Source organism: Brachybacterium sp. AOP25-B2-12 (assembly GCF_052378625.1).
Lineage (GTDB): Bacteria > Actinomycetota > Actinomycetes > Actinomycetales > Dermabacteraceae > Brachybacterium.
Genome location: NZ_JBQSXW010000007.1, coordinates 109456 through 153687, shown reverse-complemented (window position 1 = coordinate 153687; position 44232 = coordinate 109456). Strand labels below are relative to the sequence as shown.

At 74.0% G+C, this 44232-nt stretch carries 35 protein-coding genes and 1 pseudogene (1 of these 36 only partly in view); 15 read left to right on the top strand and 21 right to left on the bottom strand.

The annotated features are described in order from the left end of the window. Positions 1-49: 49 nt before the first annotated feature. The 3 genes from ACT3TZ_RS07490 to ppdK form a co-directional block, all read right to left on the bottom strand. Positions 50-1384 carry a hypothetical protein gene (locus tag ACT3TZ_RS07490; protein WP_444582776.1) on the bottom strand — a complete coding sequence of 445 codons (1335 nt, stop codon included), beginning with the start codon at positions 1382-1384 and terminating at the stop codon, positions 50-52. A gap of 26 nt (positions 1385-1410) precedes the next feature. After that, complete coding sequence (locus ACT3TZ_RS07485) at positions 1411-3348, bottom strand: alpha/beta hydrolase (RefSeq protein ID WP_444582775.1); 1938 nt, start codon at positions 3346-3348, stop codon at positions 1411-1413. Between the two features lie 241 nt (positions 3349-3589). Continuing rightward, positions 3590-6295 (bottom strand): pyruvate, phosphate dikinase, encoded by a 2706-nt coding sequence (gene ppdK / locus ACT3TZ_RS07480; protein ID WP_444582774.1) that lies wholly within the window; start codon positions 6293-6295, stop codon positions 3590-3592. A gap of 264 nt (positions 6296-6559) precedes the next feature. Between ppdK and ACT3TZ_RS07475 the strand changes: the two are divergent. Further along, positions 6560-7318: pseudogene (locus tag ACT3TZ_RS07475) on the top strand (helix-turn-helix domain-containing protein); the annotation flags it as partial. Positions 7319-7427: 109 nt separating this feature from the next. On the opposite strand, the gene ACT3TZ_RS07470 reads toward ACT3TZ_RS07475, so the two are convergent. From ACT3TZ_RS07470 to purB, 4 genes are all read right to left on the bottom strand, one after another. Continuing rightward, positions 7428-8627, bottom strand: a complete 1200-nt coding sequence (locus ACT3TZ_RS07470; protein WP_444582773.1) for an MFS transporter — start codon at positions 8625-8627, stop codon at positions 7428-7430. A gap of 171 nt (positions 8628-8798) precedes the next feature. After that, the gene (locus ACT3TZ_RS07465; RefSeq protein WP_444582772.1) at positions 8799-9485 is read right to left on the bottom strand and encodes a DNA-3-methyladenine glycosylase; all 687 of its coding nucleotides are present in this window, start codon (positions 9483-9485) and stop codon (positions 8799-8801) included. Further along, positions 9482-9847 (bottom strand): metal-sensitive transcriptional regulator, encoded by a 366-nt coding sequence (locus tag ACT3TZ_RS07460; RefSeq protein ID WP_444582771.1) that lies wholly within the window; start codon positions 9845-9847, stop codon positions 9482-9484. The genes ACT3TZ_RS07465 and ACT3TZ_RS07460 overlap by 4 nt, the downstream gene beginning before the upstream one ends. Further along, positions 9844-11256 (bottom strand): adenylosuccinate lyase, encoded by a 1413-nt coding sequence (gene purB, locus ACT3TZ_RS07455; RefSeq protein WP_444582770.1) that lies wholly within the window; start codon positions 11254-11256, stop codon positions 9844-9846. Before purB ends, ACT3TZ_RS07460 begins: the two co-directional genes overlap by 4 nt. 423 nt (positions 11257-11679) lie before the next feature. Between purB and ACT3TZ_RS07450 the strand changes: the two genes are divergently transcribed. Further along, positions 11680-12984 (top strand): heparan-alpha-glucosaminide N-acetyltransferase domain-containing protein, encoded by a 1305-nt coding sequence (locus ACT3TZ_RS07450; RefSeq protein WP_444582769.1) that lies wholly within the window; start codon positions 11680-11682, stop codon positions 12982-12984. Between the two features lie 382 nt (positions 12985-13366). Here the strand turns inward: ACT3TZ_RS07450 and ACT3TZ_RS07445 are convergent, their stop codons facing one another. Next, the gene (locus ACT3TZ_RS07445; RefSeq protein ID WP_444582768.1) at positions 13367-13765 is read right to left on the bottom strand and encodes an NUDIX domain-containing protein; all 399 of its coding nucleotides are present in this window, start codon (positions 13763-13765) and stop codon (positions 13367-13369) included. A 75-nt stretch (positions 13766-13840) separates the two neighbouring features. Further along, complete coding sequence (locus tag ACT3TZ_RS07440) at positions 13841-14230, bottom strand: phage holin family protein (RefSeq protein WP_444582767.1); 390 nt, start codon at positions 14228-14230, stop codon at positions 13841-13843. Between the two features lie 45 nt (positions 14231-14275). Here ACT3TZ_RS07440 and ACT3TZ_RS07435 point away from each other — a divergent pair, with 45 nt between their 5' ends. Then, the gene (locus ACT3TZ_RS07435) at positions 14276-15412 is read left to right on the top strand and encodes a histidinol-phosphate transaminase (protein ID WP_444582766.1); all 1137 of its coding nucleotides are present in this window, start codon (positions 14276-14278) and stop codon (positions 15410-15412) included. A 47-nt stretch (positions 15413-15459) separates the two neighbouring features. Here ACT3TZ_RS07435 and ACT3TZ_RS07430 read toward each other — a convergent pair whose 3' ends face one another. Continuing rightward, a complete protein-coding gene (locus tag ACT3TZ_RS07430; protein WP_444582765.1) occupies positions 15460-16290 on the bottom strand; it encodes a spermidine synthase in 831 nt (276 codons plus the stop codon). A 287-nt stretch (positions 16291-16577) separates the two neighbouring features. On the opposite strand from ACT3TZ_RS07430, the gene ACT3TZ_RS07425 reads away from it, so the two are divergent. From ACT3TZ_RS07425 to ACT3TZ_RS07390, 8 genes are all read left to right on the top strand, one after another. Continuing rightward, positions 16578-17861 carry a Gfo/Idh/MocA family protein gene (locus tag ACT3TZ_RS07425; RefSeq protein WP_444582764.1) on the top strand — a complete coding sequence of 428 codons (1284 nt, stop codon included), beginning with the start codon at positions 16578-16580 and terminating at the stop codon, positions 17859-17861. A 615-nt stretch (positions 17862-18476) separates the two neighbouring features. Continuing rightward, on the top strand, positions 18477-19763 hold the full coding sequence (locus ACT3TZ_RS07420; protein WP_444582763.1) for an MFS transporter: 1287 nt from the start codon (positions 18477-18479) through the stop codon (positions 19761-19763). Positions 19764-20108: 345 nt separating this feature from the next. Further along, entirely contained in the window at positions 20109-21272 is a 1164-nt protein-coding gene (locus ACT3TZ_RS07415; RefSeq protein ID WP_444582762.1) for a thiamine pyrophosphate-dependent enzyme, read from the top strand. Next, positions 21269-22252, top strand: a complete 984-nt coding sequence (locus ACT3TZ_RS07410) for an alpha-ketoacid dehydrogenase subunit beta (RefSeq protein ID WP_444582761.1) — start codon at positions 21269-21271, stop codon at positions 22250-22252. The genes ACT3TZ_RS07415 and ACT3TZ_RS07410 overlap by 4 nt, the downstream gene beginning before the upstream one ends. 208 nt (positions 22253-22460) lie before the next feature. Continuing rightward, positions 22461-23993 (top strand): dihydrolipoamide acetyltransferase family protein, encoded by a 1533-nt coding sequence (locus ACT3TZ_RS07405; protein WP_444582760.1) that lies wholly within the window; start codon positions 22461-22463, stop codon positions 23991-23993. A 16-nt stretch (positions 23994-24009) separates the two neighbouring features. Continuing rightward, positions 24010-24564 (top strand): FluC/FEX family fluoride channel, encoded by a 555-nt coding sequence (locus tag ACT3TZ_RS07400; RefSeq protein WP_444582759.1) that lies wholly within the window; start codon positions 24010-24012, stop codon positions 24562-24564. Then, positions 24561-24953, top strand: a complete 393-nt coding sequence (locus ACT3TZ_RS07395; protein ID WP_444582758.1) for a fluoride efflux transporter FluC — start codon at positions 24561-24563, stop codon at positions 24951-24953. Before ACT3TZ_RS07400 ends, ACT3TZ_RS07395 begins: the two co-directional genes overlap by 4 nt. Further along, positions 24950-26803, top strand: coding sequence for a cytochrome c oxidase assembly protein (locus ACT3TZ_RS07390; protein ID WP_444582757.1), 1854 nt, complete (start codon positions 24950-24952; stop codon positions 26801-26803). Before ACT3TZ_RS07395 ends, ACT3TZ_RS07390 begins: the two co-directional genes overlap by 4 nt. Here the strand turns inward: ACT3TZ_RS07390 and ACT3TZ_RS07385 are convergent. From ACT3TZ_RS07385 to ACT3TZ_RS07375, 3 genes are all read right to left on the bottom strand, one after another. Then, on the bottom strand, positions 26695-28167 hold the full coding sequence (locus ACT3TZ_RS07385) for a flavin-containing monooxygenase (RefSeq protein ID WP_444582756.1): 1473 nt from the start codon (positions 28165-28167) through the stop codon (positions 26695-26697). The two genes, ACT3TZ_RS07390 and ACT3TZ_RS07385, sit on opposite strands and share 109 nt — an antisense overlap. Positions 28168-28258: 91 nt before the next feature. Then, the gene (locus tag ACT3TZ_RS07380; RefSeq protein WP_444582755.1) at positions 28259-28972 is read right to left on the bottom strand and encodes a DUF1345 domain-containing protein; all 714 of its coding nucleotides are present in this window, start codon (positions 28970-28972) and stop codon (positions 28259-28261) included. A 68-nt stretch (positions 28973-29040) separates the two neighbouring features. Continuing rightward, entirely contained in the window at positions 29041-30060 is a 1020-nt protein-coding gene (locus ACT3TZ_RS07375; protein ID WP_444582754.1) for an N-acetylglucosamine kinase, read from the bottom strand. A 171-nt stretch (positions 30061-30231) separates the two neighbouring features. Between ACT3TZ_RS07375 and ACT3TZ_RS07370 the strand changes: the two genes are divergently transcribed. The 3 genes from ACT3TZ_RS07370 to ACT3TZ_RS07360 all read left to right on the top strand — a co-directional run bounded on the left by ACT3TZ_RS07370 (position 30232) and on the right by ACT3TZ_RS07360 (position 34601). Further along, complete coding sequence (locus ACT3TZ_RS07370) at positions 30232-31698, top strand: glycoside hydrolase family 3 N-terminal domain-containing protein (RefSeq protein WP_444582753.1); 1467 nt, start codon at positions 30232-30234, stop codon at positions 31696-31698. Between the two features lie 106 nt (positions 31699-31804). Further along, a complete protein-coding gene (locus ACT3TZ_RS07365) occupies positions 31805-32767 on the top strand; it encodes an N-acetylmuramic acid 6-phosphate etherase (protein ID WP_444582752.1) in 963 nt (320 codons plus the stop codon). 181 nt (positions 32768-32948) lie between these two features. After that, positions 32949-34601 (top strand): ABC-F family ATP-binding cassette domain-containing protein, encoded by a 1653-nt coding sequence (locus ACT3TZ_RS07360; RefSeq protein ID WP_444582751.1) that lies wholly within the window; start codon positions 32949-32951, stop codon positions 34599-34601. A 36-nt stretch (positions 34602-34637) separates the two neighbouring features. On the opposite strand, the gene ACT3TZ_RS07355 is transcribed toward ACT3TZ_RS07360, so the two are convergent. Together ACT3TZ_RS07355 and ACT3TZ_RS07350 are read right to left on the bottom strand one after the other, a co-directional pair. Then, a complete protein-coding gene (locus ACT3TZ_RS07355; protein ID WP_444582750.1) occupies positions 34638-35564 on the bottom strand; it encodes a zinc-binding dehydrogenase in 927 nt (308 codons plus the stop codon). A gap of 54 nt (positions 35565-35618) precedes the next feature. Continuing rightward, positions 35619-36098, bottom strand: coding sequence for a MarR family winged helix-turn-helix transcriptional regulator (locus ACT3TZ_RS07350; protein ID WP_444582749.1), 480 nt, complete (start codon positions 36096-36098; stop codon positions 35619-35621). Positions 36099-36198: 100 nt separating this feature from the next. Between ACT3TZ_RS07350 and ACT3TZ_RS07345 the strand changes: the two genes are divergently transcribed. Then, the gene (locus ACT3TZ_RS07345; protein ID WP_444582748.1) at positions 36199-37296 is read left to right on the top strand and encodes an LLM class flavin-dependent oxidoreductase; all 1098 of its coding nucleotides are present in this window, start codon (positions 36199-36201) and stop codon (positions 37294-37296) included. Between the two features lie 114 nt (positions 37297-37410). On the opposite strand, the gene ACT3TZ_RS07340 is transcribed toward ACT3TZ_RS07345, so the two are convergent. The 6 genes from ACT3TZ_RS07340 to ACT3TZ_RS07315 form a co-directional block, all read right to left on the bottom strand. Continuing rightward, complete coding sequence (locus ACT3TZ_RS07340) at positions 37411-38709, bottom strand: allantoate amidohydrolase (protein ID WP_444582747.1); 1299 nt, start codon at positions 38707-38709, stop codon at positions 37411-37413. After that, positions 38706-39962: a pyridoxal-phosphate-dependent aminotransferase family protein gene (locus ACT3TZ_RS07335; protein WP_444582746.1), complete on the bottom strand. Its 1257-nt coding sequence runs from the start codon at positions 39960-39962 to the stop codon at positions 38706-38708. Before ACT3TZ_RS07335 ends, ACT3TZ_RS07340 begins: the two co-directional genes overlap by 4 nt. A 34-nt stretch (positions 39963-39996) precedes the next feature. Further along, a complete protein-coding gene (locus tag ACT3TZ_RS07330) occupies positions 39997-41571 on the bottom strand; it encodes an AtzH-like domain-containing protein (RefSeq protein WP_444582745.1) in 1575 nt (524 codons plus the stop codon). A gap of 77 nt (positions 41572-41648) precedes the next feature. Beyond that, complete coding sequence (locus ACT3TZ_RS07325; RefSeq protein WP_444582744.1) at positions 41649-42812, bottom strand: acetamidase/formamidase family protein; 1164 nt, start codon at positions 42810-42812, stop codon at positions 41649-41651. Further along, positions 42809-43501 (bottom strand): YoaK family protein, encoded by a 693-nt coding sequence (locus ACT3TZ_RS07320; RefSeq protein ID WP_444582743.1) that lies wholly within the window; start codon positions 43499-43501, stop codon positions 42809-42811. Before ACT3TZ_RS07320 ends, ACT3TZ_RS07325 begins: the two co-directional genes overlap by 4 nt. A 189-nt stretch (positions 43502-43690) precedes the next feature. Then, positions 43691-44232: the 3' portion of a FadR/GntR family transcriptional regulator gene (locus ACT3TZ_RS07315; protein WP_444582742.1), read on the bottom strand. Its footprint extends 187 nt past the window's final position; the window shows 542 of its 729 coding nt (coding positions 188-729); its start codon lies beyond the right edge, outside the window — the gene reads right to left on this strand; it ends in the stop codon at positions 43691-43693.

Genomic DNA, 44232 nt, shown 5'->3' with positions numbered 1-44232 from the left:
GGCCCGGGCCCCCCCCCCCCCGCCCACGGCCGTTCCTCACAGTCTCAGATCAGCGGTGCCGCCACCGGCGGATCGCGAGCAGCACGAGCGCACCGCCGCCGAGGGCGATGAGCACGCCTCCGATCACCACGGGAGCACCCGAGGTGGTCGAGCCTCCCGTGTGCACGGTCGCGCCGTCAGCGCGATCGGTGGAGGTCGACGTGGGCCTGGCGGTCGTGGACGGCGTCCCCGACCAGTCCGAGCTGGTCGGGGACGGGGTGGACGTCGGAGCATCGCTCGTCGCCGTGGCCGTCGGGCCCGACGTCGTGGTGGGCGAGGCCGTTCCTGTCGGCGTGCCCGTGGGTGCATCCGTCGTGGGCGTTGCTGTCGGTGCGTCCGTCGTCGGCGCGACGGTCGTCGGCGTCCCGGTGGGCGCGTCGGTCGTCGGCGTCTCCGTGGGGGCGTCCGAGGTGGGCGTCTCCGTCGGGGTCGGGGCGTCCTCGAGCACCACGAAGGTGTACGGGAGGAACAGCTCCTCACCGAGGGGGTCGTAGTCCTCGACGGCGCTCTCGACCTCGCCCTTGAACGCCGGCGCATCCGCGGCGTAGAAGACGACGAAGGTCACGGCGCCGTTTCCGTCGGTGAGGTAGGGCGCATTCGAGAGCTGGTCATAGACCTCGATGTTGGGCTCGGCGCCCGTGACCGTGATCGTGACGCCCTTGGTGGGGTCCTTCAGGTCGGCCAGCGCGATCTCGGCCGGCGTCACGGAGATCGTCGGCGCCGGGAACTCGACGTTCAAGGGACTCACGCCCGGGGTGCCACCCGGACCGGTCGAGGTGGGGGCAGGTGTCGTCGCGTCCTGCGCGGCACCCGTCTCCGCGGAGTCCCGGGGCGCTGAGTCCGCGCCCTCGGCGGCGGGCTTCTCGGCGGAGCCCTTCGACGTCGAGGCGTCCTCCGAGCCGGTGGACGCGGACCTCTCGGCCTTCGTCCCTGCCGACGTCTCGGACGGCGTCTTCGAGGTGCTCGCGTCGCCCTCGGCATCTTCGGACGTCCCGGACTCCTTGGCCGATGATCCGGTGCTCGCGTCCGACGTCGACGCCGCAGGAGCTTCGGCCGAGGTCTCCGCGGCGGAGGAGGACTCCTTCTCCGGGGCGTCCTGCGTCGTCGAGGGATCCGATGCCGGTGCCTCGGCGGGCTTCTCGTCCGGGCCGCCCGCGCCGGCGGGGAGCGCCGCGGCGGCATCCCCGGCTCCGACGTCGCCGACCGGCGCGGCGACGGAGAGGAAGCGCGAGTCGTCGCGGTCCCCGTCGTGCGTGGCCGCGACCGAGCAGCCTGCCAGGAGGAGGCCCGCGGCAGCCAAGCCCGACACCGCCGCCCAGGGGGTCCGTGCACTGCGCTGGGGCATCGTCGTTCTCCTTGTCGTCCTGCTCATCACTTCACGCCCTGGGAGGGCTCGCGGTACTTGTCGACCACGACGTCGTTGGCCTCGACGTCCTCGGCCGAGACGGTCGGGACCTTCTTGTCGGTCGCGATGATCGCCGGCGCGGCCGCCGTGCCGGTCCCGGTGCCGAACCTCGAGGGATCGGCGTTGCGATCCAGCAGGGCGTTGTAGCCGCGCCGCGGGTTCTTGGCCGTCGGGTCGTAGATGAAGGCCTGCGGGACCCGCGTGGCGGTTCCCTTGTTGCCGTACTCGAAGATCGAGGTGTCGGCGATCGTGCCGCCGGCCGTCCTCACCGAGTACGGGAGCGTCTGGCACGAGGTGTCGCCGGCCGGCAGCTGACCGGTGCGGAGGTACCGGGTGACCGGGACGCTGACGCACGGTTTGGGGTTGGCCAGCAGGCCGGTGACGATCCCGTGACCGGGACCGTTGTCGACGACGATCTCCTTGACGTCGGGGCCGGCCTCCTTGTTGGTGCGCCAGGAGCCCTCGTACGCGGTGGCCGGATCGGCCTCGTTGTCCGTCATCAGGGCGGCGAAGGGCCGGTCCTTGATCGCCTGGGGCACCGTCGTGTCCCGGTAGGGCCAGCCGGCGCAGGAGTCGTAGACCCGGTTGGCGCCCAGCAGTTTGTAGCGGCTCGCGTCGTCGAAGCGGCCGATGTAGCTGGCGTCATCGGTGGGACGGTCGGTGTCGTTGCAGATGATCGCGCGCATCGTCGTGGACGAGGAGCTGTCGCGGTCCACCGGGGCGCGGTCGTCGGTCTGGGCCAGGGCCAGCAGGCCTGCGCTGCGCTCGGGGCCCGCGGGGGCAGTGGCGGCCTGGATGGCCTGGGCGGCCGTGGCCCAGGAGTTCGTCGAGTACTGCGCCATGATCAGCACGTTGTCGAAGTCGTCCGGGCTGGCCGACCTCCCGCCCGAGAGCTGGTATTCCGCCGCGACGTTCTGGCGGGCCGCCGCGATGGTCGCGGTGACCTGCTCGGGCGTGGAGCCCAGGTGGTACGTGGCGTCGTGGCGGGCGAGGAACGGCACCATGAGGACGTCGACCGAGGCCTGGAAGGCGGGCGCCTGGTAGCCGAACACCCGGTACATCGAGTCCGAGGTCCAGTCGGTGTTGCCGTCCAGGAGCACCCGGTCGAAGTCGCCGGGGAACATGCGCTTGATGTAGCTGCCCAGCCAGGTCCCGTAGGAGACCCCGAAGTAGTCGGACCTGGTGTCCTTGGTGCTGAGCAGGTGGCGCACGAGGTCGAAGTCGCGGGCGGTCTGCTGGGTGCTGATGTACGGCAGCAGGCCGGGATCGGAGCTCGCGCACTGGGTGTTGTCGGTGACGACCCAGGCCTGGAGCTTCGCGATCTCCTCGCGGGTGGGGTCCTGGGAGTCCCCGTCGCCGCCGAGGGCGTCGGCCGGGTACGGCGTGCTCTCGCAGGAGACATGCGTCGAGTGCCCGACGCCGCGGGGGTCGACGCCCACGACGGCGTGGCCCTCGTTGATGTGGGCGAAGCGGGGCGTGTCCAGGATCGCGCCGAAGTCGCCGCCGGTCCCGCCCGGGCCGCCGGGGTTGGTGAACAGGAGACGCTCGGTGTTGGTCGCCGGGTCGAAGCCCCGGGCCACCGAGAAGGCGACCTCGATCGTGCCCTGGGACGGGTCCTGCCAGTCCTTGGGCGCCGTGATCGTCTGGCACTGCGAGTTCTGGTAGTACGGCGCGTAGGCGGCCTGCTCGGCCTCGGGGTAGTAGTCGGCGCAGCTGACCGTGTCCCAGGTGATGCTCTGCTCGAAGAACTGCGCGTAGGCGGGATCGGTCGAGAGGTCGTCGATCCGCGCGGTCGGATCGGCCGGGTCCGCGGAGGCGGCGACGGCGCCGCCCGCGATCGCGAGCACGGAGGCCATGGCCCCCGTGAGGAGTCGGAGCGGCAGATTGCCGAGGCGTCGTCTCATGCGGGTGTCGTCCTTTGCGGGGCGGACCGGCGGCGACATGCGCGGGGAGGCCGGTCTCGGGGTGGGATGCACTGCAGTCTGCACGCACGCGCACATGTGACGCACGTCGCGTGAAGAACGATATACGAACGTGACCTGAATCGCCTATCGGTCCACAGCGGACGAAAGGCGCGCAATCGGGCCGCGTGCGATCACCGATGGCCCTCGTCCGTGCGACGAGGGCCATCGGGCGGGGGAGCGGTCAATGGTGCGGGGCGAACTCGGCGGCCATGAGGGTGGCCCGACCCGCCTCGAGGCGGGCGATCGGCACCCGGAACGGGGAGCAGGACACGTAGTCCAGCCCCACGTCCTCGAAGAACCGGATCGAGTCCGGATCTCCGCCGTGCTCACCGCACACCCCGAGGTGGATCCCGGGGTTCGCGCGGCGGCCGCGCTGGGCCCCGATCCGCACCAGCTCGCCCACGCCGTACTGGTCGATGGACTCGAAGGGGCTGGTCAGGAGGATCCCGCGGTCCTTGTAGGTGAAGAAGAACCCGGCCTCGACGTCGTCCCGGGAGAATCCCCAGGTGGTCTGCGTGAGGTCGTTGGTGCCGAAGCTGAAGAACTCGGCGACCTCGGCGATCTCGTCGGCCCGCAGGGCGGCCCGCGGCAGCTCGATCATCGTGCCGATGTGGCAGGTGATCGCGGTGCCGAGCTCGGCGGCGACCTCGTCGCGCACCTCCTCGAGCTCATGGCGGATCTCCCACAGCTCCCGCACCGAGGAGACGAGCGGGACCATGATCTCGACGTGCGGGTCCCCGCCGTCGCGGCGCACCTGGGCCTCGGCCTCGAGGATCGCGCGGGTCTGCATCCCGTAGAGCCCCGGGATGGTGAGCCCCAGGCGCACGCCGCGCAGGCCCAGCATGGGGTTCTGCTCGTGGAGGCGGCGCACCGCCGCGAGCACCTTGCGGTCGCGCCGGGACCGGGACCTCCCCCGCTCCTCGGCACGGGCGACCTTGACCGACAGCTCCGTGAGGTCCGGGAGGAACTCGTGCAGCGGCGGGTCCAGCAGACGGATCGTCACCGGGTGCGAGCCCATCGCCGTGAGGATCCCGACGAAGTCCTCGCGCTGCATGGGAAGCAGACGGTCCAGGACCTCGTGGCGCTCCTCGTCGTCGGCCGCGAGGACCAGGTCCTCGACGTGCTTGCGGCGGTCCCCGAGGAACATGTGCTCGGTGCGGGCCAGCCCGATGCCCTCGGCGCCCATGGCCCGCGCGCGCCCGGCGTCCTCGGCGGTGTCGGCGTTGGCCCGCACCCGCATGCGTCGCGTGCGGTCGGCGACCCCCATCAGCCGGTGCACGCTGCGCACCAGGTCCGGGGCGTCGGGAGCATCGCCGTCGACGTCCCCAGCGAGGTACTGCGCGACCTCGGAGTCCACGACCGGCACCTCGCCGGCGAACACCTCGCCGGTCGAGCCATCGATCGAGATGACGTCCCCGTCGCGGGCGACGACCTCCCCGCCGACCCGCAGCTCCCCGGCCTTCTCGTCAACCTCGAGCGCCTCGGCGCCGCACACGCAGGTGCGGCCGAGCCCGCGGGCCACCACGGCGGCGTGGGAGGTCTTGCCGCCGCGGGAGGTCAGCACCCCGGCGGCGGCCAGCATGCCGCCGAGGTCGTCGGGATTGGTCTCGCGGCGCACGAGGATCGAGGCGGTCCCCTCGCGCTGCCGTGCGATCACCGTCTCGGAGTCGAAGGCGACGGCTCCCACGGCGGCGCCGGGGGAGGCGTTCAGGCCGCGCGCGATGAGGTGGTGGTCGCCCCCGGCGGCGAAGCGCGGGAACATCAGGCGCGTGAGCTGCTCCCCGGAGACCCGCCGCAGCGCCTCCTCCTCGTCGATGACGCCCTCGTCGACCAGCGTCGTGGCCAGCAGGAACGCCGCCGCCGCGGTGCGTTTGCCCACGCGGGTCTGGAGCATCCACAACGTCCCGGACTCGATGGTGAACTCGATGTCGCACAGGTCGCGGTAGTGCAGCTCGAGGTGCTCCATGATGTCGGTCAGCTGCGCGTAGACGGCGGGCATCACGTCACCCAGCTCGGGCAGCGAGCGGGTGTTGCGGATCCCCGCGACCACGTCCTCGCCCTGGGCGTTGACGAGGAAGTCCCCGTAGACGCCGGTGGTGCCGGTGGCAGGGTCGCGTGTGAAGGCGACGCCGGTGGCCGAGTCGTCGTCGAGGTTGCCGAACACCATCGAGCAGATGTTCACGGCCGTGCCCATCTCATGGCTGATCCGCTCGGCGTTGCGGTAGATGATCGCCCGCGGGGCGTTCCACGAGGCGAACACCGCGCGGATCGACTGCCGCAGCTGCTCGCGCGGATCCTGCGGGAACGGCTCCCCGGTCTGCTCCTGGATGATCCGCTGGAACCGGGCGACGATCCCCTCGAGATCCCCGGTGTCCAGCTCGACGTCGGTGGCGACCCCACGGTCGGCCTTGACCTCGTCGAGGACGTCCTCGAAGGCGTCGGCCGGGATGTCCAGCACCGTGCGCCCGTACATCTGCAGCAGGCGACGGTAGGAGTCCTGGGCGAAGCGCGGGGACCCGGAGATGCGTGCCAGGCCCTGCACCGTCTCGTCGTTGAGGCCGACGTTGAGCACCGTCTCCATCATCCCAGGCATCGACACCGCCGCGCCGGAGCGGACCGAGACGAGCAGAGGGTTCTCGGGGTCCCCGAGCCGTCGCCCGAGCTCCTCCTCGACCACCGCGAGCGCCGTCGCCACCTGCTCCTCGAGCTCGGGCGGGGCCTCGCCGTGGTGCATGACGTAGCGGCAGGCGTCGGTCGTGATGGTGAACCCGGGTGGCACGGGCAGTCCGAGGCGGGTCATCTCGGCGAGGTTGGCGCCCTTGCCGCCGAGGAGCACCTTGTCGTCCTTGGATCCGTCGCGGAAGGCACGGATGTACTGATCGGTCATCGCACGGTCCTTCGTGGGGTCGCGCTCCCGGAGGGGAGCCGCCGGGACGGCGCTCCATGAGGTGTGGCCGCCCGGTGCGTCGGTGCACCGTGAGGTCACTGTAGGTGCTGGACGCCGGGCGCGGATCCCTGGGGGACGCTTCGGTCCGACGATGCCCGAACCTGCCCGAAGTCGGGGCGGATCGGGCACGGCGCGGCGGCCTCCGGGCCCGATCCCGGCCCGCGTGCCGGGAATGCCGTCGCGGCGAGGGACGTTGCCGTGCACATGGCCCCGCACCCCGATCCGTGGGAGATCCTCGGCTCCCGTGTCCGCGAGCTCGACGCCGGCGAGCACCTGACCTGCACCTCCGGTGCGGTGTGGGTGCTGGTCCTGGAGGGCGAGGTCGGGATCCGCGGCAGCGGCCCCGCGAGCAGGCTGGGTGACGGCGATGCCGCACTGCTGCGCCGCCCGTCCCTGCACCGCGCGACCGCGGAGCGACCCTCCCGCGTGGTCGTGGCCGAGCTGCGCCTGCACGGCCTGGACCCGGGCCGCGACGTGCAGCTCGCGCGCGGGTTCGCCGGCAGGCAGGGAGGTGTGGTCGCGCTGCTGACGACCTGCCCGCTGCACACCGCGGCCCAGCTGGCCACGGACGATCCCGCCGCCGTGGCCGCCGGGCTGGGACCGGCCTACGGGCAGCTGCTCGCCGCGGCGATGCGTGCCGCGATCGCCGACGCCGCCGGGACCCCGGAGGTGCCGTGCATGGATCCCGCCGTGCGCTCCGTGGCGCTCGCCGTGACGGCCGCACCGGCGCACGGCTGGACCATCGCCGAGCTGGGTCGGATCGCGATGCTGGGCCGGACCGCGCTGTCCGTCCGCTTCCAGGAGACGATGGGCATGTCCCCCATGCGGTTCGTGCGGCGGGTGCGCGTCGAGCGCGCGGCCCACGAGCTGGGGACCACCGACCGCACCGTCACGGCCGTCGCCTTCTCCGTGGGATACGGCTCGACGGCCGCGTTCGTGCGGGCCTTCGTGGCGGAGATGGGGCGGCCGCCGGGGTGTGGCGCCAGCACGGTGCCGGCACGCCGGACGCAGGCGGCGGTCGTGGGTTCGATGGCGGGTCCACGGCCACGGGTGGTCGTGAGCCCGCGGGGAGTCAGGATGCCGACGGCGCCCTCAGCGCTCCGAACCCGATCGCCCCGACGATCGCCGCGACGGCCCCGAGCAGGAGCGCAGCCCCGACCCCCGTGTGATCGACCAGGGCGCCGCCGGTCACGGAGCCGACCATGATCGCCACCTGGAACGCCGTGACCTGCAGGCCCAGCGCGGACTCCGCGCGGGCGGGATCGACCGAGGTCACCCACAGCTGCGTGCTGACCGGGACCATGTTGAAGCCCAGGCCCCAGGCGAGCACCGCGAGGACCAGGGGCAGGACCCCGTCGGACACCGTCAGCACGCCCAGGGCGATCCCGAGGACCGCGGGCCCCAGTGCCACGGCCAGGCGCAGCCGCCCGGCGAGCCGGCCCGCGAGCAGGTTCCCGACCAGACCCGCCACGCCCCATCCCAGCAGGAGCAGCGGCGCGGACGACGGCGCGACGGCATCGATCACGAGGCGGATGTACGGGTAGGCCGTGAAGTTCGCGAAGGCGACGACGGCCACGAGGAGGATCCCCGCGACGAGACGACGGTTTGTCAGGGCCGTGCGCATCATCGCCAGGCCCGCCCCCGGCTGGGCCGGCACCGACGGCAGCAGGCGCGCCACGGCGATCAGCGAGAGCGCCGTCAGCGCCGCGGCGATCCAGAACACCGCACGCCATCCGACGACGTCCCCCAGGAACGAGGCCAGCGGCACGCCGACGATCGTGGCGACGCTCGTGCCGCTCGCGAGCGCGGTGGACACGAGGGCCGGCCTGCCGGGCAGGGCGTGGGTCCCGGCGACGAAGGCGAAGGACCAGTACCCGGCGATCGCGATCCCCAGCACGAACCTCCCGGCCAGCAGCACGGCGAAGGACGGGGTCAGGGCCACGGCGATGTTGGAGAGGAGTGCGAGGACCAGCAGGCCCAGCAGCACGCGCCGCCTGTCGGCCCGCGGCAGGACCGAGGCGATCGCCGGGGCGGTGAGGGCGCCGGCGAGGGCGGTCACGGCCACGGCCAGGCCCGCGGTGCCCTCGGTGACCCGCAGGTCCCGGGCCAGGTGCGGCAGGACCCGTGCGGGGAAGAACTCGGCGGGCACGAGCATCGCGATGCCGCCCGCGAGCGCGATCACGGCACCCACGCGGGAGCGGGCGGGGGCCGTGGTCGCGGGGGAGGGCGTGCGGTCGCCAGGGAGGGGATGCTCATCGATCTCAGCGGTCATGGTGCCAGCCTGCGCCGTCGGCGGTCGCGAGGGTTGATCGAGGTGCCGCCGGTGTTGATCAAGCGTCCGTCGCTCCTGGTGGTGGCGATCTTGTGGCCGATGGGGGCTGCGTCACACGACGTGACACGACAGCGGTTCCGGCGCGCCGCGGACGCGGCAGCGCAGCCCCGGTCAGGGCCGGTTGAGCTTCGCGGGGCCCGAGACGGTCGGGTCGCCGAGGATCCGGAAGCGCCAGGCGAAGCGTGCGGGGTCGCTCGCCTCCTCGCGCAGTCCGATCCGCGGGCCGGTCGCCACGACCGGTGCGGGGAATGCGGGCGAGCGCGGCTCGACGCGGAGGCCGGTGGCGGGGTCGCACAGGTCCGTGCCGTCATCGGCCCACGTCACGCCGCAGGCGACGGTCGCACGGGCCGGCCCGCGGGCGAGGTCGGCGTCGGTGCGGGTGACGCCGTGGGCGCTGCGTCGGGCGCGGGCCACGTCGAGACCCTCGACGATCTGCCCGGCACGGATCAGGCACCCGGTGCCGATCCCCTCGGCGTCGGCCACGACGTTCATGCACACGTGCAGGCCCATGTGGCGGTAGACGTAGAGGTGCCCGGGCGGCCCGAACATCGTGGCGTTGCGCCGGGTGCGGCCGCGATAGGCGTGGGAGCCGGGGTCCTCCGCGCCCACGTACGCCTCGACCTCGCTGATCCGCAGGCGGACCCCGCGCCCGACCAGCTCGCAGCCCAGCAGGAGCGGCGCGAGGTCCAGGACGGGACGGTCGAAGAAGGTGCGGGGGAGAGGGGCGCGCGGCTCGCGGGTCGGATCGGGCGGAGGCGTCGGCCCCGGGGGCGACGCCGGGGACGGCGGGCGCGTCACTTCAGCAGGCGCCGGACGACGGCAGTGACCTCGTCCATCTTCCGGTCGATCTCGGCGGGGTCCCCGGAAGCTGCGGCGTGCTGGACGCAGTGGTGGATGTGGTCGTCGGCCAGGGCCAGGGAGAAGGACTCGAGCGCCTTGGAGACCGCGGAGACCTGGGTGAGCACGTCGATGCAGTAGGTGTCGTCCTGGACCAGGCGCTGCAGGCCGCGGACCTGCCCCTCGATGAGCTTGAGACGGCGCAGGAAGGCGGCCTTGTCGCCGTGGTAGCCGGGCTCGTCGACGACCTCGCCCTCGGAGGCATCGACCACTTCGACCACCTCGTCGACGGCGGACGCGTCCGCCTCGCGCGGGGTGCTCACGACGGGTCCTGCAGGTGATCGACCAGCCGGGGTGCGTAGCCGACGTACGTCGCCGGGGTCAGCGCCAGCAGGCGCTCCTCCTCGGCGGCGGGAAGGGCCAGGTCGCGGACGAAGGCCCGCATCGCGTCCCCGTCCACGCGGTGGCCGCGGGTCAGCTCCTTGAGGCGCTCGTAGGGGTTGTCGAGGCCCCGGGCGCCCTGGACGCCCAGGGTCCGCATGACCGACTGGACCGCCTCGCCGAGCACCTCCCAGTTCCCGTCGAGGTCCTCGGCCATCGTCCGGGCGTCGACGTCCAGACCGGCGAGACCGCGGCGGAGGTTCGAGATCGCCAGCAGCGCGTGGCCCAGTGCCGGGGCGACGTTGCGCTGGGTGGTGGAGTCGGTGAGGTCCCGCTGCAGGCGTGAGGTCACGAGGGTCTGGGACAGGACGTCCAGCAAGGCCCCGGAGATCTCGAGGTTCGCCTCGGCGTTCTCGAAGCGGATGGGGTTGACCTTGTGGGGCATCGTCGAGGAGCCGGTGCCGCCCTGGGCCGAGAGCCGCTGGCGGAAGTAGCCCAGCGAGATGTAGGTCCAGACGTCGGTCGCGAAGTTGTGCAGGATCCGGCCGGCGCGGGCGATGTCCGCGTACACCTCGGCCTGCCAGTCGTGGGACTCGATCTGCGTGGTCAGCGGGTTCCAGGTGAGACCGAGGTGCTCGACGAAGGTGCGCGAGACCTGCTCCCAGTCGGTCCCGGGCACCGACACCGCGTGCGCCGCGTAGGTGCCGGTCGCGCCGTTGATCTTGCCCAGGGTCTGATCCGCCTCGACCCGGCGCTGCTGACGGCGCAGGCGGTGCACGAACACCGCGAGCTCCTTGCCCAGCGTGGTGGGCGTGGCGGGCTGGCCGTGGGTGCGTGAGAGCATCGGCACCTCGGCCGTGGCCTGCGCGAGCGTCTCGATCTCGCCGATCAGCGCCGCGTAGGCCGGCAGCCACACCTCGTGGACCGCGCCCCGGATCATGAGGGCGTAGGCCAGGTTGTTGATGTCCTCGCTGGTGCAGTAGATGTGCACGATCTCGGCGAGCGGGGCCAGCGACGTGCCCTCGAGGCGACGCTTGATGAAGTACTCGACGGCCTTGACGTCGTGCACCGTCTCCGCCTCGATCTCGGCGTGCTCGGCGATCCCCTCCGCGCCGAAGTCCTCCGGGATCGCCCGCAGCAGGGCGCGCTCCTCCTCGGTGAGGGGGCGAAGCCCGGGGATCGCCCCGCCGTCCAGGAGGTGGATCATCCACTCGGTCTCCACCACCAGGCGGGACCGGTTCAGCGCCGCCTCGGACAGATGGTCCACGAGCGGTGCCACCTGGGCGCGGTAGCGGCCGTCCAGCGGCGTGAGGGCGATCGGAGGGGTGATGTCGGCGAGGCTCTGCGGCATGGGGTCATTGTTCCAGACCGGGGCACGACTCCGGCGGGCGCCGGATCGCCCTGACGATCGACGAGAGCCGACCCGGGGCGCCGGCTCTCTCCGCGGTGCACGGGACCGACGTGACCAGCGCCCTCGTCGTGGACGAGGAGAGGGACCTCGGGGACGGGAGGCCCTCGAGGATGGCGGACGCGTCCGCCATGACCTCGTCGTGGGGGCGGCGGACTGCGTTGATCGGGGGCATTCCGCGCTCGTCGTCGATCTGCGATGGTCGGGAACCGATCGCCTCGATCGATCTGCGGACGTGCCGTGCCCTGGACCGCTGTGCCCTGCGACCCGGATCGGATCGGGCCCGGCGCCGGGTCATCCCGGAGTCGGATCCGGGTCCCCCTGCGAGCGGTCGTGCGCCGCGACGGGTCTGTCGACGATGGAGCCATGGACCCCGAAGCCACCGCGGCGACCACGCCGCCGAGCACCCATCTCCCGCAACGCGTCGCCTCCGCGCACGAGCCAGGTCGTCCGCCATCGGCGAGCAGGCCCTCGGCGGGGTCGAGCGGAAGGGCACCGGCCCCGCGCCTCGAAGCCCTCGACCTCGCCCGCCTGGTCGCGATCATCGGCATGTTCGTGACGCATCTGTTCATCCCGCTCGGTGGCGCTCCCGGCCTCACGGGGCTGGCCGCACGAGCCGGCTCCGTGCTCGCCGAGGGCAACGCCTCGACGCTGTTCGCCGTGGTCGGGGGATGCAGTCTCGTGCTGGCCTCCCGGGCCAGGATCGCCCGGGGTGACCGTCGAGGCGCCGTGGTCCAGGCACTCACCCGGGGCGCGCTGGTGACCGCCATCGGCCTGCTGCTCGGATTCATCCCCACGACGATCACGGTCGTCCTCGTCCCGCTGGGGCTGGCGATGATGATCGCCGCGCCCCTGCTGCTGGTGCGCAGCCGCTACCTGATCGCGGTCGTCGTCGTCCTCGCGGCGACCGGCGGCTGGATCAACGCGCAGGTGCGGTTCGCCCTGCAGATCGTCATGGAGATCGGCGGCCCGAGTCCGCTGGATCTCCTGCACCCCGTCGTCCTGGCCCGCGGACTCCTGCTGACCGGCACGTACCCGCTCATCACGTGGGTCCCCTACCTGCTGACCGGCATCGTCCTCGTCCGCACGCTGCTGACGGCCATCGACCGGGGACGCGAGCGCGACTGGGCCGTGCGCGCACTCCTGGTCGGTGCGGTGACGACGGCCGGGGCCCATCTCGTGTCGTGGGCCGTGGCGTCCTGGGCGAACTCCCAGGGGAACGAGGCGATGTTCGTCCACCTCCCCGGGTTCGGAGGTCCCGGGCACAGCTGGTGGAACCTGGCCCTGGCCAACACCCACACCGGGTCACCGGTGGACATGCTCGCGACCAGCGGGGCCGCGATCGCCGTGATCGGTCTGCTCTTCCTCCTGGTCCCTCCGCGCCGGCACCTGCAGTCGATGGCCGGCCGGGTGCTGCGCCGCACAGGTGCGGCGGCCCTGACCGTGTACACCGTGCACGTGATCCTGACGGGCATCGCCACGATCATCGCTCTGCTCACCACCTCCGGGGAGCTCGAGACGATGCCCTGGTACGTCGCAGGGGTGGGCGTGCTGATCTTCCACCTGGCCGTCGCGTTCGGTGTGGGCGCGCTGCTGGAGCGCAGAGGCGTTCGCGGGCCGCTCGAGGCGCTCGTGTCGAACGTGGCGGCGCGGGTGTCACGGGCGCGGTGACCTGTGTCGAGCACGGAGATGTGTGCGTCCCCCCGAGCACAGGTCTTGATCGACGGCGGGCGGCGTTGTCGGCGGCGCCTCGCGGGACGGCGTCCGGGCGGGGCGTCCGTCAGGGGATCGACGCGTCGGTGCACCCCGTCAGCGCGAGGATCGAGATCACCGCAACAGCGGTCGGTGCCGGGCCGCGCGTTCTGCCCCTCCAACAGATGGGGCGAGACTTGGACGACGTATGGAGGATCTCCCACGGACGATGCGTGATCGTCGGCGACCGGGGGTCGTGACAGGAGGGGCCTGGGGATACGACGTGGACCGGGCGCGCCGAGGCATTGTTCCGCGCGGTCCCCGACCGATGGACGTCCGCGCGACGCGTCCCCAGGCGGGATCAGCCGAGTGCGAGGTGCGTCCGGACGATGGCCAGGGCATGGTCCGGCACGAGATGGATACGTTCCAGCTCGGCAAGTGCCACCCATCGGGGTGCGTAGATGTTCGTCGTGCTGGATCGCGCGACCTCGGGACCACCGAGGACGGGTGCCCGGTGCGGGGCGCGCACCCGGAAGTACGTGGTCGATGCCAACACGGCCGGCGGGGACCGGAGCTCGGCGGTGACGACTCCGTGCAGGCCCGTCTCCTCCTCCAGCTCGCGGACGCACGCCGCACGCGCGGTCTCACCGGCCTCCACGCCACCGCCCGGCAGGACGGAGTACGCCCGTCCGTCCTTCCGGCGAGCGATCACCAGCAGCTCCCCGCCCTCGATCACCACCGCGACACTGCGATGCCTCATGCGATCTCCTGGGGATGGCGGACGGGACATGCGGTGCGGGGGGATCCGGGCGGACCGCTCGGACGCCGATCCGGCTCAGTCCTCCTTGCTGCCGTCCCCGGCGAAGGCCTCGACGATCGAGGTCAGCAGGCCCACGATCACACCCGCGATCAGCGCCCACCAGAAGCTGTCGAACGTGAGGGTCAGGCCGAACAGGCCCGACACCCAGCTCGCCAGCAACAGCATGAGCGCGTTGATGACCAGCAGGAACAGCCCCAGGGTCACGCACGTGATCGGCAACGACAGGAACGTCAGGATCGGCCGGATCAGCATGTCGATGAGGGAGAAGATCAGCGCGATCGCGAGGATCGTGAGGATCTGGGTCAGCAGGGGCGCCGAGTCGTCGCCCAGGTGCATGCCCGGCAGGATGAGCGCCGTGACCCACAGGGCGAGCGCGGTGATGATCAGGTGGCCGATGAAGCGCATGGACCCAGTGTCCCATCGGCGCCTGGGGACGCCTACCCTGTGCGCGTGACCTCCTCCGATCCCACGACCCCCGTCCCCGCCACCCCGGAAGCCCCGGAAGCCCCTGTCGAGCGGATCCGCCTGCGCGCGGCGCTCGACGCGCTCCCGGCCTACATCCCGGGTCGGCCCCCGGCCGACGACGGAGTGCACCGCTTCAAGGTCTCCTCGAACGAGTCGCACCTGCCGCCGCTGCCGGCCGTGCGCGAGGCGCTGCTCGGGGCGATCGACGGCCTGAACCGCTACCCGGACATGGCCGGGGCGGCGCTGCGCGAGGCCCTCGGCGCCGAGCACGGCGTGGACCCCTCACGGATCGCCCTGTCCACCGGGTCCGTCGCCGTGACCGGGGATCTCGTGCGGGCGCTCGTCGACCCAGGCGACGAGGTGGTCTACGCGTGGCGCTCCTTCGAGGCCTACCCGATCCTCGTGGGCACCCACGGGGGGACGTCCGTGCGGGTCCCGCTCACCGACCGCCTCGCGCACGATCTCGACGCGATGGCCGCGGCCGTCACCGACCGCACGCGCCTGGTGATCCTGTGCACGCCCAACAACCCCACCGGTCCCGCGCTCTCCGGGGCCCAGATCGAGGACTTCCTGGGGCGGGTGCCCGAGGACGTCGTCGTCGCGATCGACGAGGCCTACCGCGAGTTCGTCGATCCGGAGCGTCGTCCCGACACCGCCGCGATCCTCGCCGCGCACCCCAACGTGGTGCTGCTGCGCACCTTCTCCAAGGTCCAGGGGATCGCCGGCCTGCGGATCGGCTACGCCGTCGCGCACCCGCGACTGGCCCGGGCGCTGTCGCAGGTCACAGTGCCCTTCGGGGCGGGGACTCTCGCCCAGGCGGCGGCTCTCGCCTGCCTCACCCCGGCATCGCGCGAGGAGCTGGATCGCCGCACGGCGGCTGTCCGTGCCGAGCGCACCCGCGTCCTCGCCGGCCTCGAGGCCCAGGGCTGGGAGCTGCCTGACTCCCAGGGCAACTTCGTCTACCTCCCGCTCGGGACCCGCAGCGGCGAGTTCACCCGCTTCGCGGACGCGCGGGGACTGGTCGTGCGCGGCTACGGGGACGACGGCGTGCGTGTGACCATCGCCGAGCCCGAGGCGAGCGACCGGTTCCTCGCGATCGCGGGGGAGTGGATCGGAGCCTGAGGGGCGCAGCGCCGCTCGGGGTGCCGGGCGCGAGGACAACGGCCTGCTCAGGCCAGTCGTCCGGCTAGGTCCTCGGTCTCCTCGGGATCCAGCACCGCGGCGGGGTGCGGGCCCGCATGGCGCCAGCGCTCCGCGAGCGCCTCGACCTCCTCCCAGGACCGGGCCTCGGGGCTGACCCCGGGGCCCGCGGCCAGCACCAGGTTGCCCTCGCGGTCCAGCGCGAGCATGCCGGCATCGGCCAGGGTCCAGATGCCCGCGCAGCCCGCGGCGTCGGCGGCATCGGCCAGGGCGAGAGCCTGACCGGCCCAGAACCGCAGGCCCGGCTCGTCGCCCACGTTGACGACGAGCACGCCGCGTGCCGTGAGGCGGTCCAGCAGCAGGCGGTAGAAGTCCTCGGTCGCGAGATGGGCGGGGGAGTCCGCACCATCGAACACGTCCAGGACCACGGCGTCGAACATCTCGTCGTCCATGGCCTCGACGGCGTCGCGGGCATCGGCCACCAGGATCGTGACGTCGCCGCCTGCCGGCAGCGGCAGGGCGCGGAGCACCAGATCCGGCAGCTCGCGCTCGAGCTCGACCGCGACCTGGGGCGATCCGGGCCGGGTGGCCTGGACGTAGCGCGCCAGGGTCAATGCACCCGCGCCCAGGTGCAGGATGCGCAGGGGTGCGGCGGCTGCTGCGGCGGTGTCCAGGACGTTCGCGATGCGCCGCAGGTACTCGTACCGGATCGAGGTCGGATCGGCGAGGTCGACGTGCGACTGCTCGCGGCCGTCGATCTCGAGGATCCACGATGATCCCGGCACGTCGGGCGCGGCGTCGAGGGTGTCGGGCACGATCCGTGCGCTCGCCCCGGAGACGCTGAGACGGACCTGGGTCATGGGGATCTCCGTGAGGTCGAACGGTGCGCCGATCAGCTCGGGTGGGGAGCGGCGTGAAGGGACAGCATGCATGATGCCGCGCGGGACCGGACATGAGGTCCCGGAGTTCACCGCGCCGCTGTTCGCGGGGCATCGCCCACCGCGAGCAGTCCCCGGTGCGCCGTGCCGACGTCTTTCCTGCGGGACGGTGGTTCGGATCACGTCTCCGTGAGTCCCGTGAGGTCGTGGACGCCAGCGCCCCGTCCGCATACGCTGGTCCACGGCAATACTTTCAGAGAGGAAACAACATGCCCTTCAGTCTCGGCATCATCGGGATCGGCCAGTTCGGCACCCACTTCGCCCAGCTCTTCGCAGCCCACCCCGAGATCGACGCCGTCTACGCCGTCGACTCCGTCCCCGAGCGCATCGACGCCTACGAGGCCCAGGAGTCGAGGTTCGCGGGCCGCTTCGACACCGTCGAGGAGCTCCTGGCCTCGGACGTCGACGCCGTCGCGATCTTCACCCAGCGCTGGACCCACGGCACCATCGCGCTGCAGGCGCTCGCCGCGGGCAAGCACGTGTACTCCGCCGTGCCCATGTCCATCGACGAGGACGAGATCCGGGCGATCACCGCCGAGGTCGAGCGTACGGGCCTCGTGTACATGATGGGTGAGACCAGCCAGTACAACGCCGCTGTCGTGCTGGGCCGTCGCCTCCACCGCGCGGGAGCCTTCGGCGAGGTGTTCTACGCCGAGGGCGACTACGTCCACGACATGGACCTCGGCTTCTACGACGCCTACAAGTACTCCGGCGGCGAGGAGTGGAAGGCCACCGCCTCCTACCCGCCCATGCTCTACCCGACCCACTCGATCGGCGGGGTGCTCGGCGTCCTCGGGGATCGTCACGCCGTGTCCGTCTCCTGCCTGGGCCGGCCCGACACCCGCGGCGACGGCGTGTTCGACCGCGAGGTCTCCCAGTTCGACAACGACGTGTCCAACGCCTTCGCGCTGTTCGGCATGGACAACGGCGGCGCCTTCCGCACCAACGAGCTGCGCCGCGTGGGCTACCCCTCGCACATCCGGGAGTCCCGCTTCCGCTTCTTCGGCGAGGAGGCGAGCTTCGAGGAGACGGTCGACGTCACCTACGTGCACGACAAGGAGCACGTCGTCGATGTGACGGGGCTCGTGAGCACCGACGCGACGATGAGCCTGGACGACCCGCGTCTGGCCAACGTGTCCCCGGCCCTGCGCGACGCCTTCGTCGCGGGCATGGCCTCGGTGCATCTCAGCGACCGCCTGCCCGAGGAGTTCGCGGGCCTGCCCAACGGGCACGAGGGCGCCCACCACTTCCTGGTCGACGACTTCGCCCAGGCGGTCGTGTCCGGCACGCAGCCCGTGGTCAACGCCTGGCGCGCAGCCCGCTACACCCTGCCCGGCATCATCGCCCACCGGTCGATGCGCGAGGACGGCGTGCGCCTGGAGGTCCCGGACCTCGGGGAGTGCCCGCTGCCGGTGCAGGATCTCGACGCCGACGCCGAGGCGCTGGCGATCACGGAGCTCGAGGCGCTGGTGGAGGCCGGACGGGCGGAGTGAGCGGGGCCGGGTGCGTCATGGTGGCTCCGGTGCAGGCGCGTCGGGTCGGCGTCCCGTCACGTGCTCCCGGTTCCCCCTGGGCGCGGGACGTCCTCACTCAGGTAGGCCCCATGTTCGGGCTTGCTGAGCGAGGACGTCCCGTGCCTGCCCGATCTCCGGTGCTGAACGGGCTCGAGCGCCGATGGGCAGAAGGGCGCGCGTCGCTGGTGTCCGGCCCCCGGGTGGGACCGGTCATTTCCCCCCCCGGGGCGGGACGTCCTCGCTCAGGTGGGCCCATATACGGGCGTACTGAGTGAGGACGTCCCGTGCCCCCCGATCGGACGTCGCCAAGGGCGCCCGGGGCCGGACGTGCCGTGAGACGGGTGCGCCCCGGCCCGGGGCCGGACGTGCCGGTGGTCGAGGGCGATCCCGGCCCGGGGTCGAGCGTGCCGAAGGACGGGTGCGCCCCCGGCTCGGGGCCGAGTCCGCCGACGCCGATGGCCGGGTGCGCCAGCACGCCGGGGCCGGACGTGCCGCCGTTTGGGGCGGGGGCGCCTCAGGCCAGGTGCAGAACCTGGCTGCGCCGCCCACCCGGACCGCCGGACCCGGGACCCGCCCCTGTGACACCCTGGTCCGGTGAAGGCATACGTGGTGTGGGGGGCAGGGGTGCTCGCCTACACCTCCGCCGTGCTGCAGCGCACCACCCTGGGCGTGTCCGGGACCGAGGCGGCGAGCAGGTTCGACGCGTCGGCGTCGGTCGTCTCCGTGTTCGTCGTGGTCCAGCTGCTCGTCTACGCGCTGGGGCAGATCCCTGCCGGTCTGCTCCTGGACCGCTACGGCTCCCGCGTCACGCTGACCGCCGGGGCGCTGCTCATGGCGCTCGGGCAGGTGCTCATCGCCCACAGCGACGACGTGGGCCTGGCGATCCTCGCCCGTGTGGTCGTCGGAAGCGGCGACGCGCTGACCTTCGTGAGCGCGGTGCGGCTCGTCTCCGCATGGCTGCCGGCGCGCCGGGTGCCACTGTTCACCCAGCTCACCGGGCTCATCGGCCAGGCCGGGCAGATCCTCTCCGCGATCCCCTTTCTCGCCCTCCTGCACTCCCAGGGGTGGACCGCGGCGTTCACGGCGTCGGCCGCGGTGTCGCTCGGGGCCGCGGTGATCGCCGTCGTGCTCGTGCGCGGCGCCCCGGCCGGGACGCCCCGTCCGGTCTCGCGCGGCCTGCGGCGGATCCCCTCGGAGATCGCCGCGATCATCGGCCACCCCGCGACGCGCCTGGGCTTCTGGTCCCACTTCACGGCAGGCTTCCCCGGCATCGTCTTCGCGCTCATGTGGGGGTTCCCGTACATGACGCAGGGGGAGGGGCTGAGCCTGGCGACCGCGTCCGCGGTCATGAGCGTGCTGGTCATCGCCGGTGTGTTCGCCGGGCCTCTGATCGCGGCGATGACGCAGCGTCACCCCCTGCGGCGCTCGACCCTCGTGCTGATCGTCACCGCCGGGCACGCGCTGCCGCTGCTGGCGATCGTGCTCTGGCCGGGGCCCGCGCCGCTGTGGCTGATCGTGGTGATGGTGATCGGCTTCGCCGTGGGCGGTCCCGGCTCGGGAGTCGGCTTCGACTTCCCGCGCACGGCCCTGCCCGGGCAGCGCCTGGGGACCGCGACCGGTGTGGTGATCATGGGCGCGTTCTCCGGCGCCCTCCTCGGGGTGCTGCTGATCGGGCTGCTGCTCGATGCGTTCCGCGGCGCCGGGGCGAGCGAGTTCACGGCGTTCCGGCTGGCCTTCGCCGTGCAGCTGCCGCTGCTGGCGGTGGGCGTGATCGGCATGCTCGGTGCGCGGCGGGCGCTGCGCCGGCGGATGGCGGAGGTCGGGCGCACCGTGCCCTCGTGGCGCGAGGTGTGGCACAACGGCCGATGGCGCAGGCTCTGAGCGGAGCGCGCCATGGGTCGAGCCGGCCGGGGCGAACCGAGCCGGTCGGGTCCGGCTCGGAGCGGCCGAGGCCGCGTGCTGGTCCTGCCCGGCGCGCACGACGCGGGCCCACGGACGTCTCCGACGCGGGCCCACGGACGTCTCCGAGGCGGGCCCACGGCTGCCTCCGGCGTGCACGACGCGGGCCCACGGCCGTCCCCGGCACGCACGATGCGGGCCCGGTGCCGTCCCCGGCGGCATCCCGTGCAGGTGCCCCGCCGCCACCGCCGGGCGACCCCGCGCCGACGCCTGTGACGTCCCCCGCCTCCCTTGACCTTACGGAACCGTAGGTTAGGGTGTGATCCCGTGAGCGTCTTCCGCACCACCATCCCCGCCGACCCCGCCGAGGAACCGCTGGTCCAGCTCCTGGCCCCGGACGGCACACGCACGCCGCACGACGAGCTCGACCCCGTCATCTCGGACCTGACCTCGGACGATCTTCGCGGCTTCTACCGCGACATGGTGATCGTGCGCGCCGCAGACCTCGAGGCCACGAGCCTGCAGCGCCAGGGTCAGCTGGGCCTGTGGGCCAGCGCCCTGGGCCAGGAGGGCGCCCAGATCGGCGCCGGGCACGCCGCCCGTCCTCAGGACTACCTCGTCCCGACCTACCGCGAGCACGGCCTCGCCTGGGCCCGCGGCATCGAGCCCATGCGGCTGCTGGAGATGTACCGCGGGATCTCCCACTGCGGATGGGACCCGCACGAGCTGCGCACCCACCCGTACATGATCGTGCTCGGCGCTCAGACGCCCCACGCAGTCGGCTACGGGATGGGTCTGCAGCGCGACGGCGTCGTCGGCACCGGGGACACGGAGACCGACACCGCGGTCCTCGCCCTGTTCGGGGACGGCACCTCCTCCGAGGGGGAGGTCTCCGAGTCCTTCACCTTCGCCGCCTCGTTCCAGGCGCCGGTGGTCTTCTACACCCAGAACAACCAGTGGGCGATCTCCGTGCCCACCTCCGTGCAGTCCCGGGTGCCGCTGGCCCAGCGCTCCCGCGGCTGGGGCATCCCGAGCGCCCGCGTCGACGGCAACGACGTGCTGGCCTGCCTCGCGACCACCCGCATCGCCCTGGACGCCGCGCGCGCCGGGCAGGGCCCGCGCTACCTCGAGGCGCTCACCTACCGCATGGCCGCCCACACCACCAGCGACGACCCGACCCGCTACCGCGCCCGCGCCGAGGAGGAGGAGTGGGCCGCCAAGGACCCGATCCTGCGCCTGCGCCTGCACCTCGAGCAGGCCGACGAGATCGACCGGGCCTTCGTCTCCCGCTGCGACGAGGAGGGGCACGACCTCGCGATGCGCCTGCACGAGCACATCCACGCGATGCCCGATCCGGACCCCCGCACCCTGTTCGACCACGTCTACGCCGAGCCCCACCCCCTCGTGGAGGAGGAGCGGGCAGGCTTCGACGCCTACCTCGACCAGTTCGAGGACGCCGCCGACGCCCAGACCGAGGAGGCCGGCCGATGACCACCACCCAGCTCCCGATCGCCAAGGCGATCACCGCGGGCCTGCGCGACGCGATGCGGGCCGACGACCACGTGCTGCTCATGGGCGAGGACATCGGCGTGCTCGGCGGCGTGTTCCGCGTGACCGACGGGCTGCTCGCCGAGTTCGGCGCCCAGCGTGTGGTCGACACCCCGCTGGGTGAGGCGGGGATCATCGGCACCGCCGTGGGTCTGGCTTTCCGCGGCTACCGCCCCGTCTGCGAGATCCAGTTCGACGGCTTCGTGTTCCCCGCCTTCAACCAGATCACCACGCAGGTCGCCAAGATGCACTACCGCACGGGCGGTCGCGTGAACATCCCGTTGGTCATCCGCATCCCGCACGGCGGCGGGATCGGCGCGATCGAGCACCACTCCGAGAGCCCCGAGGCGCTGTTCGCCCACACCGCGGGCCTGCGGATCATCGCCCCGGCCACCGCGCAGGACGGCTACTGGATGACCCGCCAGGCCATCGAGTCCGAGGATCCCGTGATCGTCCTGGAGCCCAAGCGCCGCTACTGGGTCAAGGGCGACGTCGACACGTCCACCCGACCCGAGCTGGGCCTGCACCAGGCGGCGGTGGTCCGACCCGGCACCGACGCCACGCTCCTGGCCTGGGGACCGAGCGTCCCGCTGGTGCTCGAGGCCGCGGCGGCCGCCGCCGAGGACGACATCGACCTCGAGGTCATCGACGCCCGCAGCATCTCGCCGCTGGACATCGACACGATCGCCGCCTCCGTGCAGCAGACGGGCCGCCTCGTGATCGTCCACGAGGCCCCCGTGTACGGAGGGATCGGCGGGGAGATCGCCGCCCGCGTGAGCGAGCGATGCTTCTACCATCTGGAGGCACCGGTGCTGCGCGTCGGCGGCTTCCACACGCCGTACCCGCCCGCGCGCATGGAGGGGTCCTATCTCCCCGACCTCGATCGTGTCCTCGACGGCGTGGACCGCGTCCTGGCCGGCTGAACCGACCTCCCGGGGCGGCGCATCCGATCGGGCCGGCACCTCCGGTCGGGCCCGCCGATCCGACCGAACCGCAGACCTCGATCCGACCGCAGACCCCGTTCCCACCGCAGACCCCGACCGGACCGCAGGCCCTGACCGCCAGGGCACCACCCGTCCGCCCGGCCCGCCTCGACCTCACGCCCCGTCCGCCCCGCGAAAGGCTCAGCTCATGACCCACCTCGTGCAGATCCGACTCACCGACCCCGGCGAGGGCCTCACCGAGGCCGAGATCATCGACATCAAGGTGGCCGTCGGCGACCGCGTCGAGATCAACCAGGCGATCGTCGAGGTCGAGACCGCGAAGTCCGCCGTCGAGCTCCCCAGCCACGTCGCGGGCACCGTCACCCAGGTGCTCGTGGCCGTCGGCGAGGAGGTCGAGGTGGGCGCCCCGCTCGTCGAGGTCGACACCGACGGGGGGCCCGTGCCTGCCGCCTCGGCCGCAGGGGACGCGCCCGCCACCGCAGCTCCGGGGGCGGGCGATCCCGCCGCGCCCGCCGACGGATCGTCCGCGCCCGTCGAGCCCGACCCCACCGCCGCCGAGACCGCCTCCGCCGTCGACGCCGCGGTCGCCGAGGCCGCCGTCGGGGAGCCCTCCGCCGACGAGACGTCCGAGCCCGCCGCGAGCGACGACGCCCCCAAGAACCTCGTCGGCTACGGCTCCCGGGAGTCCGGGGCGCCGCGCCGTCGCCGCCGCCGCGGCGCGCTGGCCCAGGACGACGAGCAGCAGGTCCCGCTGGACCGCGTGCTCGCCAAGCCCCCCGTGCGCAAGCTCGCCCGCGACCTCGGGATCGCGCTCGCCGACGTCCTGGCGACGGGGCCCGGCGGCACCGTGACCCGCGAGGACGTCCTCGCGGCCCAGCAGCGCGCGATCTCGGGCACGCCCGCCGTGCCCCAGAGCACCGGCGACTACTTCCCCGACGAATCGCCCCAGGCCCCCGCCGGCCTCGGGGAGTCCATGAAGTCCAGCCGCAACCAGGCCTTCCCCGGGGTCACGAGCGACGAGCGCACCACGCGGGTCCCGATCCGCTCGGTGCGCAAGCGCACCGCCGAGGCGATGGTCTCCTCCGCCTTCACCGCACCCCATGTCACCGTCTTCAACGAGATCGACATGACCGCCACGATGGACCTCGTGGCCCGCCTGCGCGCCGAGCGGGAATGGGCCGACGTGCACGTCTCGCCGCTGGTGATCGTCGCCAAGGCGCTGCTCGTGGCGATCCGCCGCAACCCCGAGGTCAACGCCTCCTGGGACGAGGCCGCCCAGGAGATCGTCTACAAGCACTTCGTGAACCTCGGGATCGCCGCCGCCACCCCGCGCGGGCTGATCGTCCCCAACATCAAGGACGCCCACCTGCTGACCCTGCGCGAGCTGGCCGACGGCATCAGCGAACTGGCCCGCACCGCCCGCGCCGGCCGCACGCCGCTGGCCGCGACCCGCGAGGGCACCATCACCATCACGAACTTCGGCGTGTTCGGCATCGACTCCGGCACGCCGATCCTGAACCCGGGGGAGTCGGTGATCCTGGGCCTGGGCGCCGTCAAGGAGAAGCCGTGGGTCGCGGACGGCCAGATCGTCACGCGCCGCGTGGCCCAGCTCGCCCTGAGCTTCGACCACCGCCTCATCGACGGGGCGCTGGGCAGCGAGCTGCTGCGCGACATCTCCCGCGTCCTCGAGGAACCCGAGATGGGACTCGTGTGGGGCTGACCCGTACCCTGGGACGGTGACCACCGAGCCCCGACCGCGCCGCGAGGACCCGCGGATGCACACGGTCGAGATGGCCGCCATCGCGATCCCCTGGGATCCCGAGGACGGGGACGGCCCGACCCGATCGCGCCGCGGTCCGCTCACGACCCGTGAGGTCGCACTCCTGGTCGCCGGCGGCGGCGCCCTCGGCGCCCTGGCCCGCTGGTCCATCGAGCTGCTGCTCCCGGCCACCTACACCCCCACCCTCATCGAGGTCCCGTGGGGCACCCTGCTGGCCAACCTCCTCGGCTGCCTGGGGCTGGGCGCCCTGACCGGCGTGCTCGAGGTGCGCCCGCGGGTCCCTCGCTGGATGCAGCCGTTCCTGGGCCTCGGGTTCTGCGGCAGCTTCACCACCGTCTCGGCCGTCGTGCTCCAGATCTCCGCCGCTGTCGGCGCGGACTTCCCGCTGGTGGGCCTGCAGTACGGCGTGGGCACCGTCGTCACCGCCGTGACGGGCATCGTCGCAGGGCTGCTGCTGGGGCGCCGGCTGGGACGACGATCCGCCCCGCGCCGGACGGGAGCGGGACGATGATGGCGCTGGCCGCCGTCCTCGCGGTCGCCGTCGGCGGTGCTCTCGGCGCCCTCGGCCGCTGGGGCCTCATCGAGCTGTCCGTGCGGCTGCGCGGCCGCCCCACGACGCCGTCGATCCCCTGGCCCACCCTCGTCGCCCACGTGATCGGCTGCTTCCTGCTGGGGATCGTCGCCGCGCTCGTCGGCTCCTCCTCGTCCCGCCTCGGGGACCTGCTCTACCTGCTGTTCGCGGTGGGGCTGGCCGGGAGCCTGTCGGTGATGAGCACCGGCGCCCTCGAGGTCGTGGATCTCGTGCGTCGTGGAGCCCCCGTCATCGCCCTGGGATACGTGCTCGTCGCGGCCGGGGCGGGCATGGCCGCGCTGTGGCTAGGCTTGGTGCTCGCCACGTGACGGCCCGCCCGAAGGGCGACAGCACCCCGATCCGGCCGCAAGGCCCGGTGATCGCAGGCGTCGTCCTGGTCCTCGCGGTGCTCGCGGCCATCTCCGTGATCGCCGCCGCCGCGGCCGGCGGGCCCGCCGCGATCGTCCTGGCCAACGCCGGCGCGATCGCCCGCCACGGTGCGCCCGTCACCGCGCTCGTCTCGGACCTGACCGGCAGCCTCGTGCTCGGCGGCGCCGTCGTCGCGGGCTTCGTGCTGCGCGACCCCCAGGACCGCCGGCGCGCCCTGTCGGTCCTCATGATCGCCGCGTGCATCTGGACCGTCGCACAGCTGGCCTCCCTGCTGGTCGGGTATGCCGTGGCGACGGGCCAGCCCATCGGATCCCCGAACTTCGGCTCCGACCTGGGCGTCTACGTCACGACGGACCTCGGCGCCTGGCTGCTGACGAGCCTCGTGCTCGCGGCGCTGACCACCGCGCTCGCGGCGGGCGCCTCGACGCGGGGCGCCGCACGCCTGGTGACGGTCGGGGCCGCGGCGAGCATCGCCGCCAAGGCGATGACCGGCCACGCCTCCGGCAGCGTGGGCCACGAGACCGCCACCTCGACGATCCTGGTCCACCTGCTGGCCGTGGGGGTGTGGCTGGGAGGGCTCGCCATGCTCCAGCTGCTGCCCGCCCGCAGCCGCGACGACGGCGCCGTGATCCGCGGCTACTCGCGGCTCGCGCTGGCGTGCTGGGTGGCGCTGGCCGCGAGCGGCACCTGGGCCCTCGTGGTCCGGATGAACGGGCCCGAGGACATCCTGACCAGCGCCTACGTGCAGCTGGGGCTCATGAAGTCGGTGCTGCTGCTCGTGCTCGCCGGCGCCGGGGTGCTGCAGCGACGGCTGCTGGCGGCCGACGGGCGCTTCGACGCGGGGCTCTACCGCCGTCTCGCGCTGCTCGAGCTCGCGCTCATCGGGCTCGCCGTCGCGCTCGCGGCGGCGATGAGCAGCTCGCCGCCGCCGGCGGACCAGACCCTCGTGGGCACCACGGCCGCCGAGACCCTCACCGACTACCCGCTGCCGGCCGCCCCGACCCTCGTGCACGTCCTGTCGGCGTGGCGCCCGGATGCGTTCGCGTTCGCGGCGGTGTTCGTGATCGTCCTGGCGTGGTGGTGGCCGACCGCCCCCGCGCGGCCGCGCCGCCGCACCGTCGTGCTGCTCGCCGGCGTCGCGGCGCTGCTCGTGCTCACCTCCGGTCCGCTCGCGGTGTACGCGAAGGTGCTCTTCAGCGCGCACCTGGCTCTGCACGTGGCCCTGCTGACGGTCGCGGGGCCGCTCCTGGGGATCGCCGCGGGACGCGGCCTGACATGGCCCGCGCGCGTGCCCGTCGCCATGCGTGCCACCGCGGCCGGGGCCCTCGCGGTGCTGCTCCCGGCCGCGGTCTACGCGACGGGGCTGCTGCGGCTCGCCCTGGAGTCCCACATCGGCCATCTCGCCCTGCTCGTCGGGTGCACGGCGCTCGGCGCCCTCCTGGCCGCCGCGATCCGCACCAGCTCCTGGGCGGTCGCGGGCGCCGGGGCGTGCCTCGTCGGGGCGGGGATCGTCCTGGCCACCGGCAGTGCCGTCGCGGCGCCGTCCTGGTTCGGCGCCACCGGGAGGCCCTGGCTGGCCGATGCCCTGGTCGATCAGCAGCGTGCCGGATGGGCGCTGCTGGTGTGGTCGGTCCTCTGGGTGATCGCCGCGCTCGCGGTGGCGCGGATCCCCGCGAGCTCTCAGCGGGGCGGCGCCGGCAGGCGGTCCGCCGCGGAGTCCTCGCCGAGCACGGTCTCGACGGCGCGCAGCCGCGCCGCGAGGTCGCCGCGATCCACGAAGGGCAGCTGACCGGGTTCGAGCACGCGCCGCGGGGTCGCCTGGCGCCGGGAGAGGTCCTGGATCCGCTCGAGGCCCTCGGCCAGGCGGCCGCGCAGGCCCTCCTCGGGGCGGCCATCGGCTCGCGGCGCGTGCGCCGGGACGGCGTCGTCGCTGCCGCGTCGCAGGCGCCGGAACGCCTCGGCGCCCGGGTCGCCGTCGCGCACGGCACGCAGGAAGCGTGCGGCGATCCGCGCCTGCTGGGCCAGCAGCGGCCAGGGGCTCCCGGCCACCCGCACCTGGCCCAGCAGCACGAGGTCGTCGCGGCCGCGCGGGAAGGCCCCCAGGAACAGGTCCCGGGTCCCGGCGCCGCTCGTGGGCAGGAGGTCGGCGGGCAGGAACTGCGCGCCCTCCTGGTAGCCGGTTGCCAGCACGATCACGTCGGGCTCGAGGCGGGAGCCGTCGACCAGGCGCACCGCGCCGTCGTCCTCGAGGGCCGAGACGTCCGCGGCGGGACGCACGCGGCCCTCCTGGATGCGGGACAGGACGTCGTCGGAGACGATCACACGGTCCTCGAGCAGGGGTGCCTGCGGGGCGGGCAGCCCCACCTTCTCGGGGGCGCCCACGGTGCGCCGCACGACGGTCTCGGCGATCCGGGCGTTGAGGGGGCCCAGCAGCGCGGGCTCACGGGCGACGGCCACGTCCCCGGGGGTCCCGGCGATGCTGCGCGGCACCACCCAGTGCCCGGTGCGGATCGACCAGCGCACCTCGAGGGCACGGGTCGCGGCGTCCACCGCGATGTCCGCGGCGGACTGCCCGGAGCCGACGACCAGAACGCGACGGCCCTCGAGGCCCTGGGCCCCGTTCCAGTCGCGGGCGTGGACCACGCGGACCTCCCGGCCCAGCTCGCGGTCGGCGACACCGCGCGCCCAGGTGGGCAGGTGGGGCACCGAGCTGGTGCCGGTGGCCACGATCAGCGCCCGGTACACGGAGATCTCACCGGTGGACAGCTCCACCTGCCACACGTTCTCGTCGAAGGGAACGGCGGTGCGCACGGTCACGCCGGGACGGAAGTGCTCGGTGAGGTCGTGGCGGGCGGCATAGGCCCGCAGGTACTTGGTGAGCTGCTCGGCGCTCGGGAAGGCCGGGAACGACGCCGGCATGAGCAGGTCCTCGAACTGCGTCAGGTCCCGCGAGGTGATGGGGGCCATGGCCTGCCACACGGGGGACTGCGCCTCGCCGTTCCAGATCCCGCCCACGTCCTGGCCGGGATCGACGATGAGGAAGGGGACCCCGGCGGCCTGCAGGGCGGCACCGGCTGCGAGTCCCGCCGGGCCCGCGCCCACCACGAGCACCGTGTCGCGCGTGGGGATCGGGTTCTCGGGGTGAGAGGACATCGGGGCGCCTTCCGGGGGAGTTCGAGGACGGGACCATCCTAGGTGGCCGTGTGGTGCGCCGTGGTGGCGCCTGCGTGCCGCGCCACACGGCTCACAGAGCCGTGGTCAATGCCGACACGGTCACCGCGAGCAGAACCGTCGACGTGATGTGGGCCAGGACCGCCTGGCGACGCATCGCCCGCCGTGCGACCACGGTCAGGGGGCTGAAGTCGGCGGGGGAGGAGGAGGTCTGCACCAGGACCGCGAGAAAGAGGTACTCGTCCCAGCGACGGTCCAGCGGATCCGGGCACCCCTGCATGGCGAAGCCCTCGCCGCGCTCGTCGGCGCGCACGTACTCCATCGCGAATCCGACGGCGCAGCACACCCACGCCGATGCGACCGAGAACACGGCGAGCACCATGAGAGCCACCGCCGGGACGCCCGCAGGCCGCTGCAGGAGCAGCACGACGACCAGAGCGGCGTTGCCGAGCATCTGCACGGCGGTCGCCAGCGTGGTGCTCCGACCCCACAGCATCCGCGCCCAGAACCCTTCGTTGCGCCGGAGCGAGGAGGACACCGCCACGAGCAGCGCACGGCGCGACATGCGTCGCAGCACCAGGTGGGTGATCACGGCGTACGACGTGGTGAAGGCGGTCCAGGTGACGACGACCATGAGCACGGTGAAATCCCGGCGCGCCGCGGGGTCACGCAGACCGAACAGGTCGAACCGGGGGAGGACCGCGACGAGGACGAGCGCGAACGCCGCCGAGATCACGAGGGCGAGGCCCTCCCGGGCCGCGACCGAACGCAGAACGCGGCCGGTCACCGCGCGCATCCGAGTGAGGAAGGAGCGCCGTCCGGCCCGCTCCGTGGGTGCGCCGGTGTCCTCGTCGTTCACGGCGTCTCGCGCCGCGCGAGCTCCCACGCCCCGGCGAGCCCCGAGCTCGCGACCTCGATGGCCGGGTGCCCGGAGGCCTCGAGCCCGCACACGAGCTCGTCCCGGATCGGGCCGCTGGAGGCCAGCACGGCACCGGCCAGGACGATGGGCAGCTCGGCGCCCGGGTCCAGGGTCCTCACCCGGTGCGCGAGGGCCCGGGACGCCTGGTCCAGGATCTCCCGCGCGACGGGGTCGGGCAGCGCCTCGCCGGGCAGCGGCGCGAAGCGGCCCCACTGGGCGGGTGTCAGCGGGTCGATGGCCCGGACGAGGTCCTGGCGGGGGTCGCCGGTGGGTCCTCCGAGGCCGTCGCGCAGGTCGAGGTCCAGGCAGTCGCCCAGCAGCTCGGTCAGGCGGGTCGGACGGCCACGCCCGTCGAGGTCCGCGGCCACGACCTCCAGGACCCGTCGTCCCAGCCACACGGCGGAGGCGATGTCTCCCAGCAGCCAGCCCATCCCGTCGATGCGGTCCTCGAGCACCCCGTCGCGGTAGCGCGCGGCGACCGCACCGGTCCCGGCGAGCAGCAGCACGCCGTCGTCCCCCACCCCGCCCGCGACGAAGGCCGCCCGGAGGTCCTCGATCACCTCGATGCGCTCGGGGGCGATCCCCAGCGGTGCGAGGGTCTCGCGGGCCAGTGCCGTGACCTCGGCGTGGCGCGCGGGACCGGATCCGGCGACGGCCAGCACCGCCCGTCGCACGCTCGAACCGGGCCGGCCTGCGAGCGCCTCGCCCACGGTCGCGGCCAGGGCCGCGAGGGCGTCGGGACCGCTGGATCGCAGGTTCCAGCCGGGGCCGCGGATCGCCTCCGGGAGAGCGTCCTGCGCCAGGCCCACGGCGATGCGGGCGGTGGTGCCGCCGATGTCCCCGGCGATCAGCAGGGCACCGGTGTCCTCGCGGCCCGCGGGGGCCGCGAGCTGATCGCGGTCCGGGCGGCCGTCGTGGTCCATGCGGTTCTCGTGCAGCGGTCCGGCGTCGTCCATGGGGAACTCCTGGGTGCGTGCGGGCGTCTGCGGGACCGTGGGTGTCGCGGGGTCGCGGCCATGTCGGCGACGGTGGAAGACTGGGCCGATCCGCCCGCCTCCCGGGTTCCCACGGCTCCGAGGAGTCCACATGATTGCACGTCGAGCACGGCGAGCCTGTCGAGCACAGCGATGACCGGCGTCGACCGCGACGCCGACGTGCTCGGCCTCCTGCTGCCGTCCTTCGAGGGCACCACCGTGCCCGGGTACATCGAGCGCGCCCTCGGCGGGGGACTGCCCGGGGTGATCCTGTTCGGGCACAACACCCCGGACCCCGCCACCTGCCGCGAGGTCGCCGGCGCCGTCCACGAGATCGCCCCGGACGCGCTGGTCACCCTCGACGAGGAGGGCGGCGACGTGAGCCGCCTGCAGGCCTCGACCGGCTCCGACCTGCCCTCGGCCTGGGCGCTCGGGGTTGTGGATGACACGTCCCTCACCCGGCGCACCGGGCGCGCCCTGGGCGACCTCCTCGCGGCCTGCGACGTCGACCTCGATCTGGCGCCCGTGCTGGACGTCTCGACCGATCCCCGCAATCCCGTGATCGGCACCCGCGCCTTCGGCGCCGATCCCGACCTGGTGACCCGGCACGGCCGCGCGATCGCGACCGGGCTGCGCGAGGCGGGCGTCGGCTCCTGCGGCAAGCACTTCCCGGGACACGGCGCGACGCATGTGGACTCCCACACGGCGCTGCCGATCGTGGACCTCCCCGAGGACGTCTTCCGCGCCCAGCACCTCGAGCCGTGGGAGCTGGCCCCGTGGCTCGACGCCGTGATGACGGCGCACATCCTCGTGCCGGCGCTCGGCGAGGGGCCGGCCTCGATCTCGTCGTGGTCCCGGAGGCTGCTCGACGAGGTCGCCGGGAACTGGGGGTTCCGCGGCCTCGTGATCACCGACGCGCTGGACATGGCCGCGGTCTCGGAGGACCCGGGCTACGGCGAGGCCGCCGTCCGGGCGATCGAGGCCGGCGCCCACCTGCTGTGCCTGGGCACCGCGATCCGCCGCGACGGCGAGGCGATGCTCGCCGAGGCCCACGACGCGGTGCTCGCGGCCGTCGAGAGCGGCAGGATCCCGCGGGAGATGCTGCGGCGACGGGCCGAGGAGACCCGCGAGCGCGTGCGCACCCTGCGGGTGCGGCGTGCCACGGTCGGTGCCCCGGAGCTGCCCGAGGCCCTCGGTGCCCTCGCCCGGATCGGTGCCGACGGGGCGCGCCGGGCCATCGGCCTGCGTCGTGCCGCGATCACCGGCGGGTCCGTGATCGTGGTCGATGCGCGGGCCGGCCACGACTTCGCGGCCGGGACCCGTCGCTCGCTGCTGGCGGGGCTGCTGCGCGAGCGCGGCTACATCGCCGAGGACGCCCGGTACCCGGCGGACCTCGACGGGGCGGGCACGGTGCTCGTCCTGACCCGGCTCCCGCGCTCGGATCCCGAGGAGCGCGAGGCCCTCGCCTCGGTCCTCGCGCGGCGCCCCGACGCGATCGTCGTGCACCTCGGTGTCCCCGATGCGGCCCCCGACCATCCGCGCCGCGTGCAGGTCTCCGGCAGAGGCAGGGCGATGCAGGTCGCAGCCGTCGACGCCCTGATCGCCGCGGGACACGGCTGAGGACCCCGCGCCCTCGCCGGCCCCTGCGGCAGACGACCCCCGTACCGTGGATCTGTCGGCCCGACCCCCCGAGCACCCGTCCACCGAACCCCGCAGGAGACAGCCCATGACCGCCCGCCCCGCACCCGAGGACGCCTGGAAGGGCCTCGTCGCCCTCGACTCGACGACCGAGGAGCGCAACCCCCGCAGCCGCGACCTCGACACCCTCGACGCCCCGGGCCTGGTCGACCTGATCCTCGCCGACGACGCGCGCGTGGCCGCCGCCGTCCAGGCGCAGGCCCCGCGGATCGCGGAGCTGGTCGAGGTGTGCGTCGCCGCGATCTCCGCCGGCCGCACCGTCCACTACGTCGGCGCGGGCACCTCAGGGCGCCTGGGGGTGCTGGATGCCGTCGAGCTGGCCCCCACCTACGGCGCGACCCCCGACATGGTCACCGCGCACCTCGCGGGTGGGGAACCGGCGATGCTCGTCGCCGTCGAGGGTGCCGAGGACGACGAGGAGGCGGGCGCGCAGCTCGTCGCCGAGGACTGCGAGGACGGGGACGTCGTGATCGGCCTGGCCGCGAGCGGCCGCACCCCGTTCGTGGGCGGCGCCCTCCGCGCCGCCCGTGAGCGCGGCCTGCCCACGGCGCTCATCGCCGCGAACCCCCGCGCCTCCCTCGCCCCCTGGGCCGACGTCCCGATCCTCCTGGAGGTGGGCCCCGAAGTGGTCACGGGCTCGACCCGGATGAAGGCCGGCACCGCCCAGAAGCTCACGCTGAACGCGCTGTCGACGGCCGTCATGGTGCGCCTGGGCACCACCTACTCCAACCTCATGATCGACGTGCGCCCCACCAACGCCAAGCTCGTGGCCCGCACCGTGCGCCTTCTGGTCCAGGCCTCGGGGGCCGATGCCGACACCGCGGCGGCGATGCTCGAGGACGCCGATGGCAGCGTGCGCGTGGCGCTCGTGGCCCTGCTCGCGGGCTCGGACGCGGCCACGGCGCGCTCCGCGGCCGATGCCTTCGGTCCGGATGCGGCGCGGGGCGGGGACCCTGCGGGGATCCGCTCGGCGGTGGCGTCGATCTCGTAGGCGCGACCAGGGATCGCGCCCCCGCCTGCGGCGACGTCGACGGTGTGCGGTGGCGCCTCCCGCTGCTCGACCACTCGACCCGGGAAAAGCCGTCGCGCTCACCGCACGGGCCGCGTACGGTCGTCGGCATGTGGATCTGATCGGCCCCGCCCTGCCCGTGCCTCACCTCTGGAGCCGATCCATGCCCTCATCCACCCTCATTCCCGCGCCGGCCGCACTGCACCTGCGGGCCGAAGGCATCTCCCATGCCTACGCCGCCCTTCCCGTGCTGACCGACGTCTCGCTCACCGTCCCGGCGGGCGTCCCGACCGGCCTGCTCGGCGAGAACGGCTCGGGGAAGTCGACTCTGCTGCGCCTCCTCGCGGGCGTCGAGGCCCCGGATCGCGGCACGGTCACGGCCCCGGGTCCCATCGGCCTGCTGCACCAGCAGGCGCCGTTCGCGCCGGAGGCGACGGTCTCGGCGGTCGTCGCCGACGCCCTGGACCATGCCCGTCGCCTCGAGGCGGAGCTGGCCGCCGCCGCCGAGGACCTCGCCGAACGCCCGGACTCCGCGCAGGCGGCCCGCGCCTACGAGGAGGTGCTGGACCGGGCCACCCTCGCCGACATCTGGGACGCCCCGCGCCGCGCCGAGCGGATCCTGGCCGGGCTCGGGCTCGGCGACCTCCCCCGGGACCGGCGGCTCGATGCGATCTCCGGTGGCCAGCGGGAGCGGCTCGCCCTCGCGCACCTGCTCATCACCCGCCCCACGACCCTGCTGCTGGACGAGCCCACCAACCATCTCGATGCCGACGGGGCGCAGTTCCTCGCGACCCTGCTCGCCGAGCATCCCGGGCCGGTGCTCGTGGCCAGCCACGACCGGGCCTTCCTCGACGAGGCCACCCGGGCGCAGATCGACCTGGACGACGCCCCCGGGCCGCTGGACGGGCCCGCCCCCGGCGCCACGACGTACACCGGCACCTTCACCGACTACCTGCTGGCCCGTCTCGATGCGCGCGAACGCTGGGAGCACCGGTTTCGCGACGAGCAGGAGGAGCTCGCCGCCCTGCGCCTCCAGGAGAAGGAGTCCCACAGCGTGGGGCACGAGGGACGCGGTCCCCGCACGGAGGCGCGAGCGTCCAAGAAGTTCTACGCCGACCGCACCGCGACGGTCGTCTCCCGCCGGGTCCGCGATGCCCGGAAGCGCCTGGAGACCCTGACGCGCGAGCAGGTGCGCAAGCCTCCCCAGGAGCTGCACTTCACCGGGATCCCGGCCGGCCGGGAGCCGATGGCCGGTGTGCTCGTCACGGCGCGCGAGGTGGCCGTCGACGGGCGCCTGGCGCCGGTGTCCCTCGCGCTCTCGGCCGGGGAGAAGCTGCTGATCACAGGGGAGAACGGTGCAGGGAAGTCCACGCTGCTGGACGTGCTGATCGGCCGCCTCGCGCCGGACGCGGGCACCGTGAGCAGGCCGCGCGCCCTGCGGATCGCCCACCTGGCCCAGGACGAGCAGGCGGATCCGACGACGACGCCCCGCGCCCTCCTGCGGGCCGCCGCCGGGACCGCCGCGGACGACGCGTCGACGCCCGAGCTGTTCGGGCTGATCCACCCGCGGGACCTCGACCGCCGGCTCGGGGAGCTCTCCCGCGGGCAGGTGCGACGGGTCGAGTTGGCCGCGCTGCTGAGCGACCCGCCCGAGCTGCTGGTCCTCGACGAGCCCACCAACCACCTCGCCCTCGACGTCGCCACGCGCCTCGAGCGGGCGCTGCAGGACGGGCAGGGCACCGCGGTGATCGCCTCGCACGACCGCTGGCTCCGGCGGCGGTGGACGGGCCGGGTGCTCGACCTGACGGCGCTCTGAGGGCGGACCCGGGAGCGCACCGGGCCCGCGTCGTGCTCAGCCGTCCTGCGGGTGGTCGACGAGGAACACCGCGCGGCCCGCGCGGCGAGGTGCCCCGGCGGCCGTCCACGCCCCGAGCTCCGTCCACGGCCGGACGTCGAGGGGACCGGCGTCGAGCGTCGCATCGGCGGCCAGGAGCGTGAGCTCGGCGGCGAGCCCGGGCTCGCTCGCGAGGAAGAAGGTGCGGATCGTCCGATCGGCGGTCCGCGGGTCCCCGAGGAAGGCGCCGGCGGGGAACACGTCCTCGGTGCCCGCCGCGTGGCCGAGGCTGATGACGGTGCCCCCGGGGCCGAGCAGGGCGAAGGCATCGACGAGGTGACGCCCGCCGATCAGGTCGATCGCCCCGTGCACCGCGTCGACCACGGTGCGGGGCTCGGTGTGCGTCTCGCGGGCGCCCAGCCGGCGCAGCTCCTCGTGGCGCGCGGTGTCGCGGGCGACCGCGACCACATGCGCCCCGGACCGTGCGGCGAGCTGGACGGCGAACCGCCCCACGGCGCTCGTCGCACCGGAGACGAGGACCCTCCGTCCCAGGACCGACCCGAGGGAGCGCACGGCTCGCAGGGCGCTGCCTCCCGGGACCGGCAGGGTCGCGAGCCGCTCGGCGGGGGCGCCGGCGGGAGCGGAGCCGATCATCGCGGTGGACACGGCGCGTCGTCGGGCCCAGCCTCCCGCCATGCCGAGCACGAGCACGGGGGTTCCCGCCGGCGGACCGCTCCCGTCCGCCGCCGCGGCGAGCACCACGCCGCTGCCGTCCCATCCCGGGACCGTGCCCGGCGCGGCGGCCGCCAGCCCCGCGAGGTCCCCGGGATTCGGGGCGAAGGCGTCGATGCGCACCACGGCCTCGTGGGGCGCGGGAGCGGGCTCGGGGACGTCGGCGAGGGCGAGTCCCCCCGGGGCGTCGGGGTCGGTGGTCCAGGCGAGCATGAGGTGATCCTCCAGGGGTGCGGGCGTCGGTGACGGGGGTGGTCGTGGTGCGTGTCAGCGCGGGCCGAGCCGATCGAGGTGGGCGCGCAGGGTGTCGGCGTCCTCGTGGATCCGCGTCAGCTCGGCGGGGGTGAAGGCGTCCACGAAGACGGCCCGGATCGCCCGCAGGTGGGGCACCGTCGCGTCGCGGAACGCGCGGGCGCCCGCGGCGGTGAGCACCGTGCGCGAGCCGCGTGCGTCCTCCGCGCACGCCTCGCGCCGGATGAGTCCTCGGCGCTCCATGCGGCCGAGCTGACCGGACAGCCGGCTGCGCTCCCATCCGATGTGCGCGGCGAGGTCCGAGGAGCGCATCGCGTGCTCGGGCGCCTCGCCGAGGGCGAGCATGACCGTGTAGTCGCCGCTGGAGAGGCCGCTGTCGCGATGCAGCGCCGCCTCGATCCGGGCGCGCGCCTGCTCGAAGGTCTCGAGGTGGGCCCGCCACGCGGCGAGCTCCCGGGGTGTGGGCACGGTGCGGCCCGCGTGCGGATGCGTCATGCCCCCAGAGTAGTTGACATGTGAACCACATGGGTAGATGATTCACGTATCAATCACTTTCGGGGCGGGGTGCACCCGCCCCGTCGGTCAGGAGGCCGCCATGGACGCATCAGCCATCGAGTTCGGGATCGACAGCTTCGGGGACCGGCCGCGCGACGCGCACGGCGAGGTGGTCTCCCATGCCGAGGCGATCCGCGCCACGGTCGCCGAGGCCGTGCTCGCGGACCGGCTCGGGATCGACGTGATCGCGCTCGGCGAGCACCATCGGCCCGAGTACGCCATCTCGAGCCCGGAGACCGTCCTCGCGGGCATCGCGACCGTGACCGAGCGGATCCGCCTGGCCTCGGGCGTCACAGTGCTCTCCTCGGACGACCCGGTCCGCGTGTTCCAACGCTTCGCGCACGTCGATGCGCTGTCCCACGGCCGCGCCGAGGTGATCCTGGGCCGGGGGTCCTTCACGGAGTCCTTCCCGCTGTTCGGGTACGACCTCAAGGACTACGACCTCCTCTTCGAGGAGAAGATCGAGCTGTTCCACCGTCTGCTCGACGAGGGGCCCGTGACCTGGGAGGGCTCGACGCGCCCGGCGCTGCACGGGGCCGAGGTGTATCCGCGCACGGAGTCGGGCCGCCTGCCCACGTGGGTGGGCGTCGGCGGCTCCCCGGAATCGGTCGTCCGCACCGCCCGCTACGGGATGCGGCTCATGCTCGCCGTGATCGGCGGGCCGGCCGAGCGGTTCCGCCCGTACGTGGATCTCTACCGGCGCGCGAGCACCGAGTTCGGGATCGCGCCGCGCCCGGCGGGAGTGCACTCCCCGGGCTTCGTCGCGGACACCGACGAGGAGGCCGTCGAGCTGTTCTATCCGGGGTTCCAGGAGACGCGGGACCGGATCGGGGCGCTGCGCGGGTGGCCGCCCGTGCGCCGCGAGGAGTTCGAGGCGGAGGTCGCCCAGGGGTCGCTGTACGTCGGCTCCCCCGAGACGGTCGCACGCCGCATCGCCCAGGCCATCCGCGCCCTGGACGTGGGGCGCTTCGACATGGTCTACAGCGCGGCCGGGACCGTCTCGGCGCAGGCGCGCCTGCGCAGCGTCGAGCTGTACGGGGAGCGGGTGATCCCGCGGGTCCGGGAGCTGCTCGCGGCCGATGCCGGATCCGGGGCACCGGAGGACCGGAGCACCGCCCAGGGGGCCGCGACCGCGTGATGCGAGGCGCCGGGGACCGGTCCCGACGCGGTTCCTCACGGAGCCTGCGACCTGCCCGGGCACGCCGGGCACAGCGCCTCTCCGGCGGGTCCGCGGAGCAGCTCCGACGGGACCCTACGGAGCGGGTTCGGCGGCCAGATGGGTCACCGCGGCACCGAGCGCCCGGATGCCCGCGGCCACGTCCTGGGAGGACACGGACTCCGCCGGGTGGTGGCTGATGCCGTCGGGGTTGCGCAGGAACACCATGCCGATGTCCGTCAGGGCGCCCAGCGCCATGCCGTCGTGGCCCGCGCGGCTGTAGATCGTCGCGGGGTCATCGGCGCCCGCGGGCAGGGTCGCCACGATCCCGGCGCGGATCACGTCCTGCAGCAGCGGCGCGCAGAGCACGGCGGGTGCGCTGTGGAACTCCTCGGCCCGCCACCGCAGCCCGCGGCGGCCCGCGATGACGTCGAGCTCCTTCCCGATGCTCTCCCACACCCGGTCCCGGGTCTCGTCGAGCTCCCCGCGCAGGTCCAGGCTGAGGCGCGCCTCGCCGGGCACGATGTTCACCGCGCCGGGGAAGGTCTCGAGCCGGCCGACCGTCCCGACCGCGTGGTGCTCGCCCCGGCAGATCCGTTCGACCGCCAGCGCGGCCTCGGAGGCGCCCAGCAGCGCGTCGTGACGCATGTCGTACGGGGTGCCGCCCGCGTGGCGGGCCTGCCCCTCGACGGTCAGATGGAAGCGGCGGGCGCTCGCGATCGAGGAGACGACCGCCAGCGGCTCCCCGCGGCGGTCCAGCTCGGGGCCCTGCTCGATGTGCGCCTCGAGGTAGCCGCGCAGCTCCTCGGGACGGCGGGCGGCGTCGCCGATCCGGCTCGGGTCCAGGCCGAAGTCCGCGAACGCCTCGCGCAGGGTCGTGCCGGAGTCGTCCGTGAGCTCCCACCAGGCGGGGTCCCACGTGCCCGCGACCGCCGAGGAGCCCAGCAGGGCGGTGCCGAAGCGGGTGCCCTCCTCGTCCCAGAAGGCGATCACCTCGAGGGCGAAGGGGAAGGGGGAGCGCCAGGTGCCGTCGTCGGCACGTCGCCGCAGCAGGCGCACGACCGCCAGGGCGATGAGCACGCCGGCCATCCCGTCGTAGCGGCCCGCGTCCGGGACGGTGTCGAGGTGGGAGCCCAGCAGCAGCGCCGCCGACTCCGAGTCCGCGGTGTCCAGACGCCCGACGAGGTTGCCCGCCGCATCCTCACGGGCAGTCATCCCGAGCTCGCGCATCCACCCGGCGGCCGCCCGGTTGGCGCGGGCGTGCTCGGGGGAGAGGTACACGCGCTCGATCGCGCCGGGCGTGGCGGTGATGCTCGCGAGGGCGTCGCAGCGGGCCATCACACGGCGCGCCGCGTCCTGGACCGCGACGGGGTCCAGGCCCTCGCCGGGCCTCATGCGCCGGCCCCGTCGTACACGGCGGTCGCCGCGGCGACCGCCTCGGAGGCGGGCGCCGCGAGGCCGTCGTGAGGCCGGTGCCGCGCGAGCACCGCGCCCAGGGCCGCGAGCGTCGTGAGCACCGCGTCGCGACGGGCGTTGAACCCCATCGTCCCGATCCTCCACACACGGCCGTGGAGCGGGCCGAAGGAGGTGCCGATCTCGATGCCGAAGTCCTCGAGGAGCTCCGTGCGCACGGCGTCGCCCGGCACCTCGCTGGGGATGTGCACGGCGAGCACGTTGTGCATCCGGTGCCCCAGGTCCCCGAAGGTCTCCAGCCCCAGGGCGCGCACGCCCGCGAGCATCGCCTCGCCGGCCAGCCGGTGGCGTGCGAGGACCGCCTCGTGGCCCTCGGCCAGGTGCAGCCGGGCGCACTCCCGGGCCGCATAGAGCATCGACGTGGCCTCGGTGTGGTGGTTCAGGCGGCGGGGCCCCCAGTAGTCCAGGATCATGCCGAGGTCGAAATAGTTCGAGCGGATGAACTCGGCGCCGAGAGGGTCGTCGTCCTCGCGGATCCCGGCCTCGACGCGGGGGCGCGACCGCACGACCTCGACGGCGCGCTCGCTCAGGGTGAGCGGGGAGGAGCCGGACGGGCCGCCCAGGCACTTCTGCAGCCCGGCGGTCGCGGCGTCGACGCCCCAGGCATCGGCTTCGAAGGGGTTGCCGCACAGGGACGCGGTCGCATCCGTGTAGAGCATCGCTCCGTGGCGGGCGCAGATCTCCCCGATCCCGTCCAGGGGCTGGTTCATCGTGGTCGAGGTGTCGCCCTGGACCAGCGCGACGACGACGGGACGCACCCGCGCCACGGCCTCCGCGAGGACGGAGGTGGGGAACACCTGCCCCCACGGCACCTCGATCGTGTGCACCTCGGCCAGCGCCCGCTCGGCGATCTCGGCGAGGAGGTGCCCGAAGCGGCCGAACACGGGCACCAGCACGCGGTCGCCGGGGCGGATCAGGGAGACCAGGGCCGCCTCGATGCCGGCGCGCGAGGTGCCGTCGACCAGCACGGTGGCGTCGTTGTCGGTGCGCCACACCGCACGGTAGAGGGCCTGGGTCTCGGCCATGGTCGCCGTCATGAACGGGTCGTACTGCCCGACCAGCGGCGCCGACATCGACCGCAGGACGCTCGGGTAGGGGTTGATGGGGCCCGGCCCCATGAGCAGGCGGGTCGGGGGATCGATCGGGCCGGGGAGGGGGGTGGCGGCGGTGGTCATGCGGGCTCCGATGCGGGGGTGGGGATGGCGGTGGTCATGCGGGTTCCTGGCCGCGGGCGGTGCCGACCAGGGACGCGAGGCGACGGGCGAGGCGGACCAGTGCGAGGTCGCTGCCCGCGCGGGCGATCAGCGCGATGCCCAGCGGCGCGGGACCGCGCGGCCCGGGCACGGTGAGCAGGGGCAGCGAGATGCTCGGCAGGCCGCCCACGGCCGCCGGTGTGGTCAGGCGCAGCGTGGCCGCGCGGACGGCGTCCAGGGCGTCCCCGGCGATGTCGAGCGGCGGGGCGGCGCCGGGGACCGTGGGCAGGATCAGGACCGTGTCCCGGACCCGGTCGGTCAGGCGCGCCCGCAGGGCCGTGAGGTCCGTGCGCGCCGCGGCCTCCTCGGCGGGCCCGATCCTGGCGGCGATGCCGAAGCGCTCGGCGACGTCGGCACCGAGCTGCCCGGGGTGCTCGCCCACCCAGGTGCCGTGGGTGGCCCAGGCCTCCGCGCCCTGGACCGTGCGGAAGACGTCCTGGATGCGGTCGAGGTCGCCGAGCTCGCCGTGCGCGAGCTCGGGCCCCGCCGGGTCGCGGGCCAGAGTCGCGAGCAGCGCCTCGAAGGCGGCGGCGGTGGCGGGTTCGACGGCGGCGAGCAGGTCCGTGGGGACGCTCAGATGCCAGGGCAGGGGAGCGGAGGCCCCGGCCGCGTTCGGGAGGCAGTGCGCGACGACCCGTTCGAGGGTCGATCCGTCGCGGGTCAGCCAGCCGACGGTGTCGAAGCTCGGCGCGAGCGGCAGCAGGCCTGCGCGGGAGATGCGCCCGTGGGTCGTGCGCAGTCCCCACAGCCCCTGGTAGGAGGCCGGGACGCGCACCGAGCCGGCCGTGTCGGTCGCCAGCCCCACAGCGGCCTGGCCCAGCCCGACGGCGCTCGCCGGGCCGCTCGAGGAGCCGCCGGGGAGGGTGCCGGGGACGGCGGCGTTGGGGGGCGTGCCGTGGTGGGCATTGCGTCCGGCGATCGAGTACGCGAACTCGTCGGTGCGGGCGATGCCGCGCACCGTCGCCCCGCCGTCCCGGAGGTCCGCGACGGCGTCCGCGTCCGTGCCCTGCGGCCGGGACTCGGCGAGGAACGCGGGATTGCCGGCGCCGATCCGTTGCCCGGCCACGGCGAAGAGATCCTTGACCGCGACCGACAGCCCGGTGAGGGGGCCGTCCTGGACGGCGGGCACGAGGGGATCCCCCAGGACCCGCCACACCGAGGTGTCCAGGGCCTGCGGCCGGGGGGCCACGTGCGCGGCGGCGATCCGCCAGTGCCCGTCGAGGCGCTGCCACAGCTGGGTCTGCAGCCCGGAGCCGCCGTCGGCGTACCTCGAGACCGACACCAGGAGCGCGAAGCCCTCGCCGCAGGGCCGGTGCTCGATGCGGGTGATCGTCCGCGGCGGCACCCCGCCCCGGGCGCCCCGGAAGGCGCTGATCGCCTCGTGGCCGACGAGCAGGCCCGCGGCATCTCCGCGCAGGGTGGCCGGACCCGGGGCGAACATCGCGTCGAGCACCGCGAGGTCGTCGTCCGCGAGCGCGCGCTCGTACAGCTCGGCGGCGGCGAGCAGGTCCGGGGGGATCGGGACGTCCACGGGTCCATCGTGCCGCGCGAGGATCCCGGGCGCCGTGCGGGGGAGCGTGTCCGGGTCCGGAACCTGCCGTGCCGCCGTCATGTCGCGGTCCAGCGCTCGGGCTCGGCGGGCACGGCATCGAAGTCCGCGAGCCGGATCCGGGCGTGCACGCCGCAGACGATGTCGACCACCTGGGAGATGTCGAAGTCCGTCGCGGCCGAGAGGTAGGCGTACGCGAGGTGCTCGGCCATGCCGTAGCGGGCGCGCAGCAGGGAGACGGCGGCGCGCACGCACGCGCGCATCGCCTCGTCGAGGTCGGGGTCCATGCCGGTGGGCACGAGGTGCTCGGGGGTGCGGATCATCGGTCCCCGCAGGGTCCCGTAGCGGCGACGTGCCGTGTCCTGGTCGATCACGTCGAAGCGCAGGGTCGCCCGCAGCGGGGCCTCGAGGGCGGTGAGCGCGACCTCGCCGTCCCCCTGGGCGAAATGCGGGTCGCCCACATAGGCGAGGGCGTCGGGGACCTGCACAGGCAGGAGGAGGGCTGTGCCCTCGACGAGCAGGTTCACGTCGAGGTTGCCGCCGTGCGGCCCGGGGGGCACCGAATGGGGGTGGGTGCCCCCGGCGACGGCCACACCCATCGTGCCCAGGAACGGCGCCAGGGGGAACCGGATCGCCCGGTCCCCGCCGTCGACGAGGGGCAGGGCGCCGACGAGGCCGTCGTCGCCGCGCTGCACGGGGGTGAAGACGCTGACGTCGTGCGGTCCGCGGGGGAGCTCCCCGGCCAGGGCGCCGCGACCGTGGCGGCTGGACACCACGCCGTAGCCCACGCGCGGCACCAGCTGCTGCACCGTGATGCGCAGCAGGTCGCCGGGCCGGGCGCCGGTCACGGCGATGGGTCCGGTGACGACGTGCGGTCCGTCGCAGCTCGCGTCCCGCGGCGCCGCGGCGGCGACCTCGCGGGCGTCGGTGAGCACGTCCTTCTCGGCCACCCCCTCGCGGCCGAAGAACGCCACCGGATCCCGGCCCTGGTCCTCGAGGATCCCCTCGTGGCTCACGGTGTCGATCGTGACCGACTCCCCGGAGACGATCGTCAGGACGGCGGGGTCGGAGGCGCACGGCAGACGCCCCCACCGCACCGTCGCCGGCGTCGAGGGGAGGTAGTGGTCCCCGGGCAGCTCTCCCCGGTGGGGCTGCAGGGTGGGCACGACGGGGCCCGGGGCCTCGGGCGCGAGGGTCGGGCCCAGCGGTGTCGAGATGCTCATCGGGGGGTCTCCTGGGAGGGGTCCGGTGCGGTGTGGAGGATCCGGTGGCCCGCGAGGACGACGCCCAGCGTCAGGGCGGCCGCGAGGACCAGCGGGGCGGCCGTGCCCAGACGCAGCAGCAGGGCCCCGACGAGTGCGCCGAGGAACAGCACGCCGATGGCCGCGCACCGTCGGCCCCAGAGGCCGCGGACCCCGTCGTCGACGAGGCTCTCGCTGGCCAGGGAGGTGAGGGTGGAGGTGACGACGACCGTGGTCAGGTCGGCCACGGCGAGACTGCGGGCGACGGCGGCCTGGATCCCCATGACGGCGGCGGTCGCCGAGGAGGCCACGAGCACGAGCGCGGGGGTGCCGTCGCCGCCGGTGACCGCGAAGGCGGCGCCGAGGGCCAGGAGCACGGCGGCGCCGATCGTCAGCAGCGTCGTCACCGCACCGGACCAGACGCGGCGTCGGTGCCGCAGCGCGAGGCCGGCGCCGTAGGCGCCGACCGTGAACGTGACGAGCGCGATCACGGGCCCGAGCACGGGCAGGTCGTCGCCGCCGGCCACGGCCATGCCCAGGATCACGATGTTGCCGGTCATGTTCCCGACGAACACGCGGTCCAGCGCGAGGTACCCCACGGCGTCCACGAGCCCGGTGACGAAGGTGAGGGCCATGAGCAGGCGCACGGCGACGGCGGGCCGTTCCTGCATGCGGGAGAGGGTCTGCACGGGGCCTTCCGGGGTGCGAGGGCGAGGGCGGGGCCGATGTCGGCACCCGATCCAGGAGCGCGCTCCGGAGGGGAGCGCGGGCTCACCGTAGACAGATTGGTAGGGCCACGTACAGGCGCGGAGGGCGTCGTTGCACGCCCGTGACCTTCGGCTCGGGCGGTGGGATCGCCGTCAGATCTCGGAGGCCTCGGCCGTGCGGACCTTCTCGATGACGTCCCGGATCTCGGCGAGGTGGATCCGCATCGCGTAGTCCGCGGCCTCGGCGTCCCCGGCGCGCAGCGCGGCGAGGATCCTGCCGTGGCCCGTGCGCGAGAGGGTGCGCCCCTCGTCCTCGAGGTGGGAGAACACGCGCGCCTCGACCGTCCACGAGGCGATCAGCTGCCCGAGGGTCGCGAGCAGGGGATTGCCGGTGGCCTGGGCGAGCGCGGTGTGGAAGGCGATGTCGAGCGCGGCGGAGCGGTCGGAGTCGGTCTCGCGATCGGCGTCCGTGAGCAGCTCGCCGAGCGCCGTGAGGCCCGTGGGGTCGATCCGCTCGGCGGCCAGGCGCGCGATCCGGGGCTCGATCACCGAGCGGAACTCCGCGGAGTGCTCGAACTCGGCCGGGGCCGCCCGCAGGCCGTCGGCGAGGGTCGCGGTGAGAGGGATCGTCCTGCTCACGCGGTTGCCGCTGCCCTGGCGACGGTCCAGCAGGCCCAGGCCCGCGAGCCGGGTCA

Coding starts and splice junctions, on each gene's coding strand:
- ACT3TZ_RS07490 (WP_444582776.1), bottom strand. CDS start 1,384: ATGCCCCAGCGCAGTGCACGGACCCCCTGGGCGGCGGTGTCGGGCTTG.
- ACT3TZ_RS07485 (WP_444582775.1), bottom strand. CDS start 3,348: ATGAGACGACGCCTCGGCAATCTGCCGCTCCGACTCCTCACGGGGGCC.
- ppdK (WP_444582774.1), bottom strand. CDS start 6,295: ATGACCGATCAGTACATCCGTGCCTTCCGCGACGGATCCAAGGACGAC.
- ACT3TZ_RS07470 (WP_444582773.1), bottom strand. CDS start 8,627: ATGACCGCTGAGATCGATGAGCATCCCCTCCCTGGCGACCGCACGCCC.
- purB (WP_444582770.1), bottom strand. CDS start 11,256: ATGCCGCAGAGCCTCGCCGACATCACCCCTCCGATCGCCCTCACGCCG.
- ACT3TZ_RS07450 (WP_444582769.1), top strand. CDS start 11,680: ATGGACCCCGAAGCCACCGCGGCGACCACGCCGCCGAGCACCCATCTC.
- ACT3TZ_RS07445 (WP_444582768.1), bottom strand. CDS start 13,765: ATGAGGCATCGCAGTGTCGCGGTGGTGATCGAGGGCGGGGAGCTGCTG.
- ACT3TZ_RS07440 (WP_444582767.1), bottom strand. CDS start 14,230: ATGCGCTTCATCGGCCACCTGATCATCACCGCGCTCGCCCTGTGGGTC.
- ACT3TZ_RS07430 (WP_444582765.1), bottom strand. CDS start 16,290: ATGACCCAGGTCCGTCTCAGCGTCTCCGGGGCGAGCGCACGGATCGTG.
- ACT3TZ_RS07425 (WP_444582764.1), top strand. CDS start 16,578: ATGCCCTTCAGTCTCGGCATCATCGGGATCGGCCAGTTCGGCACCCAC.
- ACT3TZ_RS07410 (WP_444582761.1), top strand. CDS start 21,269: ATGACCACCACCCAGCTCCCGATCGCCAAGGCGATCACCGCGGGCCTG.
- ACT3TZ_RS07405 (WP_444582760.1), top strand. CDS start 22,461: ATGACCCACCTCGTGCAGATCCGACTCACCGACCCCGGCGAGGGCCTC.
- ACT3TZ_RS07395 (WP_444582758.1), top strand. CDS start 24,561: ATGATGGCGCTGGCCGCCGTCCTCGCGGTCGCCGTCGGCGGTGCTCTC.
- ACT3TZ_RS07385 (WP_444582756.1), bottom strand. CDS start 28,167: ATGTCCTCTCACCCCGAGAACCCGATCCCCACGCGCGACACGGTGCTC.
- ACT3TZ_RS07375 (WP_444582754.1), bottom strand. CDS start 30,060: ATGGACGACGCCGGACCGCTGCACGAGAACCGCATGGACCACGACGGC.
- ACT3TZ_RS07370 (WP_444582753.1), top strand. CDS start 30,232: ATGACCGGCGTCGACCGCGACGCCGACGTGCTCGGCCTCCTGCTGCCG.
- ACT3TZ_RS07365 (WP_444582752.1), top strand. CDS start 31,805: ATGACCGCCCGCCCCGCACCCGAGGACGCCTGGAAGGGCCTCGTCGCC.
- ACT3TZ_RS07360 (WP_444582751.1), top strand. CDS start 32,949: ATGCCCTCATCCACCCTCATTCCCGCGCCGGCCGCACTGCACCTGCGG.
- ACT3TZ_RS07355 (WP_444582750.1), bottom strand. CDS start 35,564: ATGCTCGCCTGGACCACCGACCCCGACGCCCCGGGGGGACTCGCCCTC.
- ACT3TZ_RS07350 (WP_444582749.1), bottom strand. CDS start 36,098: ATGACGCATCCGCACGCGGGCCGCACCGTGCCCACACCCCGGGAGCTC.
- ACT3TZ_RS07345 (WP_444582748.1), top strand. CDS start 36,199: ATGGACGCATCAGCCATCGAGTTCGGGATCGACAGCTTCGGGGACCGG.
- ACT3TZ_RS07340 (WP_444582747.1), bottom strand. CDS start 38,709: ATGAGGCCCGGCGAGGGCCTGGACCCCGTCGCGGTCCAGGACGCGGCG.
- ACT3TZ_RS07335 (WP_444582746.1), bottom strand. CDS start 39,962: ATGACCACCGCCGCCACCCCCCTCCCCGGCCCGATCGATCCCCCGACC.
- ACT3TZ_RS07325 (WP_444582744.1), bottom strand. CDS start 42,812: ATGAGCATCTCGACACCGCTGGGCCCGACCCTCGCGCCCGAGGCCCCG.
- ACT3TZ_RS07320 (WP_444582743.1), bottom strand. CDS start 43,501: ATGCAGGAACGGCCCGCCGTCGCCGTGCGCCTGCTCATGGCCCTCACC.